We start from the raw sequence: 57,671 nt of genomic DNA on the forward strand, positions 1-57,671 counted from the left end.
CCCGAAGCATCATGGAACGGGCGGTCGGGGACTGAAGTCCCCGCCTACAGTCACGCCGTCGCTGCGCGACGGCCGCCGGGAACGGCCGGCACTGGTGCGACTGGAGCGTCGCGCAGCGACTGCAGGATCGTAGGCGGGGCTTTCAAGCCCCGTCGAGGCGGCACGACGACATCAACATGCAATCGCCCTGGGCGCCGAGCGCCGCGCGGTGACCCCATCTCGGGCGCTGTGCTAGATTGTCCGCCGACGCTCGCGGTGCAGCCGGCGTTCTCGCATGCATGACCAGGAACGGTCAGCATCGGCGTCTGTGTTCGCGCCCTGCGGACCCTATCACGACCACACGGGATGGCATCCATGCGCCCAGGCTTCGGTCAGTTCAACGTCCCCACCGACGAGTACCTCCAGTTCGCCGCCCAGTTCGGGGCCACCGACATCCTCTTCAACAACCCGATCCTGCCCGGCGGCGAACGCTGGGAGCTGTACGACCTCGTCAAGCTGCGGATACGCGTCGAGCAGTTCGGCCTCAAGCTGACGGCCATCGAGAACGTCCCGACGCGGTTCTACGATCACATCATGCTCGGCGGCCCCCGCCGCGACGAGCAGATCGAGAACATGATCCACACCGTCCGCAACATGGCCCGGGCCGGCATCCCGATCTTCGGCTACAACTGGATGCCCTCGCACGTCTGGCGGACTCCCCCGGAGCGGATCAGGGCTGGCGCGCTGGCGACGGCGTTCGACAACGACCTCGCCCAGACCTACCCGCTGACCCATGACCGCGTCTACAGCGAGGAGGAGATGTGGGCGAATCTCGAGCACTGGATCAAGATCATCACGCCCATCGCCGAGGAGGAGGGCATCCGCCTCGGCATCCACCCGTGTGACCCGCCGGTCCCGGTCCTGGGCGGCATCCCGCAGCTGCTGCGCGACTTCGACTCCTACAAGCGGCTGGTCGAGATCTACCCGAGCGACTGCAACGCCATCGAGTTCTGCCAGGGCACCATGGCCGAGATGGCCGAGACCGACCCGAGCAAGGACATCTACGGCAAGATCAAGTACTTCGGCTCGCGCAACAAGATCCTGTACGTCCACTTCCGGAACGTCGATGGCGTCGTGCCGAAGTTCAAGGAAGAGTTCATCAATACCGGCTACGTGGACATGTACCGGGCGATGGAGATCTACTACGACACCGGCTTCGACGGCTTCATCATCGACGACCACGTGCCGCAGACCTACGGGGACACCCCCTGGGGCCATCGTGGACGGGCGTTCGCCAACGGGTACATCCAGGCGATGATCGAGGCGGTGACCAAGCAGCGCGAGGCGGCCGGCATCCCGCGAGGGACGCTCAAGAACTGGACCCCCGAGCCGGTCACCGTCTGATCATCGGTCTCCACACATCGTCACGAGGGTGGCCGCGTGTCTGCCCCGGCCAGGCACACGGTCACGTTCATCTCTGAATCTGGCATAACTCCTCGCAGATCTATGACGTAGCGCCGTTAGCGTTGCGTCTCAGAACACTTCGTGACCATACTGGACCGTGGCTCACGACTCGTTCGGCACCGACCAGAAATCCAACACGGGAGGCGACGATGACCCAGGTTGAGGATATCGAAGGGATCGGGCCAGCACAGGCCGCCAAGCTGAAGACCATCGGCATCACGACCGTCGAGAAGCTGCTCGAAAAGGGCGGGTCGCCGAAGGGCCGCGACGAGATCGCCGAGACGACGGGCATCAGCGGCAAGTCTGTGCTTCGCTGGGTCAATCACGCTGACCTGTACCGCATCAAGGGCGTTGGCGCGGAGTTCGCCGAGCTGCTCGAAGCGGCCGGCGTGGACAGCGTGCCTGAGCTGGCCCAGCGCGTGCCGGCCAACCTTGCCAAGAAGATGGCCGAGGTCAACGAGGCCAAGAAGCTCACCCGCCGCGTCCCCAACGAGTCGATGGTGACGACCTGGGTGGCCGAGGCCAAGACGCTGCCGCGCGCCGTCACCCACTGACATCGCCGCGCCGCCTACCCCTGGTAGGCGGCGCTCCGTGCGTTCTCGCCCATCGCACTCGATGGGCGTTCGTGCTTTTCGGAGGGCGCCGACCGCGCCGCGCATGCCGCCCCGCGTGAGACGCCCCTGGCCCGACGAGGGAGACCACCATGGCGTTCAACTTCCTGGAGCGACTTGGCAGCCTGTTCGGCGGCCAGAGCGCCGCGCCGGCCCCGGCGCCTGAAGCCCCGGCCGAGCCAGCCCCGGAGGCTGTGGCCGAGGCGCCGGCCGCCGAGGCATACACGCCCGAGACCGCGTACACTGTGACCGAGGAAGTGGCGGCTGCTCCGGCCGAGGCGGCGGTCGTCGAATCGTACTCGGAGCCGGCGCCGGCCGCCGAGTCCGCCGGAACGTACGTGCCGCCGATCTCCATGCCGACGCCGCAGTGGTCCACCGAGCCGGCCGCCGCCGAAGCGCCCGCCGCCGAGCCGGTGGCTGAGGCCGAGCCCGTGGCTGAGGCCGCCCTGGTTGCCGAAGCGCCCCCCACTCCGGCCGAGCCGCTCAAGTCCGCCGAGGAGCTGGAGGAGGAGCGGCTCTGGGGCGAGATCGACGCGGCCTGGGGCGGCGGCGATTTCGGCAAGGTGACCGAGCTGCTCGACGCCCTCAAAGCGTACCAGCCCGAGGACGCCGCCGCCATCGACGAGAAGATCGCCGCCGCCCAGTACAACCAGGCGTCCGCCCTGGAGCAGAGCGGCGAGCTGGACCGCGCGCTCTACCTGTACCAGGAGGCTCAGCGCCGCAACCCGAACCTGGGTGAGGCCCAGTTCGCCATCGAGCGGGTCCAGGCCGCCCTCGCCCCACCGCCCGCCGAGGCTGCGCCCGAGCCGGCCCCCGAGGCCGCGCCCGCCGAGCAAACCTACACCGTGGCGGACGGCGACACGCTCTCGGCCATCGCGGAGCGCTACTACGGCGACGCCAACCAGTGGCCGCGCATCTTCGAGGCGAACACGGACCAGTTGGACAACCCCGACGTGATCCAGCCCGGGCAGACCCTCCGCATCCCAGCCTGACCCCTCTGACCCGGCGCACCTCGCGTGACGCCCCCGGCAAGTATCTCGCCGGGGGCGTCCGCCTGGGATCGTCTTCTGGGAGGCGGCGATCTTCGCCGCTCTCGTCTGGGCTGTCCTACCGGGGCGACGAGGATCGTCGCGCTCCCAGGGGTTGTTCACCTTCTCCCAGGGGGTATTCCCCTGCTCTCAGGGATGGCACCGCGCAACGCTTGCGACGCCAGGTACACGGCCTGCGCGTTCTCCGCGCCACCGCCCCTTCCGTCAAACGTCTTACCTTCGGTATCATCGCGCGGCGGCTCCGTTCAGGCTGGCGCATCCACCGCCCGCGGCCTGAGGCGTCTGCACGATCTCGGAGGCTTGTCGTCATCAACCGGCAGAACCGACAGCGCCGCCGCCTGCTGCTCTCCTCCGCGGCCGCGCTCGCCAGCGGCGTTGGACTCACTGCTCTCTCGTCAGGGGTGAGCGCCCAGCAGTCCGACCCGTCCACCGGCGTGCCAGCCTCGAACGGCACGGGCTCTCCGATCTTCTCGCCCAAGCCGGTCTGGCTCGGGACGGGCGGTTTCGCCCCGAACAGCATCACGCCGCTGTCGGCTCCGGCCCCGGCCCCTGCTGCCGCCCCGGCCGAACAGGTGCTGCCGCCCGGGGTGCGCGGTCGGGAAACGTGGAACGCCGCGCCGCCCGTGCAGCCGTACGTGCCGCAGACGCCGAAGGGGGTCTCGTTGCACCACACCGGCGCGTACTGGAGCGGCCGGCCCGGCCCCGAGCAGTACCTCCGCAATATCCAGCACTTCCACACCGGCCCAGAGCGCGAGTGGGAGGACATCGCCTACCACTACCTCGTCGACCTGGACGGCGTGATCTGGGCTGGCCGGCCGCCCACCGTGCGCGGCAACCCCTCGATCTACTACGACCCGACCGGCCTGGTGCTGATCTCGTTCCTGGGCGATTTCAGCAGCCAGCAGCCCTCAGACGCCCAACTGAACAGCTCGGCGGAGACGGCCGCCTGGCTCATGAAGAAGTACACCATCCCGGCCACGGCCCTGACCGGCCACCGCGATCACGCCCCGACCTCCTGCCCCGGCGACAACCTCTACCGCTGCTTGCAGGACGGCTCGTTCGCGGCACGGGTGCGGGACGCCCTGAAGCGGCTCGGGTGAGTACCGCCACCACGCCCAGCGCTCGCACCGACCGCCCGGCTGCTCGCCGCGCCACGGCTGGCCCTGCACGTGCAGCCGCCAGCCGCCCGACCCCCTCACGCGGGGTTGTCTGGGCTGCCCGCGCGATCATCGTGCTGGCCACCGTGGCGATGGTGCTCGGGACGCTGGAGCTGAGCCTGCGCCTCTTCGGGCCGATCCTCCCCGGCAACTACACCAGCGGCGCGTACCTGGAGCGCCACCCGATCTACGGGTTCTTCCACGTCCCGAACTACGAGGGTTGGCAGCACTCCAGCGAGTACTTTGCCCGCGTCCGCTTCAATCAGCTGGGCCTGCGCGATCCGCGCACGAGCTACGAGAAGCCGGCCGGCACGTTCCGGATCCTGCTCCTGGGCGACTCGTTCATGGAGGCGATCCAGGTCGAGCAGCAGGAGACGACGGCCGCCGTGCTGGAGCGTCGGCTGCGCGCGGCGCGCCCCGAGCTGAACGTCGAGGTCATCAACGCCGGCGTGGCCGGCTGGGGCACCGGCATCGAGGGGCTGTACCTCGACCACGAGGGCTACCGCTTCCAGCCAGACCTCGTGCTGGTCAGCTTCTTCATCGGCAACGACCTGCACGACAACTACTACAAGCTCCAGTTGGCCGGCGACGACCTGGATCTGGCCGTCAAGCCGTACTTCGGGCTGGACCGGAGCGGCGCGGTCATCACCCGAAATCCGCCGCCCGCGCCGCCGCCACCCACCGGCCTGCTCCCCGCCCTGCGCGCCTGCTGCCAGCTCTGGAACGTCTTCGAGACCGGCGTGCTCAACCGCTTCGGGGACGGCCAGGGCAACACGCCGCTCTGGGCCGCCGCCCCGATGGAGGCGCACACCCGCGCCCTCTACGACGCCGAGCCGGCCGGCGAGTGGAAGGAAGGCTGGGAGATCACCAGCCAGTTGTTCGGGCGGATCAAGGCCCGGACCGACGCGCTGCGCGTGCCGCTGGCCGTCTTCGTGATCCCAGACAGCCCACAGTTGAGCGAGGACGGCTGGCGCGAGATGATCGGCGGGCGGCGTGTGGACCGGGGCCGCGCCGACCTGGCCGCGCCGAATCGCCAGCTTGCCCTGATCGCCGAGAAGTACAGCCTGCCGATTCTGGACCTGCTCCAGCCGCTCCAGCAAGCGTCCGGCGGCGACGCGCGACGCTTCTACTTCCAGACGGACCAGCACTGGAACCGGGACGCGCACGCGCTGGCCGGCCGCGAGATCGAGCGGTTCCTGGCCGAGCGCGGGCTGATCCCGCGGCCGCGCTGACCGCGCGCTCGGTCAGCAGAGGGCACGTCTTGTGACGACGGCGCTCATCCTGGCCGGCGGCCTGCTGCTGGCCCTCCTGGGCGGCTGGGGGCTGCACCGGCTGCTCGGGCGGCCGCGCCTCACGCCCGCCGAGCGGCTGGCCCTGACGCTCGCCTTGCTGCCGGCGCTGCTCGGGCTGGCCGCGTTCGCGGGGCTGCTGGCCGGCCGGCCAGGGCCGCTGGCGCCGGCGGCGGCGTGCATCATCCTGGGGCTGGCCGGGCTGCTGGCGGGCGTCACGTCGCTGCGGCCCGCGGCCCCGCTCCCGCGCACAGGGAGCGGCGAGGCGACGGTCGTGGCGCTCGGGGCGGGGTTGTACGCGCTCGGGGCGCTCGGCACCACCCTCCTGACGCCCCTCTCCGGCGGGGCGCTGCGGATCGGGGACTGGGTGGCCCACTGGTTCCTGGTGCTGGTCTACGCCGGGCAGCCGCTCCCCGATCTGCGCGTCTTCACCAACCGCGTCGGCGACTTCGGCATCATCTCCCGTCCGCCCCTCTACAACCTGGAGGGCGGCCTGCTGGTGGGCGCGCTGGCCCAGGTCGCCGGCGACGCGCGGTTCTGGCCGTTCCAGCTCGTGACGCCGCTGCTGGCCGTCCCGCTGGTGGCGGCTGGCATCCTCTGGGCGCTGGCGCTTGGCGGGCGTCGCGTGGCGCTGCTGCTGGCCGGCCTGAGCGGGCTCAGCCCGTTCCTGCTCCAGAACGCCAGCTACCCCTGGTCGAAGATGGTGGCGGCGGCGCTGGTGCTGCTGTTCCTCTATCTCATCCGCGAGGCCGCGCTGGCGCACGCCCCCGCACGGGCGCGCCAGACGTTCGTGCTGGGCGCGTTCTGCGCCGGGCTGGCCTACCTCGCCCACCCGACGAGCATCTTCTACATCCTGCCCAGCCTGCTCTGGCTGGTGTGGCGGCGGCCCCGCCCGCTGGTGCGCTGGCCCGCCGCCTGGACGCTGGCGACCTGGGCGCTCGGCGGGCTGGCCGGGCTGCTGGCGTTCGGGCCGTGGCAAGGGTGGGTGCTGGCAACCCACGGTCTGCAAGCGGCGCTCGACGCCAACCCGGCCTCGTTCGGCGCGGACGTCTCGGACACGCTCGGGGACTGGCTGCTCAAGGGGATCGTGGCGGCCATCGGCACGCTGATCCCGCTGCCAGCCCTGGCCGCCGTGGCGCGGGGGGCGACTCCAGGTCTGGATCAGCTGCTGCGGGTGCAACTGGCGCTGCTCACGGGGGCGCTCGGCGCGAGCGGCTGCTGGCTGCTGGCGAGGAAGGTCCTCACGCCGAGGAAGGGCTCCTTCAGTCGGCTCGTCCAAAGACCGCCCTGGCTGCCGCTCGTCGTCCTCTGTGGCTTCCTGGGGCAGGTGATGCTCCAGCCGAACTGGCACGATACCGGCGATGCTGCCGAGAGCATGACGCCGATTGTCGTGCTCGGGCTGGTGCTGGTGGCGCGGGAGGCGTTGCGCCTCGGGCCAGGCTCACGCCGACTCTTCTTCGGGCTGGTGCTGCTGGAGACGGCCATCTACCTGGGCCTCTGGCTGACCTGGGCGTTCTCCTCAGCGTGGACGCGCGATCCCAACGCCGTCCTGGCCTCGCGGTACGGGCTGGAGCACCTGCGCGGCCTCTGGGGGCCAGCCGTGCCCCTCGGAGCCATCTTCCTGGCATCCGGCCTGCTCGGCAGCGCAGCCGTCCTCTGGCGCACTCTCACTGGTGGTGAGTCCTTTGCAGCACCGCGCAGTTCCACTGAACCTCCCCCTCTCCGGCCCGAAGAGGGGGTCGGGGGGTGAGGTGAATCCGGCTGGCCCCCAGATTGGCGCAGATCAGGACGTCAGCGGGTCGCCCGTCTGGCGCAGGTAGTACACCACCTTCGCCGCCACCAGCACGACTTGCTCCTGCTCCTCCGGCGAGTACCCGAGTCCGAACGGCGCCAGGACGCGCCCCGGCTCGTCGTCCGCCAGCCAGGGCACGTTTTCAGCCTCGGCGGCGGCCAGCAGCTCGGCGGGCACGATCCCGCTCGGGACCACGACCCGGACCGTCCAGACGCCGTCAACGACCTCCGGCCGGTCCTCGACCAGCAGGCCGGGCAGCTCGCGGCGCAGGCCGGCGGCGATCTTGCGGGCCATGCGCTCCGCGCGGAAGCGGGAGAGCCAGGTGTCACGGGCTCGGCCGGCCGGCCAGAGCCGATCGCCACGGACCGGCAGACCGCCGGCAGGGGCGAACGCTCAGAATTCGAGCCAGCGTGGCTCCTCGGCCATCATCTCGCTCATCGGGGCCTGTCCGGGCCGACGATGGTATGACGGACCATGACGGTGTGACGGACCATCACTCGTTCGCGGCGGCCGGCGTGTGGCGCTCGGCGCAGCCCGCGCAGGTGGCGTACACCACGACCTCGATCTCTTGATCGGCGTAGCCGCGCGCGCTGGCCGCGGCTTCGAGGGCAGGGGCCAATCCCGCGGCTTCGAGGTGCTCGATGCGCCCGCAGCCCCGGCACACCAGGTGCGGGTGCCGCTCGTCGGTCTCCGGGGCCTCGTAGCGCACTGGCCCCTCACCGAGATGCAGCTCTTGCACCAGCCCGGCCGTCCGCAGGAAGACCAGCGTCCGGTAGACCGTCGGCAGGTTCAGGCCGGGGAGCCGGCCTGCCAGCCGAGCGCGGATCTCCTCGGCGGTCAGGTGGTCGCCAGACTGGTGCAGCAGATCCCAGATCAGCTGACGCTGCGCGGTCAGACGCGTGCCGGCAGCAACCATCTGCGCGAGCGGGTGATGACTCACGTGGGGCCTCCGACCAGACGTCTCGCAACTGTACTGTGACTGCATCTGCACTGACAAGCGATCCTTCACCCGTTCACCCGCCAGCCGTCGGGGTCTGAGTGCGCCACTGGGCGGCGGCGTTCTACACTCAGACAGATTCGCTGAGGAGTCGGACTAATGATCACCGCGTATCTGCTCATCAAGATCGAGGGCGGCACCAAGATCACCGGTATGGAGCATGTGACCTCCCATCCGCAGGTCAAGAAGATGACCTGGGTGCTCGGTCCGTACGATGCCATCGTCGAGTGCGAGGTGCCGTCGATGGACGACCTCGGAAAGTTCGCGCGGGTGGTGCGGGCGTGCCCGGGCGTCTCCGAGAGCGTGACCTGCCTCGCCGTCAGCTAACGGTCGCTCTGGGAGCGGGAGCGCACCTGCTCCAGACGGGTCTGCTGTCCGTGCTTGCTACGGCTGCACGTCAATGAACGCCGTCATGAACGGGTGCGGCTCGCAGAAATACGTGAACGTGCCAACCTGGGTGAACGTGTAGGTGAACTGTTCTCCCTGGTTGAGCACGGCTGACGTCCAGGCGTGATCGCTGGCGGTGACCGTGTGCCCGTCCGGGACGTTGTCGAGGTTCGTCCAGCGGACGGTGTCGCCAACGTGGATCTGGATCGGATCGGGCAGGTAGATGTAGCTGGCGATGGTCGCCTCGACGTCGATGGACGGCGGCTGCGTCGGTGTCGGCGCGGCGGTCGGCGTCGGGACGACCGTCGCCGCGCTGCCGCCGACCGTAAATGTCACCACGTCCATGACGGCCGGGTTGAGCGAGACGTGGTTGCCGGTCGCCATCACCAGGGACGCCCGGTGCGTACCGTTCGGGACGTTCTGGAACGTCACGACGGGGTTGGCCGTGTGGACGATGTTCGGGTTGTTGAGGGGGATCGGCACACCGGTGCCCAGGTAGGGCGTCGGGTCCACGTCCAGGAAGATGTGAACGTGGACTTGCTGCGGACTGGTCGGGTTCGTCGCCTGGGCCGCCGGCACGATGGTGAAGCCGATGGTCTGCCAGCGCACGATGACCGTCGAGCCGGTGACGTTCTCGCCGCTGGACGGGCTGACGATGCGCGCGGTTGGGCCGGTGGGGCCGTTCGGGGTGTCGCGCTCGTTGCTGCCGGTCTGGCGGCTGTCGCGGGAGCCGGTCCGCTGTCCGGGCGGCAGGAGGTTGCCGGACGGCGTTGAGGTGTCGCCGTCAACATCTGCGCCCTCGGCCAGGGCATCGTAGAGCGACCCTCGGAAGCCGCTCTCGGTCAGGTCGCCGCGCGCCGTCAGGGTGCGCGCCCGGCCGCTGCTCAGCGGACTGCCGTTGCCCGGGAAGGTCACGACGCCGTTGCCGCAGTGCGAGCAGGCGACGGTCACGTTGCCGTTCTCATCCCGCCCAACGCCAAAGGCGGCGCTGCCGGCGGCGCGCGCGACGGCCTGCCCGCTCGGGTCAACGATGCTGAAGTCGAGGCGCGCGTCGCCAGTGGGCGCAAGGCGATTGACGATCATCCCCTGGACGATCTCGACCACGATCGCGGTGGCCCCGCTGGCCGTGCGTAGCTCGTGGATGATGATCGTGGTGTCCGCGCCCAGCTCGATCTGCCCGATGCCCGGCAGCTCGACAATCGCCGACGACCGACCGACCGTGGCGATGCGGTCACCCGGGCCAAGCGTGAGGCCTGAGCCGGCCGGCTGGACCGCTGAGCCGTTGCCGTGGGTGACGGCGACGGTGCCTGAGACGAGTCCAAGCTGAGCGGTCGGCTCGGCGGCGGCGAGCGGCAGCACGCCGAACGCCAGCACGGCGACGACCAGCGTGAGGGCCAGGGCACGCGTGAGCGCCAGAGTCCGCGTGAGCGCAAGGGCACGCGTCAGCATGGGGCGGCCGAGTGGTGTCACGCGGGCGATGACCTGCCTGAGAAGGATGGCGTCGTGTCGGACAGGCGGCACGGGCCACGGCTGTCCGACAGGAGGGGCGTCGGGAGGATCGTAGCCGGGGAGAGACGGCGTTGTGCTCCCGCGCACGCAGTGTGACGGAGTTGATGCACGGACGTCCAGCACGTCAGCGGGGAGGCCAGGGCAGGTGCATGATGGGCACGTCGTGCAGCGTCGTCGGGGCTTTCAACCCCCGACTGTGCGTCTTGTCCCGTGCCGGGAACACCAACGAACCCGCAAGTGCCTGGTCGGCCATCTACTGCATCAGTAGCCGTCCTCGCCGCCGAAGCGCCGCTCCAACACGAGGTCAGCCTGGGTGGTCCGCCCATCCTCGACCTTGAGCGTGGCGAGCGAGCCTTTGCGGTACCCCTGAAGCTCTACCGTCACGTCGTAGAGGCCGGGTGGGATCTGCCCCAGGGTGTAGCGTCCAGCCGCATCAGTGGTCAGCGAGGCCTCGCCGCTCTCAAGATCCGCGGAGGTCACCGTCACGATGGCCCCGGCCAGCGGTGCGCCGTCCGGCCCGGTGACCAGCCCGGCCAGTTCGCCGGTGGCCTGGGCGGCAGCCGATCCGGCCGTTCCTGCCAGCAACGCCGCTGCGATGACGCCACCCACCTGCACGAACCGCCGCCGATGGATCATGGTTGCTCCGGTGTTCGTGGAGAGTTGCCTTGGCTGAAACGAGCCGTCTGGTCGTGAGAGGACGGAGACGGTATCAGGTGAGTGGCGGTTCCCTGTGGAGGTCGGTCGGGTGCACGTGCCGGACGGCTCTCAGGAGACGTGCCAATGGCGTCAGACGGCCCCGGCGATGTGGAGCGCCGCGATCTCCGCCGCCGAGTAGCCAAGCTCGGCGGCGATCTCGTCGGTGTGCTGGCCGAGGGCGGGGACCGGGTCAGCCCGCTGCGGCATCTCCGAGAGGTTCAGCGGGTGCGCCAGCGCCCGGATCGGCCCGGCCGGCGTCTCGATGTCCAGCCAGCGCTCGCGGGCCGCAAGCTGCGGATGCTCCACCAGCCCGTCCACCTCGTTGAGGTTGCCGAACGGCACGTCGGACCGCTCCAGTCTCGCCTCGACGGTCGGGCGGTCCCACTGGCCCAGGATCTCCTCGATGAGCGGCTCCAGCACAGCGCGGTTCTTCAGCCGCGACTCGTTGCTCAGGAAGCGGGCGTCCTCGAGCAGCTCCGGCCGACCCAGCACGCCTTCGCAGAGCCGCCGCCACTGGCCCTCGTTCTGCACCGCGAGGTTGACGTACTGGCCGTCACCGCAGCGGTAGGGGCCGTACGGCACGATGATGTTGTGCCGCCAGCCGGCCCGCTCCAGCTTGACGCCGCCGTACATCCAGAATGAGGCCGGCGCGCTCATCCACTCCGCGAGACAGTCCAGCATGACCGTCTCGATGGTGCGGCCCTGGCCGGTCCGCTCGCGCTCGTAGAGGGCGGCGAGGATCGAGGAGAAGGCGTACATGCCCGAGGAGATATCGGCGATGGAAATGCCGATCTTGGCGGGCGCATCCGGCCGGCCGGTGGTGGAGATCAGCCCGCTCTCGCCCTGCAGCAGCAGGTCGAACGCCTTGCGGTCGCGGTACGGCCCGGTGCTGCCGTAGCCGGACAGCTCGCAGACGATCAGGCGCGGATGCCGCGCTCTGAGCGTGGCCGCGCCAAGCCCCAGGCGATCCGCAACGCCCGGCCCGAGGTTCTGGATGAATACGTCGGCCCCGGCCAGCAGCCGCCCGAGCAGCTCTCGCCCGCCGGTGCTCTTGACGTCGAGCGTCAGGCTGCGCTTCCCCCGGTTCAGCCACACGAAGTAGCTGGACTGGCCGTTGACGACGGTGTCGTAGCGCCGGCCAAAGTCGCCGCCGTCCGGGCGCTCGATCTTGACGACATCTGCCCCGAGATCGGCAAGATGGCGGGTGCAGAACGGCGCGGCAACGGCCTGCTCCAGCGCCACGACTCGGATGCCAGCCAGCGGATAGCCCATGATGTCTTCTGCGCGCCTCTCTGCGAGTGATCGGGGGAGATCAGGTCTCCGCCCCACCATGCTACCCCAGGTCACGCTGCCCGGGGTCACGCTGCCCGGGGTCACGCTACCCCAGGTCACGCTACCCCAGGTCGATGCTGCCTCCCAGGAACAGCACCAGGTCGTACAGGCCGTGCGCCACGATGGCCTCGCTGGTGCTCCAGCGAGCGCGCACGAACGCCAGCAGCGCCCCCAGCACGAACACGCTGACCAGCGCATCCAGGTTGTACTGAAAGGCGTGCGCCGCCGTGAACGCCAGATTCGGGAGCAGCCAGCCGAAGCGCGGCTGCAACACGCCCCGCATCAGCAATTCCTCGCCCAGGCCAGCCGCCACTGCCGCGACCACCGCCCCGACCGGCGACATCGCCGCGCCCATCAGCCGGTCCACCAGCTCAGGATCGGTGGTCGGCCAGCCCGCTGACTCCCACAGGTGGTACGTCGCGTAGTCGAGCGCCGTGCCGGCGACCCACAGCACCCCGGCCGCCACCACCCCGACGGCGAGGCCACGCACGCCAAGCGGCCGAATCCCCAGTCGGTCGAGCGCCTCGCGCAGCGTCCGCCGCAGCGGCACGCCCACCAGCAGCAGGGCCAGCGGGATCGTCCAGACGAGGTCGTAGACCATGTCCAGGATCTGCCCCCCGCTCGAACGGTCCAGCCCGAACGCCTCCGGGTCCGCGTCCACCATCAGGAGGGCCGGCGCATCGCCGCCGAGCGCGATCATCGGGACGAACGCCAGCGTGGATGCGGCCACCAGCCCGACCATCGCCTGGGCGTGGCGGGTGTCATGCGGATCGACCCGGCCGCCAAGGCGCGTTGCGAGCCTCGCCCACAGCCCGCCGATCAGCAGGCTCACCGCCCCAAGCACCCCCAGCACGGCCAGCCCGAGCGCCACACCGAGCCTCAGGAGCACGTCCGGTGAGAGGCTCCCGGTACCGTCGGGATCGACCGGCATCAGCGACGCCGAGAGCACCAGCGCCAGCCCGACCGTCAGCAGCAGACCGAAGACCACCCAGGTCAGGACGCGCAGGGCCGGCCAGACTGGCCGCAGCTGCGCCAGCACCGCCAGCAGTACAATGGCCGCGACATTCCCGAACGCCCCGGTGAACCGCCCGAGCTCGCCGTCCGCGAGGGCGCTGACGGCCAGGACAACGGCCCCGGCCAGCAGGATTCCCCCGCCCACGCCGACCTCGCGGCCATGCCCCCGCTGCCAGAGCACCTGCACCCGCCTCCACGCACGTCAGCGCACCCGCGCCCACAGGGAGTGTACGCGGTACGGCGCCCGCTCCCCCGGGGAGAGCGGCTGTCGATCTCCCTGGCGCCACCCCCGCCCGACTGGGGCGCGGGCTGCCCCTCACAGGCATCGCGCCTTCCCTCCCCCTCATCCCGAGCGACGTGAGCTTGCGAACGAAGTCGAGGGATCTTCCTCGCGTAGCCACGAAGGGGAAGATCCCTTCGCTCGTACCTCGCCGCAGTCGGGATGACGGAGGGGACGTCGTGCCGCCGCGTCGGGGCTTGAAAGCCCCGCCTACACTCCTGCAGTCGCTGCGCGACGCGCCAGTCGCACCAGCCCCAGCCGTTCCCCACGGCCGTCGCGCAGCGACGGCGTGACTGTAGGCGGGGACTTCAGTCCCCGACCGCCCGTTCCATGATCCTTCGGGGACACCAATGCACATGCCATCGCCCTGGGTACTGCTCGTGCCTCGCCGCGGTCGGGATGACGATGGAGGGCCGCAAGAAAAGACCCCGCTCCCGGTGCTCGGGAACGGGGTGTATCTTGTCGCCCGGTCGCTACCGCAGGCTTCTCACCAGGATCACCAGCAAGAGCACTACCAGGATCAGCCAGAACAGTACCAGCACAGGGTGGACCGGCAGCCCGAACGGGTACTCAGGGGCGGGCGGCGTTGGCGTCGGCTCCAGGGTCGCGATGACGGGAACCGTGGCCTGCAGGTCCGGCGAGGGGCTTGCCACCGGCGTCCCTGGCCCCACCTCCGTGCTGCGAGCGCTGTCCAGCATCCCACGGCCCTCTGGCCCGAGCGAGAACCCTGCCGCCAACCGTGGCGTCGAGGCCGCCAGCCAGCCCTGCTCCAGCAGGCGGCCGGGGATCCGCCGCGCCGCGCCCTGCCCCTCGTCGGGGTAGGCCGGATCGTGGTAGATCAACTCGTCGCCGTCCATCCCGACGATGGTGATGAAGCGCTCGCGGGCCGCGCCCTGCGGCGTGCCGCCCGGCAGGACCGCGCCCTGCACCAGCGTCGCCACCGGGTACCCGCGTCGGATCATCTCGCGGACCTGCTCCACCGTCCACTCGTTGAAGCGAGCGCCACGGTACAGGTCGATGACGTTCAGTCCTCCGCGTTCCGCCACCCGGGCAATGGTCTCGATGCGGACCGTTGCGCCAGGGCTGTAGTTGCCGTCCAGGCCGTTCATCAGCGCGCGCAGATCGCTGACGGCCACGTTGGTGCCGTACCCGCCCAGGACCATCGCCAGGCTGGCTGGCCCCGAGTTGGTGGGCGCGTAGTTCGTGTTGTCGAGCTGGGTCCGGAACGGGATGTCCAGGACGATGTTGTTGCCGCGAGCGTAGCTGCCCGTCCGAGGCTGTCCACCTGTCGCCAGGGCCACCAGGGCGCGCTCGGCTGCCAGAGCCTGCTCGCGCTGGCCAGGGGTTGCGTTCGATGGCTGTGCTGGCTGCTCGCCACCCTCGATGACGGACTCGGGCGGCTCAGACGTCTCGGGCGTTGGGAACCCGGGCAGCCCAGGGGTCGGGGCCTGCAGGCCGCTCTGGCGTCCATTGTCCGGGGCAGGCTGGACAGCGGCTGGCTGCCCGGCGCCCTGGCTGGCCGGGCCGGCCGTCGGCGGGATCGCCGTCGGGGTCGGGACCGGCGGCGGGATGATGGTGATCGGCAGGTTCACGTCGGAGTACGTGAGCACCATGTCGAACTCGATGGGGTCAGGCATGCGCTTCGGGTCGCCGATGGGCGGCAACACGCGCGCCGTCATCCGCTCCGAGCGGATCAGGCCATCTTCCAGCCCGACCCAGGCTTCCACCTGCATCGACTGGTAGACCGGCTGCGCCCCTTCGACGATGGCCTCGCCGGGGGTGATGCGGGACTGCGGCGGCGGTGTGCAGGAGGGGATCACCCGGCCCTGCGCCGTGCGGCCGCCGCCGCCAGCAATGGTCGGGGCGCTGGAGGAGGAGGAGCCGCCGCCGCCGGTGCCGTATACCGGCCGGATGCTGGTCTCCCAGAAGCGCATCGTATCGACGTCGCCCAGGATGTAGCGGGTCACGTTGCCGTTGACGACGGCCTGGCCGCCGTCCTGGCCGCGTGAGATGCAGCGCAGCGCCACGATGGCGTCGAGCGGCGCCAGCAGCCCCAGCTCGTTGCGGATCTCGCTGTACGAGACGATCCGCCAGAAGTCGTCGCTCTGCCGCTGCCGGTAGGCGTCCTGCGCCGTCACGACGATGTCGTCTACCTGCTCGTTGCGCTTGATGCGCATCGAGAGCTGCTCCGAGCCAACGCGCTGGCCCGCGTCCTGGAACACGATGGTTTCCAGGCCGATCAGCGCACCCTCGGCCAGCATGTCGATGCGCCGCCCGTCGGGGTACTTGGCAACGGCCTGCATCAGGAAGCGCGCCGAGCGCGGGTAGGCCGACGCGAGCCGTGTCGTCGGGATCGGCGTGGCCGTGGGGACCGGGGTCGGGATCGGGGTCGGAGTGAAGCGGGCGGCGGTGGCCGTGGCGCCGGCGGCGATCGCGGTGGCGGCGGCCGGTGGCACCTGCCCCGGCTCAAGCCCCTGCCCGCCAGACCGCACGATGGCGGTCGCGGTACGGTTCGCCACGGTGACGGCGGTCGCCGCGGCGGTCGTGGCCGTGGCCTGGGCGGCGCGCGCGCACGCGCCGTTGCCGTTCAGGCCGATCAGGCCAAAGTCCACCACCGCGCCGAACGTCGAGCCGATGGTGACCTCGCGGCGGGTGGAGGTCGTCGCCTTCACGTCCGAGTCGTTGATCGCCAGGGAGACGATGTACGTGCCCGAATCGACATTGTCGAAGCTGTACCGCGTGCTGCGTGAGGTGATGCGGTTGCTGCCGTCCGTGCGTTCCAGGCGGACGGTGAACGAGCCGCTGGGCGGGTTGTTGTCGAACTCAGTGGCAAGGTCTCGGATGCCGTTCTCGTTGCAGTCGAGGAACACGACCCCCGCGATGGTCCGGATGCGCTGGTCGAGGTTCGCCAGCCCGAAGTTGGCCACGCCGCCCTCGGTGGCGGTCGTCGTGACCTCGCGCTGACGCGGGGTGGTGGCCTCGAAGCCGGACGGCACCGTGATGGTGACACGGTGGGCGCCAGGGGCCGGTACGTTGCAGCGATAGCGGCCCGTCGAATCGACCGGGTTGATGTTTGGCGGGGTGTCCGCGCCGCCCACGCACGGGACGGGCACGCCGGGCGTGTCCACGCGCTCGATGGAGATCGTGACGACGTTCGTCGTCTCCAGCGGACCCTCGTTGTCGTCGATGATGCCGTTGCGGATGCGTGTATCGTCCCAGACGGTGCCCGTGATGAAGTTGCCGTTAGCGGCAGCTGGGCGGACTTGAGACGAAGACCGAGGCGTTGCCGTCGGGCTGGCCGGCGCGGGAAGCGCCGCAGCGTCCTCTCCCGGCAGGACGCTGAAGATGAGGCCAGCCATGACGACGAACGAGAGCACCCGAGCGAGCCCGGATACGTGCCCTCGGCGGTGGCGGAGTGATCGGCGTATGGTGGCGCGAAGCGCCTGGGCGAGCGATTGGAACGGCATCACGGCGCGATCATACGGAGGCGGTTTTCCGTTGACAGCAGCCCGGCCGCCGATGCTACAGGTTCGAGATCACCCCGTAGTGGCCGTGTGACGCCATCTGTGGAGGCACCCGGGACGGCGGCCAGTCGGTTGCACTGGCGCACACGCAGCCTGCGTCGCATAGGGCCGCCAGCCTGCGTCGCATAGGGCCGCCAGCCTGCGTCGCGCAGGGCCACCAGTGTACGATTCTCTCAAGCAGGCCACGGAAGGCACCATGCACAGGCAGCCCTCGCACCCAACCCCTGCACACCCGGCACAGCGCGGTCCGGCCCCATCTGTCACCTCCGACGCCGCGTCCGATGGCGGGTGGCGGGCACGCTGGCGCAAGTATCTGGCGGCCTCGATGCTCGGGGTGGCGGTGGTGGTGGCGCCCGCCTGGCCATCTGCCGCACAGGAGCGCTCGGCGCGTCGCCCAGCCTTCGAGCGCGCCCTGAGCTGGCGCGACTTCATCCGGATGCGCCTCTCGCCCTGGCTGCTCATCCAGCAGGCGAGCCAGCCCGGCGACGGTTTTGCCCCAGACTCGTACACCGACCCGTACAAGACTGGCGAGTAGCGGCACGGCACGCACACGGGTGTGACGGGCCTGCTCGTCTGGAGGCGTGAGCGTCATGGTCTCGTTCGTCAACCGCTACTCGTACCTGTTCACGAGCGCCGTTGCGATGCTGGTGGCCTGGGTTGTTGGCGCGCGCTTCGGCGGCGTCTGGCCGGCGGTCACGGTCGGCGGCGTCGGCGTCGGGCTGGCGGTCGCCCAGCGGATGCTGCGCGGCGGATCGAGCGACGTCGTCTCCTGGCGGGGCGTCCAGGAGGAGATCGGGCAGGGGCAGCCGACCTTGCTGTACCTGTTCTCCGACAACTGCGGGGCCTGCCTTGCCTCCCGCCCGATCGTCGACAGCATCGAGCGCGAGCTGGCCGTGAAGCTCGACGTGCTGCGCGTGAACGTGTCCGATGACGTGGGCCAGGAGGTCCGCGAGCGCTACGGCATCCGGATGGTCCCGACCGTCATCCTGCTGGACCGCGAGGGCGTCGAGCAGTACCGGACGGAGGGCCGCCTGCCGCGCAAGCAGGCCATCGCAGAGTTGGTGACGGGCCTGTAGGGAGCGGTGACAGTCGTGGGTACGTTTCCCGAGACGATGATCCTGCGGCCCAGGAGCCCCTACGTCTCGGCGATGGCGTCTGGCGCGTCGAACAGGGCCCAGCGGTTGAGGTTGACGATCTCGGGCAGCGGCAGCGTATCGGTTGGGAGGGGCCGGGGCGTCGGGGTTGGCACGGGCGTGCCGGGCAGTGTCGCTGGCGTGCTGAACTCTGCGCCCGTGGCCGCGTCTCGTCGCGGCGTGAACAGCACGGCAAGCTGGGCCGTGGTGACGGCCGGCAGACGAATCAGCAGGCGGCGGATGCCTGCCGTGGACTGCTGGGGCGGATCGAGCGCCAGCTCCTCGACGGCGAACGTCGCGTCGGCGGGCGACAGGATGCGGGCCTCGAGCAGCGCCCCGCCCTGGCTCAGCAGCGCGCGAGCGCCGTCCACCTCGACGGCCGCCTCGGTGTGCATCGTCCAGGTCACGTCAACCGGCTGCATCGCCTCGATCTCGTCCTGCACCAGCACCCGCGAGCGCGTGTCGCGCAGGGCGATGCCCCGGTTGACGCGCGTCGCGCCGCCCGGGGCGTAGGCAGCCGTCAGATCGGCGATGGCGAAGCCGCCGTCCGTGGCGGTGCGGAACGCCGAGAGCGGGGCTGCCGCGCGCGGGTCCTGGTTCGCGCCGTTGAGCATGAGGGTGTTCTGGCCGCTGGTCCTCAGCCGCTCGTAGGTCCAGCGCTCCGCACCGAAGTAGCCCGGCAGATCGTAGTCGTCCGGCCCGAGATCGACGGCCCAGCGCTGGCCGAGCGCATCCAGCACGAACGTCCCGAGGTCCAGGTGGGCGTGGTTCGTGGTGTTGTCACCGCCCTTGAAGCCGACGTAGAGGGCGTTCTTGTCGTTCCAGGCGGAGCGGAAGCAGGCGAGGTGGGCGGCCTGATAACGAACGTCGAGCGGCAGCGCCGCGACGTCGGCGGTCGTACCACGCGGGTCGTACCAGAGCAGGTCGCGAGCGGATGCGCCGGCCTGGGCGGCCTCGCGCGCGCCAGCGGCCAGTACTGGATCATCGTACCGGCGCGCCAGCCAGAACAGCGAGGGCGAGCCGCCGGTCCGGGCGCTGGCGTCTGCGAAGTTGAAGAAGAGGCCGGTCGGGCCGGTGACGTGGAGGCGGAAACGACCGGTGACGGACAGGCCGCGCGCGTCAGACAGCCCGAAGTCCGTGCCGAGGGCTGAGGTGAGCGCGGCCAGCGCCGAGACGAGGTAGCGGGTGCCGTAGTCCCAGTAGACCGGCCCCTCGGCCCAGGCGCCATCTGGCGCGTAGCTGGCCAGGGCCGACGGCATCGACGCGAGCGCCTGGGCGACCAGCGTCCCGGCCAGCCCTGGCTCTTCGTCGGCCACGGCCAGCGCCCCGATGATCGCGCCGCCGTTGCAGACGAAGTTCCAGTTGTGGGTGGCGCGGGTCCAGCCGGCGCGGGTGGCGTACTGCTCCTCGGTCGGCCGCAGCCCCTTCTCGACGAGCGCCCGCCGAATGGTGGCGCGCTCGTCGGCGGACAGGAAGTCGTAGAGCCAGTCGTAGCCGAGCGCGAAGGCGTGCGACATCTCGGCCACGTCGAGGAAGTGCGAGGGATTCCAGTCCGAGAAGCCAGCGGCGGCCAGCAGCTCGGCGCGCGCACGCTGCGCCCAGCGCGGATCGCCGTCCAGCCGGTACAGCAGCGCCAGGGTGGCGACGCGGTCCAGCACCGTCCTGCTGACGGTCAGCAGGCGTGGCCCGATCAGCACGCGCTCGGGGGTGGGCTGGGTCATGATGCGCGCGCCGTTCCGCACGAGGCTGTCACGATAGCCCCGAGCGACGCTGTCGGAGGCCAGCGCTCGCCGGATGCGGGCTTCGTCGTCGGGGGAGAGCAGCAGGCGCGGGTGGGTCAGACGGAGGGTCTGGAGCACGGTCTCACGGGTCACGGTCGGTGTGACTCCTGGGATCGGCGTCGATCCGGGCATCGGCCGCCCTGGCGGCTCGGGCGTGCTCGTCGGGGTGAGCACAGCGGGGCCGCTCGTCGAGGTGGGGGCCGCAGGCGGCGTGGCCGTCGGGGTGGCCGGCGTATCGGTGGGCGTGGCCGTGGCAGTGGCTGTCGCCGGGGGCGGGGGCGGGGGCGAGGTCGGGGTCAGCTCGGCGGGCGTGGCGCTCTGGCCCAGGGGGGCAGCCTCGGCGCTGCGCGCCAGCGAGCCGAGCAGGCCGGTGCTGATGGGCAAGGCAAACAGCACCCAGCCAGCGCGCCGCATGAGCGCGCGCCGGGTCAGCCGCCAGCCCGGTTTCAGGGACGCCCTCGGCGCACGGCGCATCACAGCATCTGCCCCAGGACGTACAACGAGGGATCTCGGCCAGAGGTGCACGAGACCCCCCGCCTGGGCGGCGAGGGCAGCGCCAGCGGCCACCCGGGCCGGCTAGACGTGCAGGAGCTCGTCCAGCTGCTTGCGGCTCGGGTTGACGTACAGCTTGCCGTCGATCTCGAGGGTCGGAACGGTCCTGAAGCCGCCGGTCTCCTTCTCGATCTGCTCACCGTACTCGGGGTGCTGCTCGATGTCGATCTCTTCGTAGGCCACGCCCTTGCTGTCAAGATAGCGCTTGGTGCCCTTGCAGAAGCCGCACCACGTGGTAGTGAACATCTTTACCGTGTTTGCGTCGGCGGTCAAGGGATTGTCCTCCTGCTCGGTCGCTGCCATGATCGGTCAGCCCGGTCAGTGAATGCAACGTTCGAGCCGGGGACGGTATTCCAGGGCCGGATTCCCGCACCTCCCGACCCGCTGCGCAGCACGCAGCACGCAGCAGATTGGGAGGTGCGGGAATCCTGAGCGCAGCCCCCATGCCGCTTGGCGGCACCTCAGAGGATGACCATGGAGAGCTACCGATGCAGCTCGGCCGGGGTGGACCAGGCCGAGCCGGCAGACGGCTGGCTCAGGCCTCGTCGGCGGACGACACGCCGTGCGCCCGGCGCTCGTGGTCGCCGGCGCACGCCCCGCGCGCACCGGCATGGCCCTGCTCGTCCTGGCCGACAAAGCGCCGCCGGCGGGGCAGATGGATGTGGGACGGCTCGTCGCCGGAGAGGTCCAGACCGCGCACACGCCAGCCGCCCGCATGAGACCAGACCTTGTTCTCGATCATGCGTCACACATCCTTTCTCTCGGAGCGCGCCGCGAGGCGCGACCGGTAGCAGTCAGGAGCCCTGGCCGCGTATACTGAAAGCGGAGCCACCTCCGCTTCGACTGGGAGTATAAACGGAGGAGCCTCCGCTTTGTCAAGCAACGGGGTCTACTGCCGTGGTCACCTTCGCTCGTCCCCTCCGGGTTGACGCGCAGCGCAATCGTGAGAAGCTCCTGGCCGCCGCGATGGCGGCGTTCGCCGATGACGGCGAGGATGTGGCGCTGGAGGCCGTCGCGGCCCGCGCTGGCGTCGGCATCGGCACCCTCTACCGGCACTTTCCCAACCGCGACGCCCTGGTCGTCGCGGCGTACCAGCACGAGGTGGACTCACTGTGCGCGGCGGCCGGCGAGCTGCTCGCCAGTCTGCCGGCCGACATCGCGCTGGGTCGCTGGCTGGACCGCTTCGCGGACTACGTTGCCACCAAGCGCCGCATGGGCGATGCGCTCTGTACCGCCGTCTCCTCCACCGAGTCGCCGGTCTTCGCCGAGACGAAGGCGCGGATTCTGCGGGCGCTCGGGCAGATTCTCGAGGCGGGCGCTGCCGATGGCACGCTGCGCGCAGACGCCGCGCCGGACGACGTGATGCGGGTCATCAACGCCGGCTGGTACCTGCCGGACGGCCCGCAGTGGCGGGAGACGGTGGGCCGGATGCTCGCGCTGGTCATCGACGGGCTGCGCTACGGGGCGGCAGCCCGCGCGCCCTAGCCCCCCGGTGGACGCTCACCTGCCGCCTACAGCTGTCTGGCGCTCAGTTGAGCCAGTTCGTGCATCTCCTCGGCGGTGCGCGCATAGAGGCGGCGATACACGCGGTAGTACCTCTCGTAGATCGCCGTCGTGGCAGCATCAGGCTGCACCGTGCGCCCAATCCTCACCCAGTCCTCGGCGAGCGGTGCCAGGTCACGAAAGAGGCCGATGCCGTACCCGGCCAGGAAGGCGTCTGCCAGGGCCGCGCCGATCGGCCGCTCCACGCACTCCAGCGGCCTGCCCGTCACGTCGCTCACGATCTGCATCCACGGGCTACTCTGGCTGCCGCCGCCGACAGCCACCAGCCGTCTGGGTGTCACGCCGGCCTCGGCCATCAGGTCAAGGTGGTGCCGGACGCCGTAGGCCACGCCCTCCAGAAGACCTCGGTACAGGTGCGCTCTGGTATGCGACACGGTGAGTCCCAGGATCATGCCGCGCGCCTGGGCGTCGAAGACCGGGGTGCGCTCTCCGCTGAAGTACGGCAGCACCACGATTCCGTCAGAGCCGGGGGAGATGGCCGCCGCTGCATCGTCGAGCAGGTGGTAGGCGCTGACCCCAGACTCGCGCTCGGTCTGGAGCTCCGGGAGCGAGAAGCCGTCCCGAAACCAGCGCGCCAGCGCCCCGGCCGTCGCCATGCCGCCGGACAGCCGGGACAGGCCCGGCACCAGGCTACAGCCGCCATAGAGAGACGGGTGCGCACGCGGCTCGGCTGACAGCACGCACAGGCACATCGTCGAGCCGAAGACGAGGCAGCCCTCATCGGCCTGGATCGCGCCGGCGCTCAGATACTCGGCCAGCACGTCCATCGAGCCGCAGATCACCGGTGTCCCCTCGGCCAGGCCGGTCTGACGGGCAGCCTCCGGCGTGACTTCGCCAACCACGTCGGCGGCTGCCCGAATCTCCGGGAGCAGACGGCGCGGCACGCCGACGCGCTCGCACATGGCCGCGTCCCACTGGCCGCGCGAGGCATCGTAGCAGGGCGTCCATGCCTCGGCGTTCCCGTTGTCGATCGCGTGCACACCGGTCAGCCGATGCACCACGAATCCGGTGGCTCCCAGGAGCTTGCCGGTCTGCCGCCACCGTTCTGGCTCGTGCTTGCGGAACCAGAGGATCTTCGGGACCACCGATTGCGCCTGCAAGCGCTGCGCGGGCGGCGTACTCGGTGCATCCCAGCCCAGATCGCGATTGAGCTGCTCGACCTCCGTGTGCGCTCGGGTGTCGATGCCGTAGAGGACGCCCGGCCGCAGCGGCTGGCCGTCTGCGTTCACAGGGACCATCGCGGGCGCGAGCGCGCTCACGCCGATGGCAGCCACGGCCCGTGGATCGGCGTGACTCTCGCGGAGCAGCACCCGGGTGACCCGGACGACGTCCCCCCACCAGATGCTGCCGGCATCCTGCTCGGCCCAGCCAGGAAACGGACGGCTGACACCGTGCTCGACCGCGTGATAGGCCACGACCTGCCCGTCGAGCGTAACCAGCGCCCCCTTCGTGGATTGGGTGCCGACATCAATGCCCAGCAGATAGGTTGGGGCCACTCATCGGCCTTCGTGGCGGCCTTCGTGGCGGCCTTCGTGGCGCGCGGCCAGATCTCCGCGAATGACGCCGTCGGTCTCGTGCTCGGATCGGGCCAGCGCCAGAACAGCCGTCGCGGTGATGTCGTCCGTCACCAGCGCCTTGAGATAGCCCCCGCGCGCCGCACCGAGGATGGCGGCCGCCTTCTGCTGCCCACACGCCACCCCTACCACCAGCGGCACCGCGCGGAGCTGCCCCAGGTCCAGCGCGACCATACGCCGGTCCAATGACGTGACGCACGGCTCGCCGTCGCTCCCGAAGAACCGCGTACAGATCTCGCCGGCTGCGCCAACATGCCGCAGCTCGGCCACCTCGCCGTCGGTGACCGGGCGGATCTGTCGGCGGCGACGCTGGACCGTTCGCTCGCTGGCGTCAGACTCCACCGAGACAGGCGTCTCCGGGCCGGCCGGCGTCGGCTCCAATGCGCCGATCCCCACCAGCGCGACGGTGCAGGATGCGAGGCGCGCCATCGCACGCTGCACGCCGGTATCACGCAGGAGCGCGTCCCGAATCGTCTCGGTATCGAGAAGCGACGGCACGGGGATCAGCACCAGCCGTTCCATGCAGCCGAGCTTTTGGGCCAGGTGCAGTGCAACCTCGGCCGAGGAGTAGGCTGCGCCGTCGCCCAGATAGGCCACGGCGGTGCCCAACTGGACAACCGCGAGCTGCTCGATACTCGTGGCCGGCATGACCTGGACGGTGTGGGCCACCGTTTCGCCGCCGGACACGCCCAGCACGTCGTTCGGTTGGAGGACTCGCAGGAGGTAGTCAGCGGCGGCGCCAGCCACCGGGCTGAGCATCTGCCCGCCCACGATGCCGCCAGCGTTGACCACGACGGCCTCGCGCAGCCCAAGCTCGACTTCGAGCTGCCGTTCGAGATCCAGGGAGAACCGGGCCGGATAGTGGATGCTGATCTCGACCAGCCCACGCTCGCGCGCCTCCTTGAGCATGCGCGACACTTTGGAGCGGGAGACGCCGAGCTGACGGCCGATCTGATCCTGGTTCAACCCCTGCTGGTGGTAGAACTGCGCCACTTTCACCAGCAGGCGCGTGCCCAGGTCTTCCACGGTTCGCCCCCGCGCAGATGTGCAACCCTGCACCAATGCCTAGCGGCGTAGTATAGCGGAGGGTCGGTGTCCCGGCGGGTGGCCGCGAGGCCGCATCCGCGCCACCCTGCCGAGACTGGTGGTGTGTCGGTTGGATGTCCCGCCCGGCTACGCTTCGAAGCTGATGACGCTCCGTGCGACCTCGCCGCGCCCCAGGCGGTCGTATGCCTCATTGATCTCGTCCAGGCTGTAGCGCCGCGAGATCATCTCGCCAACCCGGAGCTGCCCCTTCATGGCCATGTCCACGTAGCGGAGGAAGTCCAGTTTGGGGCGGAACGAGCCGTAGAAGCAGCCGAGCATCCGCGTCTCACGCTGCACGAAGAGGAGCGGATCGAAGGTGGCGGCCTGGGCCTGGGGCGCCATCCCCACGAGGGTCGTGGTGCCGCCGCGCGCCGTCATCTTGATGGCCTGCTCGGTGGCCCTGACGTTGCCGATCGCCTCGAAGACGTAGTCCACGCCCTGGCCGTCCGTCAGATCCAGCACTTGCTGGACCGGGTCGGCCTTCGAGCCGTTGACGAGGTCCGTCGCGCCGAACGAGCCGGCGTAGTCCAGCTTGTTGTCCAGCAGGTCAATGGCGAAGATCCGGCTCGCGCCGGCCACCACGGCCCCCTGCACCACGTTCAGCCCGACGCCGCCGGTCCCGATCACGGCGACGGTGCTGCCGGACTCAACCTTGGCGGTGTTCAGGACCGCGCCAACCCCCGTTGTCACGGCACAGCCGATCAGGCAGAGGACATCCATGCCGATGTCGGCGGTGATCGGGACCAGCTGCTGGGCTGGCATCACGGCGTACTCTGCGAAGCCGCCCATCCGGCCCATCACCGGGATGTCCTCGCCGTCCTTGTGGACCCGGTAGGTGCCGTCCAGCATCGAGCCGCGCGGGCCGACGTTGTCGTAGCCGTTGCAGAGGATGGGGCGGCCGGCGATGCAGTAGCGGCAGCGCCCGCACCACGACCTGAACGAGAGGGCGCAGCGGTCTCCAGGCTTCAGATCCTTGACCCCCGGCCCGACTTCGGCGACGAAGCCGGATGCTTCATGCCCCAGGATCATCGGCAGGCCGTTGCGCCACTCACCCTTCATGACGTGGTAGTCGCTGTGGCAGACGCCGGCGGCGGCGATCTTCACCAGCACCTCGTCGGCCTTCGGGGGGTCGATCTCGACCTCTTCGATGCTCATCGGCTGCTGGTACTCTCTGAGAATCGCGGCACGTGCCTTCATTGTGCTCCTCCGTTTCTTCTCCGGTGGACGGCCGGCCCACAGGAGGCCGGTCGTCCGGATCGTCAGGTCGTGGTTGCACCTGGTCGCACAGCGACGGCTGGCTACTCCTTCACCGCGCCGTAGGTCAGGCCGCGCACGATGTACCCCATCACCAGCACGGCCAGGATCAGCTCCGGCACGATCGTCACGACGGCCGCCGCCGCCATCTGCCCCCAGAGCACCTGCTCGTAGCCGATGAAGGTGATCGTCGCCAGCGTGGCGGTCTGGGTCTCGCGGGCGCCGAGCAGCAGCGGGAATGTCAGGTTGTTCCAGCAGGCGATGAACGACAGGATCGCTGTCGCCGCGATGCCGGGCGCGGCGAGCGGCAGCGCGATGTTGCGAATCGTCTGCCAGATGTCCGCCCCGTCGATCCAGGCCGACTCGAACAGCTCATGGGGGACACCCTCGTAGTAGCTGCGCATCGTCCAGACGATCAGCGGGATCGCGATGAGCTGATTCATGATGATCAGCCCGAGGTGGGTGTTGTACAGCCCGACCGTGCGGAACACCACGAACGTCGGGATGATGAACGCCAGCGCCGGCGCGAAGCGGAACGACAGGAAGAAGAAGGCGATCCACTCGCGCGCCGGCACCTTCAGCTTCGCCAGTGCGAAGGCGCCGAGGTTGCCCACCAGCATGGCGACGGCCACCGACCCCACCGCGATGATGACTGAGTTGCGGAAGGCGCGCGGAATGTCCGTCCGGGCCTGCTCGCCGCGCGCGGAGCGTGCTCCCAGGAGCACTGCCTGGTAGTTTTCGAGCGTCGGCGTGAACAGGATCGTCGGCGGGTCGGCGACCACGTCGGCCGGCTGCTTGAGCGACATGCCGACGATCCAGGCGAACGGGAAGATCGTCACGACGAAGTAGGCGGCGATCAGGACGTGCATGACGGCGCTCTTGGCCTGCGCGTAGCCTCTGCTACCGACCGGCCTGGAGACGTCGGTTGCTACCGCGACAGCCATGATCGTCTCCCTTCAGGCTGGCTCAGGCCATGCCACCCTGGCGCTCCCGCTGCACGTGGCGGAACAGCGTGTAGCCGACAACCATGCAGAGGGCCCAGAGGAAGACGGTCACGGTGATGCCGATCGACAGATTGTACCAATTGAATCCCTCCTCCAGAGCCATCATGTTCAGCACCCGCGAGGCGTCGCCGGGGCCGCCGGTGGTGGTGCCATAGATCGTGTCGAAGACGTTCAGGGAGTCGATGGCCCGGAAGAAGCCAACGACGATGAAGTAGGGGATCAGCAGCGGCAGCGTGATGTGCCGGAACGCCTGCCAGGCGCTTGCGCCATCCACGAGCGCGGCCTCGTACGGATCGCGCGGCAGCGACTGCAGGCCAGCCAGCAGGATCGTGGCGACGAACGGCGTGTACAGCCAGACGTCGATCGCCACCAGCGAGAGGATGGCCTGGTTCGGATCGCCCAGGAACCCCTGCATCGGAAAGCCCACCGACATCAGCATGTGGTTGAGAATCCCGGCGCCGGTCGGCCGCATGATGACCTTCCACAGCAGCGAGCCGACCACCGGCGGCGTCATCAGCGGCAGGATCAGGAGCGTGCGCCAGAAGCGCAGCCCCTTCAGCTTCTCGTTGAGCAGCAGCGCCAGCCCGAGGCCAAGCGCCAGCTCCACCGGCACGTCGATCAGCGTGAACTTCAACGTCATCGCCAGGGCGTGCCAGAAATCGCCCCGGGTCAGGAGCTCGACGTAGTTGCTCAGCCCAATGAACCCGACGAATCCTGTCGTCAATCGCCACTGGGTGAACGTCATCGCGATGCCGAACAGGAAGGCCAGCATCAGCAGCATCGGGATCAGCACCGACGGAAGGAGCAGCGCCAGGGCTAACCGCTTCTCGCGCGCCTCCCGGGCTGACCGGGCTGCTGGCAGCGCAACGCTCTTGTCGCGCCCGTGGATCGCAGCTTCTGCTTGCACGCGTGGAAACTCCCTAGAGGTGTACACGAAGTGCGTGAGGGTGTGCGCGGGGCGCCCGAGCCGGAGGCGATCAGCTCGCCAGACTGGCAGCTTTGAACCCCGGCAGCACAGGCAATGAGCCCCTGGCCCCACCCGGGGGCCAGGGGAAGCGGACGACCCTCTCGGCAGAGTGCTACGCCTTGCGCCAACCCGCCTTGGTCATGTTGGCGTTGATTTCCTCAGCCGCCGCGTCCATGACCTTCTGAGCCGGCTGGCCGTTCCAGACCTCCTGGAGCGCCTGCGACGTCCGGACGTTGAAGGCCGGCAGCTCAGGGTTGGGGCGGTAGGCGATCTTGGCGTACTTGGTCAGGTTGTCGAGGACGGTCGGCAGGTACGTCCCGCTCCCCCACGACTTCATCGTCTCCTGGACCTGGGGGTTGTCGAAGACCGACTTCCGGGTGGGGTTGTAGTTGTTGTATTTCGTCGTCGCGTCGAGCAGGCGCTGCCTGCTGGTGGCCCACTGGATCAGGTACCAGGCGGCTTCCTTGTGCTTCGACGCGGCCGACATGCCGAGCGCCCAGGTGTAGAGATTCGACCAGCGCTTGTCCGGCGAGGGCGACAACGGCGGCGCGTAGCCGACCTTCCCGGCCACCTTGGACGTGCTCTTGTCCTCGTAGCCGGCGCCGAAGAAGTCGCAGTCGAAGTACATCGCGTACTTGCCCTGCGTGAACGACTCCTTGCCCTCGTACCAGGTCACGTTGGTCCAGCCGGGCGTGCTGGTCTCCTTGACGGTCTGGGCCCACTGCTCGTAGAACTTGACCGCCCCGGGCTGGTTGACCTGGACGTTGAAGTTGTCGTCGAAGTCGACGTTGCCGTACGCCCGGTACGCCGAGACGAAGCCTGTGCCGGTGTTGCCGTCGCGGACGCCGCGCTGGATGGTCCCGTAGATCTGCGAGCCGTCCTTGTCCTTGAAGGTCGCCTTCTTTGCAGCGTCGGACCATTCGTCGAGGTTCGTGGGAACCTTGATCCCCTTCTCGTCGAAGATGTCCTTCCGGTAGGCCAGCACGTACGTCTCGACGTGGACGGGGATGGCCCAGGTGCTCCCCTTGCCGACGCCGCCGCCGACAGTCTTGTCCCACATGTTCGCCTCGCGCAGCAGCGGGAAGAAGTCGGCGTGGTCGTATTCGGGGTGAGTGAGCTTGGCGTCGCCGAGGTACTGGTCGAGCGGCTCGAGCCAGCCGGGCTTCGCGTAGGTCCAGTTGCGGGTCGGGCCGCACATGAAGACGTCGTATTCGCCGGCGCCTGTTGACATGTCCAGCTCGATCTTGCGGAAGTACTCTGCCTCCGGCAGGATCAGGAACTGGGCGTCCATGCCGGTCTCCTCCTTGAACTGGTCCAGGAGGGGCATCAGCGACTCGGTGTACGGGTGCTTATTCAGCGCCAGGTTGATGGTCGTGCCCTTGTACTTCTTCCAGTCGAAGTCGCCAGGCTTGGCGGAGGACGGCGCCTGCTGCGCGGCAGCGGCTGGCGCGGCCGGCTTCGCTGCCTCGGCCGGCTTGGCAGGCGCCGCGGCCGGCGCTGCTGGCTTCGCGGCCTCAGCGGGCTTCGGCGCTTCGGCCGGCTTGGCAGGCGCGGCTGGCTGCGCGCTGCACGCTGACAGCGTCCCGATGGCCGCCCCGCCGGCGAGCAGCGTGGCGACGCGGAGAAAGCCCCTGCGAGTCAAGGTTGCCTGACCGATCAGGCTGCGATTCGCTTCGTCCATGAATGCGATCCTCACCTTTCCTCAATGTCCCGGTGCACGAAGCTCCAGACTTGCCTCGCGCATGCGGACTGCACACAGGTCTTCGATATCGCTGGGGTGGCGTGCGTCATACCTCCTTCGATCGACTTCTCCGATCAGGTGGGTGGCATTGCCCCTGCGCTGGCGATGCGCGCCCAGGGGCAGCCCCTGGTGGGCTGGGCAGCCGCCGGCCCGATGTGTGGGGCGGGAGCTGGCGGGTCGGGGACGTGGCGCGGGCTCGCAGGCGGACGTCCTGTGGACGGTCGGGCGAGCGTCAGAACCTCAAGGGCCGTCACCTCGTCCGTGACCAGCGTCTTGACGTAGCCGCCCCGCACCGCGCCGAGGATGGCCCTCGCCTTCTGGCGGCCACGGGCCACACCGATCACCAACGGCACGTCCCGGAGACGCGGCAAGTCGAGGGCGACCATCCGACGATCCAGCGACGTGACGCAGGGCCGCCCGTCGATGTCGAAGAAGCGGGCGCAGATCTCGCCGACCGCGCCGGCACGACGCAGCTCCGCGAACTCGTCGCTGGTGACCGGCAACTCCGGTCGGGGGCCGTGCCCGGCGCCATCGTCGGTGCGTCCGGCCTGGGGGTCCAGCGCGCCGATGCCGACGAGCGCCACCGTGCAGGTTGCCAGGTGGGCCATTGCCCGCTGAACCCCGGTGTCCCGCAGGAGCGCATCCCGAATCGTCTCGGTGTCCAGCAGCGAGGGGATTGGGATCAGGACGAGGCGCTCGGCGCTCCCCAGCTTCTGGGCAACGTGGAGCGCGACCTCAGCGGAGGAGTGCGTTGGGCGTCCTCCGCGATAGGCGAGCGCTGCCCCAAGCTGCACGATGCTGGAGCCGCACACACGACCGTGGGGCAGCACCTGGGCGATGCGCGCCACGGTCGCTCCGCCGGACACGCCGAGCACGTCGCCAGGGTGGAGCATGCGCACGAGGTAGTCAGACGCGGCGTCCGCAAGCGCGCCAGACGCCTGCGCGCCGGAGTCGTCGTCGCCGCCGCTGACGACCACGGCTTCCCGGAGGCCGAGCGCCACTTCGAGCTGCCGTTCGAGATCGAGGGCCGCGACGGCCGGCGCGCGGATAGTGATCTCCACCAGCCCGCGCTCGCGCGCCTCTCTGAGCATGCGCGAAACCGTGGATCGGGAGACGCCGAGTTGGCGCCCGATCTGGTCCTGACTGAGCCCCTGAAGATGATAGAGCCGAGCCATCTTCACGAGGATGCGGGTGCTGCGATCGTCCACCATCGTCCTGTCCGCACATTTGTGCGGCGCTGCACAAACTTTCAGGCCCGCAGTGTACCACGGGCGGCGCTGGTGTCGAGGTGGGCGCGCGCATCCACGCCCGGTACTGCACTGCGCGGTCAGGGGCGCGCATGAGACCAGGCGCTATCCTCGATCGTGCGCCACACATCCTTCGTGTTCGATCGACTGGAGGTCGAGCACGGGAACCCGCGGGCCGCCCTCGATTGGAGCGCGAGCCTGAGGCGGGCGGGACGGCGGCCACCGCCCCTACGGGGAGGCGGGCGGGCCGGCGGCCACCGCCCCTACGGGGATGCCCGCCGGCCGGTCAGCAGCGGGCATGGTGACCGGGTCAGATGTGCTGCTGGAACATCCAGTCCCTGATGCCGTCGATCGTGTAGGCGACGCGCCAGGTGTTGATGTGCTCCTTGCCGGGGTTGCCGCTGGCCAAGCCGCTGGCTGGCAGCACCGACCCGACCACGAACGAGGCGTAGTTGACGGGCGCGCCGTCGGCTTCGAGCTGCGCGACGGCGGTGGCGAACTGGTCGGGCGTCCAGCGGCCGTCCCAGGTGGCGGTGCTCACCCGCGTCCCCTGACCTCTGATCGCGTCCACGATCGCGTTCTGGCCTGGGAACGCCTTGGTGTCGCCCTGCGACACGACGACCCAGAGCTTCTTCTGCGCCAGGGGTGCGGCCTGCTCGGCGGGCCACTGGCCGGCCACGATGTACGACGCCGCGAAGAGGTCCGGGTACGTGATGTTCATGCCGAGCGCCATCATGGCGCCCATCGATTGCCCGGTGGCATAGAGCCGTCCGGTGTCGATACTGTACTGCTGCGTCAGGGCTTTCACCAGATTGACCGTCGCGTCGAACAGGGGGATCGGCTGATAGGTGTCGTCCACGACGACCACCGGGTACGACGGCGCCAGCACGAACGCCTCGTGCCTCGCCTGGGCCTGTGGGCTGGCCCAGCACACCGCGCCGAGGCCCTGGATCAGCGGCGCGGTCGTCTCGGTGTTGACCACGCTGGCGTCGTGCATGAACAGGACGAGCGGATAGGACTTGCTGGCGTCGTACGCCTTCGGGACGTAGAGGTTGTAGTTCAGCGTCTCGCCGGTCGCGGGATCGTTGAACGTGCGCTGTTGAAAGTCGTCGACGATCAGGTTCTTGACGCTGGTGGTCTGGATCGGCTCGACGCCTGGGGCCAGGGACGCCCCGTCCGCCGTCGTGAGCGGCTGCGCCTGCGTCACGAGCGCCGTCGCCGGCGTGATGGAGAGCGACGGGGGCGCCTGGCCGGCGCTGGCGATCGGCGCGAGAACTGTCCCGGGGGCCGGTGTGGGCCTCGGGGACGCCGGCGGCGCGGCCTGCCCGGCCGTCGCGCCCGGGGCCTGGTCGTTCCCCCAGAGCAGGGCGGACGGATCGTCGGGCGACAGCTCGACGATGACGAAGCGGCCGTTGCTGCCGCGCACGGCCGGGGCCGGCTCGGTGTTGGCATAGACGCGGGTGACGGTGCGCCCGTCCACTGCGAAGGAGGCGTGAGCGAGCGTCGAGGTATCGATGTCCTGGGCGTATTCGAGCGCCACGGCGGTCAGGCGTTGCCCATCTCCGAAGACCTCGGTGATGGCCGATGCACGCTGCACGTCAGCCACCGGCGCCACGCCAGCCGCCGGTGCCACGGCGGCTGACGCGCCGGCGGCCGCCTCCTGCTGCCCGATCGCCAGTGCGATGCCCGCGGCCATGCTGATGGTGAGAAACGCTCGTCGAGTAGCCATCGTTCATATCCTTGTCCCGGCACGCATGCGTCGTTGTGCCTCCAGACGCTGGGGGGCAGAACCATGCGCGATTGACGGGGTCGGCGATGCGGCCCGATTCGAAGGATGCACTGTCGCCACGCTCAGTGTCGCAGGCGAACCTGAAGCGCACTCTCGGTGAACCTGACGATCTGCTGAACTGCCGCGATGGCACGTGGCGACATGTCCGTGCCGGCTTAACTGGCCGGGGCGAGTGCGGCGTCGCGCACGGCCCGGCGCGCGGCGGCTTCCCGCATGACCGCCGCACCGTACCGGCCGAGGACGAACGCGCCAGCGAAGCCCACCATCCCGACGGCTGCCGCAGCCAGCGACAGGCCGGCGACGCCGGTCAGGAACGAGATCGCCAGCGGGCTGCCGGCGCTGCCCACGTCGGTGACGAGCCGCCAGGCCGCCAGGAAGACCGCTGGCCGGTTCGGATTCATCATGTCGGCCATGTCCGCGCCGGTCGTCATGATGATGCCGCTGCAGAAGCCGTCCGTCACGGCAAACATCACGACGACGGCCAGGAAGACCCCCACGGCGAACGGCGTGCTGTGCGTGAGCGCCAGGGTCACATGCCCGACCCCATAGGACACCAGGGTCAGGACGCCGACGACCGTCCGGCCGTAGCGGTCCATCAGCATGCCGCCAACGTAGAACAGCGAGAAGTCGATGGCCGCCCCCACGCCGACGACGAGGGCGATACTGGTGGCGTCCATGCCGAGGCTCGTGGCCCACAGCGGCAACAGGGTGTTGCGGCTGGCGCGCATCGCACTGACGGCCAGCGCCGCGAACCCGACTCTCCAGAGGACACGGCGGGAGTCCCGAAAGGTTCTCAGGAGCGGCGGACGCGGCGCGTTCGCAGGTGGCGCGGGCATCCCGATGAGGGTCTCCGGATCCGGGATCAGCATGATCGCGACGATGGTCGCCAGGACCGCGATCACGGCCACGGCGAACCCCGCCCGCATCGATCCGGTCAGGGAGAGCGCGGCGGCGCCAAGAAACGGGCCGATCAGGAAGCCGAGCCGATATGCGCCGGCCATCAGGGAGAACGCCCGTGCGCGGAAGCTCTGCGGAACGACCACGGTGACGAGCGCCTGCCGGGCGAGGCCGAACACGGCGTTGGAGACGCCGATCAGCAGCGCGCACGCCGCCAACGGCTCCGGCCGGGTCGAGAGGGCGCAGCCAATCAGCGCAGCGATATTGATGCCAGCGGCGGCGTACATCGCGTTCCGCTCGCCGAGCCGGTCCACGACCCAGCCGCTGGGCACGTTCCCGAGGAGCTGTCCGACCAGCAGCAGCGCGGAGACGAGGCCGGCGAAGGCCAGGGAAGCGCCCAGGTCGTCATGAGCGTATACGGCAACAATCGGGAGGACTGCGCCGTAGGAGATCGCCTGGAGGGCGGACGGCAGCAGCACGCCCGGGGCGATCTTGCGCCAGATGTGGTTCTGGTTCACCACGGTTCGCCGGTCATGTGGTCACCTGATGCCCGAGATGGCTGAATAGCCGCATCTCGGTAGCGTCGTATCAGCGCGGCCTGGCAGCCGGTGGCATCGTAGCCTGCCGTGGGGCGGCGATGCCCGCGCGCCAGAGGCCAGCACGCTGCCGAGTCCTGCCCGGACACCACGGCCAGAGACCCAGGGCGATTGCATGATGGGCCGTCTGGCAGCGTCGTCGGGGAATGATGGCGTTTGACGAAATGTTGCGGCAAAACGCCCTCACCCCCCGACCCCCTCTCCCTGTGCGCGGGAGAGGGGGAGATACACGAGACTGTGATTTCTCCCCCTCTCCCGCGCACAGGGAGAGGGGGTCGGGGGGTGAGGGCCTCCGGTCTGGCGTCCGGAATACGTGGGTATTTCGTCAAACGCCATCATTCCCTGACCGCCCGATCCGCAGCAGTATGGGAATACCAGGAGTCATGCAGTTGCCCTAACCAGAGACCATCGCCCTCGCAGGCCAGTGCCGCCGTCTGCCACGAACGGCGAACCGCTGCGCCCGTCCAGCAGGTGACTTCAACAGGTGACGCATGATCGTGTCGGCGTTGCCGTCGTTGGCCGTGTTGTGCTCCAGTTGCTGCCATCATGGAGGCAGTTCGCGCGGCCATCGCGAGCGCATCGGCGGCTGGCTTGCGGGCCGAGGATGTCGTCATCCTGCAGGACTCGGACAAGCTGACCCTGCGCCTGTTGCCGTGTGACGTCGTTGCGCGGGTGGCCCACGCGGGCCAGGAGGCGGCCGAGCGGGAGGTCGAGCTTGCCCAACGGCTTGTCGCCGCCGGCAGCCCCGTCGTTGCTCTTGACCCGCGCGTCGCGTCTCGGGTGTACCGGCGCGACGGCTTCGCGGTCACGTTCTGGACCTACCACGCGCCGGTGATGACTCACGTGCCCGCGCCTGCCGAGTACGCAGAGGTGCTCCAGCGCCTGCATGCTGGGATGCGGCAGATCGATCTGCCGACGCCGCACATGTTGGACCGGGTCGGGCAGGCGCTGGCACTCGTGACGGACCCGGGCCGTTCTCCTGCGCTCGCCGCTGCTGACCGTGCGTTGCTCTGCTCCACGCTGCGCGGCATGAGCCGGGCGATCCAGGACTGTGGTGCGCCCGAGCAGCTCCTGCACGGCGAGCCGCACCCTGGCAACGTGCTCAGCACGAAGGACGGGCTGCTGTTCATCGATCTTGAGACGTGCTGCCGTGGGCCGGTTGAGTTCGACCTCGCGCATGCGCCCCTGGAGGTCGCCGGGCAGTACCCGAACATCGATCATGCACTTCACCGGCAGTGTCGGATGCTGATGCTGGCGATGATTACCGCGTGGCGGTGGAATCGAGACGACCGGCTGCCGAACGGCCGTCTGCTGGCCCGGGAGTGGCTCGGCGAGCTGCGCGCGATGATGGACGCCGATGCTCGCTGAGCGCTGACGCGCTATGCCGCTCCGCGGGTCGTCAGGTTCGCGCGCGCCGCTGGTCGTCTTCCAGGGTCATCGGCCAGCGGGCTGTGGTGCGGCAGGGAGCTGCACGGTGACGCGGAGTCCCCCGGCCGCGCGGGGGCTGAGGGTAAGGATCCCGTCGTGGGCCTGGGCGATGCTCTTGACGATCGCCAGTCCGAGGCCGACGCCTGGATGGTCGGTGGCGGTCCGCTCGGCTCCGCGCTGGAACGGCTCGGCAAGCGTGGACACGACCTGCGGGGTGAGCTTCGCGCCGGTGTTCTCGACGGTGAGCGCCACATTTCTGGGGTGAACGCTGGTCGTAACCCACACGCTGCCGTGTTCGGGCAGATTGTGGACGATGGCGTTGTGGACGAGGTTCGTGCTCAACTGCAGCAGGAGCGCGTGCGAGCCGAGGGCAGCGGTCATGTCCCCGGAGGTCTCGAGGGTGAGACCGCGTTGCTCTGCAAGGGGGAGCAGCGTTTCCGCCGCCTCTTCCGCAACGAGGGACAGGTCAACACGTTCTCGGGTGACGGCGTCGTGAACGGCTCGAAGCTGGACCCGGGCAGTACGGTGTGGCAGCAGGCCATCGGTGCGTGTACGGATCTCCAGCCAGCGGGGTTCATGGGCGTCAGGCGGAGCGCACAGCAGCAGGAGCGTGCCCTCAAGTTCGCCCAGTGCATCCGCGAGAACGGCGTGAAGGACTTTCCGGACCCTGACCCGAATGGGCCGATCATCGACACCACGCGCATGCCAGGGAATCCGGCTGGCCTGAGTATTCCGGGCCTTCGGGCCGCCCAGGAGCAGTGCCGCGTCTTCGTGGCCGACTTCGTGACCGGTCCGCAGTAAGGCGGAGGGCCTGACTGCCGGCCGGCTCGCCGTCATCGGCGGCGAGCCGGCTTGCATGCCTGCGTCGGCAACGACCCCGTCAACGCGACCGACCCCAGCGGCGAGATCCCGGCTATCGTCGGCGCGCTCGCAGCGGCCTGTGCGGGCGGCGCTGCCACCGACGCGCCGGCGTCAGGGGTGCGGGCTGGGTGCGCGTCCGTACCGATGCAGGATGTCGAACAGGCGCGCGGGGTCCAGTCGGTGGGCCACGTTGCCATCGCGCCCGACCATCGTCTCGGCTGCCAGCAGCGCATTGACGATGGCCGCCTCCGTCGCCTCAATTGCGGCGGCGAACAGGTCTGACAGGTGCGTGTTCGCGAGCATCGTGACCTGGGTCTGAACCGGGATGTTGCCCCCGTGCTCTGGTGGCAGGCCAGCATTGCCCGTGGAAAACGCCAGGAAGATGTCGCCGCTGCCGTTCCCCTCGCCGCCGCCCACCCGTGCGATGCCCAGGCCGGCCCGCTGGGCCAGCCTGTCGCACTGGTGCGGGAGCAATGGCGCATCCGTTGCCAGGATCACGATGATCGAGCCGGCACCCGGTGGCCCCATGGCGGCGCGGTCTGGGGCAAGCTGCTGTCCGGGCCGGGGCACCTCACGCGTCGGGATCTCCTGGCCAACCGGCACACCGTCGATGCGGAGTAGCTCGCGGCGCCCAAAGTTTGCTTGCACGAGCGCACCGACGGTGTACGTGCCCGCTGGTCCGGTGACCACGCGGGACGCCGTGCCGATGCCGCCTTTGAACCCGAAGCAGACCATGCCGGTGCCCCCGCCGACGTTCCCCTCCGCAACTGGCCCACGCTGGGCCGACGCCAGGGCGCGCTGGACGTGCTCCGTGGTGACGTGCATGCCGTTGATGTCGTTGAGGCCGCCGTCATAGGTCTCCGCGACCACCGGCAGGCTCCACCAGTGCCCCGTCTCACCCCGAGCGATGCGCTGCTCCGCTTCGTAGCGCACCAGGGCATCGCGAACGACACCGACGCTGTGGGTGTTGGTGATGGCGACCGGGCCGGCCAGCGTGCCGCACTCTCGCAGCCACTCCAGGCCGGTCATCTCGCCAGCCCCGTTGAGCGTGTGGCAGCCGGCGAAGACCGGCGCGTCCCAGGCGTGCTCGTGGCGGGGCAGGATGACGGTGACACCCGTTCGCACCGGCCCCTTACCGACGACGAGCGGACCGTCTCCCCAGATCAGCGTCTCGTGGCCGACACGGACGCCGGCCACGTCGGTGATCGCATCGAGCGGCCCTGGCTCCAGCACTCCGATCCGTAGGCCGGCATCTCGCGCACGCATCTGTTCTCCTCCGTCTGGCGGCGTACTGTCCCAGCCGCCGGGGCGGCGGTAGACCGCGTGCGCTTCCAGCGTCTCTCCGTCGAAGTCCACACCGAGGCCGGGACGGTCTGAGAGGAATAGCTGGTCGCTACCGACTCACGCTCACCTCGTCCGCGATGAACAGTGCCTCGCTCTCCTTGGTACCTTCCACCTGCACGTAGTCACCCACCTTGACGGTGGTCTTTGCAGCGTCCCCGTGCAGGCGCACGGTCACCGGACCGTCCCGATTCGCCAGAATCAGGTACGCCCCATTGGCGTCCGTCCCGACTTCCAACACGTTGCCTTCCGTGTGGGTATCGTCCCGGTTGGAGCGGTTGGTCTGCTGCCGTTGCTGCCGCTGCTCCTCGGTGAGCCGGCGCGGCTTGTCGGTGTCGTCCGTGGACGGCTTCACCGCCCGGGTATCAGCTGGGAGGAGCACGGTCGCCTGATCCTGGCCCGGCGCGATCACGCCGTTCGTGGTGGAGGTCAGCACCAGCCGGAACTCGATGCCGCTGGGACTTGCCAGCCCCACTGGCAGCACCGTCACGGCTACCGTCTTCTGCGAATCGCCAGGGGCAAACGTGAGGGTGCCGCTGATGGGGAGGTAGTCCACGTTCGCCTTCGCGGTGCCGTCCTGCGTGGTGTAGGAGACCGTGACAGTCTGGGCGGCAGCCGCGCTCGGTCTGCCGGCCGCGCTGGCCGCCACCGCTGCGCTTGTCAGGTTCGAGGTCGCGACGTTGACCGGGATCGTGGCGGTGCCGGTGCCATCAGCGTTCAGGGTCAGCTGTGGGGTTCCCACGGACACGGTCTGGGTCACGTCATCGTCCTGGATGGTGCCCGTCGCGGTGGCCTGCCCCAACAGCGCATTCGTGGGGTTGGAGAGGGTCACGGTGAACGTTTCATCGGGCTCAGACAGGAGATCTCCGCACATCGTGACCGGAATCTGCTTGCTCGTCTCGGTTGGGGAGAAGGTGAGTGCGCCGCTGGCGGGCACGTAATCCACCCCAACGCCGCAGCTGATGCCGCTGGTGGCGGTGTTGTCTGAGGTGGCGTACTGGACCGTGATGGTCTGGAGCGACCCCGGAGTCAGCGACACGGTGAACGTCATCGCGGCAGACCCGCTCGCACCCTCGGCCTGCTGCACGTTGGCGATGGAGAGCGCGGGCGTTCCTTCGTTGTCCTGGTTGGTGGCCGAGACGTCCGTGGGGTTGACCCCGCTGTAGGCACCGTCCGCGCTCGTGGCAGCGGCCAGGATGGCGGTGTACGCGACGTTGCCGTCCTGGATCAGATCGTCCACGCCGGTGAGGGTCACCGTCTGCGCCACCACACCGGTGGCATCGGGCTGGAAGGTGAGGGTGGCGGTGCTGACGCCGCCCTCCGTCAGATCGCTACTGGACACGCCGATGGTCACCACGGAGGACGGCACCACTGCTAGCTGGACATTGAAGGTGGCCGTCCCGCCAGCTTCAGTCGTGGTCAGCCCTGAGGTTGGCGTCACCCCGATGGACGGTGCAACGACGGTCCGGCAGGCCGAGAACTCGGAGGTCGCGCCGGTCGTCGTGTTCGAGGTCGTGGCGGTGATGAACTGGCCCAGGGTGGTCGCTGGCAGGTTCAGGATGGTGAAGGCGCCGTTGCCGCTGATGTCCGTTGTTACGCTGGTGGACCCGAGATACGTCTCGCCCTGACCGTTCCCGCTCACGCTGCAACTGGCGTTGGCGTACAGGTCGATCTCAAAGCTGGTGTTAACGGTGCTGTTCAGGGTGCCGGTGACGCGGGTGGCGCCAGCGTGCAGGCCGGCGCTCGTCAACACAGGGAAGTTGAGGAGGGTGTTACCGCCGGTGTCCCCGTCACCCGTGTCGTTGGCGGTGATGCCGTCGCCTTGCAGCTCAATACCGAGATGATTGGCCGTCGTGCCGTTGTTGAAGATGCGGTTGCCGCGAATGAGCGCGAACGTGCCGGCATTTTGAACCGAGACGCCGTCCCCAGCATTGTTGGCGATCAGGTTGCCGGCCCCGGGCGCCGTTCCACCAACGGTAAGGGGGACGTTGCCTCGGATCAGGATGCCGTCCCCGCCATTCCCGCCGGGGGTCGTGCCATCGGGCATCACGCCAACATAGTTCCCTTGAATCGTCACGGAGGACGGCGCGCTGCCGTTGAAGGTCGCATCAATGCCCGAAGACGTCATGCCGACGACGACATTTCGCGCAGCGGCGGTCGTTCCCCCAATGGTGACGTTTAATTGGGCGTTCCCGAGTTCGATGCCCCATCCACCAGAGGGAATCAGACTGGTCCCAGTTGCGTCCGTGCCGATCCAGTTCCCTTGAATCAGCGCGTTCCTTGCCACGCCGATCTGCGTTCCCGTGTTTCCCGAGATAATGTTTCGCGCACCCGGGGCCGTTCCGCCCACCACCACATTTGACCCGAAGCTGGTGGCGGCGATGCCAAAGACGTTGGGTACGGCTGCTGTACCGGCGGCGTTCGTGCCGATGTAGTTTCCCTGAACGGTTATGTTGTTGCCGGTCAGGTCAATGTTGATACCGAAGCCAGCCGCGGTCGTTCCGCTCACGACATTGCGGTGCTCCGGACTGGTTCCCCCGATCGTCACATTGGACGTCGCGACGCCCGTCACGTTGATGCCGAACCGATCGTTGCTCGCGGCGGCTGTCCCGTCGGCGTTCAGACCCACGTAGTTGCCGTGCAGCGTCACGTTGCTCGCGCCGCCGTCGATGAGGATGCCGTTCGTGTTGGAACCTGTGAATCTATTCACGATGAGGCCGCGAATCAGCACGCCATTGGCCGAGGTTCCCAGGACAGCCAGGCCGGCGTTTGTGACACCAGTTGGCCCGTTCGCGCCGCTCAGCTCGATGAGCGGCGCGGCGTTGTAGCCAGCGGTACCATCGAAGACGCCCTGAGACCAGCCGTCAATGGTGAGCGGCGTGATGATGTTTGGCAGGTTGCCGAGCGCATTGAGTGGCGCGATGGTCCGGGTGGACAGGGCCGCGCCAGGGATATGGAAGCTGATGGTATCTGCGCCAGATCCCGCCGTGCAGCCGTTGTAGGCGGCGTCGGTGTTGGCGGCGGTGATCGCCTCGCGCAGGGAACAGTCACCGTTCGCTGTGTCTTCATCAACCGAGATGTTGACGATGATGTTCGCGGCGAAGGCCGACGGGGCGGTCGCTACCAGGGCCAGCCCGGCAAAGACGAGCGCCAGGAGCAACGCGCGGGCTAGCGAACTCTGAGCCACACTGCGGATCACCCGGAACATCGGGACTCCAGAGTCGCAGCGCCAGGTGGTGTTCTGCGGGTCGCAAGCGACGCGCGCGCTGCACAACCTACTGAGACTTGCGGGCGCATTATGGGGTGAGCACTCATCTATCGCGAGTGGGATCTGGATCGCTCTCGGCGGCTTCAGATGGACCTGGCGCAGAACGTTCGCTGGCAGGCCCTCACCCCTACCTCTGCGTCTCCCTGCGAACTACGTCCCAGGGCGGCGGTAGACCGCGTGCGCCTGCAGCTTCTCGACGTCGAAGTCCACGTGCGGGCTGATCGGCATGTGGTACGCCTCGGCCAGCGTGGCGATGCGTAGCAGCTCGGAGATGCCGCCCGTCCAGACCACGTCCGGCATGATGTAGTCCGTCAGCCCCTGCTCCAGCATCCGAAGACCAGGCACCATCGCTACCGCCCCTGCAGTGGTGGGTCGAGTGCCTGGACCAGGCCGAAGAACTGGACGACGACATCGCACAGGAGCAGGCCCGCCAACGGTATCGCTGCGACGTCGAACCAGCCCAACCCGAGCGCGCCAACCGTGACCACCGGCCCCGGAAAGTACCACGTCAGTCCTGCACACATGCCGGCCAGCAGTGGGGCATCAGCCAGCCCGAACAATGGGAGCATCTCGCGCTGCCTGAAATGAACCCAGTGGGCCAACACCAGGCCGCGCATCAGCGCCACAATCAAGTAGGTCATGAAGATCGGAAAGTACGAGTATGACGCGCTGGCGATCCCATACATGAGACAAACGATGCTGACCATGTCAAGATACATATCGAGGAACAGGCCGCGATCCGACGTGAGGCCTCGCGTGCGAGCCAGGTGTCCGTCAAGGTGATCTGCCAGCCAGTGCGTGATCACACCGAGCTCTGCGACGATGAACCAGGCCGGGTGGTAGCCAGCCAGGTAGAACGCCAGCCCAGCGATGACCATGCCGCCGAATCCGACCACCGTCACCTGATTCGGCGTGGCTCGGTCAGAGAGCCGTGGCTCGATCCTCCGGGCAACGGCGTAGCCAAGCCGAGCCATCGGGCTTGGGTCGTGACGGTGGAGCAGGGCCGGGACCAATGCTGGCACGCTTGTGGTCTCCTTCAGGTGCGCAGGGCGCGGCGCACAGCGTAGCTGTCCAGGTAGCGGTGCAACAGTTCTCTCTCGAGCGGCGGGCAGGCCGGAACCGTGGCCGGGAGCGCGGCCAGCGTGGCGCTATCGTCGAGGTGCGCGAGCGTGCGTTGAGCGTAGCGCTCCGGCCGCGTCGCCGGTCCGCCCGATGCGCGATCTGCAAGGAACGGCAACAGCGGCAACAACGGGTTGTCGTCGCTGGTCAAAAGCTCTGACAGCCAGCGGTCGAACGGGACCAAATTGATCGGGTAGCCGGCCGCGTCGATCCACTCCACAAGCCGCTCCCACGAGATGGTGTTCGATCCGCCGAGATGGAATGCCCGGCCAGCCGCCCCGTGAGCCGTTGCCAGCGTCACAATCGCCCGGCTGACATAGTCCACTGGTGCGCCACGCCAGAGATAGTCCAGGCGCGGCGCCAGGCCCAGCTGCACGCAACCCCGCACCACACGCCCAAACAACTCCTCGCCGCTCGAATGGCCGGTGCGGCTGTCACCGAGAATCCAGCCTGGTCGGTAGACGCTGACGGGAAGTCCACGCCGAGACGCAGCCCACACAAGTTGCTCGGCGACCCATTTGCTCTGAATGTACCCAAGATCTAACCCGGCCGGATGATCGAGCGGCTCTGCTTCGTCGATGAGCCGGCCGTCGTAGGCGGCCCCGTAGAAAACAGAGGCCGTCGAGACGTAATGCAGGGCCTTCGGACGGCTGAGACAGGCCAGCCGCAGGATCTCGCAGGTGCCGTCCACGTTCGCCGGCTTGAGCTGGTGGTAGGATTGGACGAAGTTCAGCCAGGCGCCGTTGTGGTAAATCGCGTCGAGGCTGCCGGCAAGCGACGCAAATCGCTCGGGACTGAGGCCCAGGAGCGGCCGGCCCAGATCGCCGGGCAGCGGCCGGATTCTGGCCGCATCCCGCTCGTCCCACAGTCCGTGCCGTGTCATCGCGTGCTGTAGCCGCTGCCGGGCGGAGGTCTCGTCCGGAGCGCGAACCAGGCAGAAGACCTCGGCTGTGGTCTGATCCAGGAGCTCGCGCAGCAGGTAGGCGCCCAGGAAGCCCGTCGCGCCGGTCAGGAGGATCTCCCGGAGCGCCGCGGTCGTCAGCGCCTGACCCGCCGCCGGACGGATCTCGGCATCGAGCACGGCCTCGGCCCGGAGGTCCACGGTCTGCGCGGTAGCGTCTAAGGGTACGCTCAGCCGCGCGGCCAGGTCTCGGAGGGTCGGGTTATCTTCCAACTGCGCGAACTGCAACCACCGACCTAGCTTCCGCTCTATCTCCAGTTTCAGATGGATCAGCCCCAACGAGTCCAGGCCCAAGTCGAACAGCCGATCATCTCCCGAGAAGCGCCGCACGGTTGAGCCCACGATTCGCCCGACGCAGTCCAGCAGCGCCATCAGCAGATCGTCGGTCCGCCCGTCAGCACCTATGACCAGGCCCTGAGCAGCAGTGGCAAGGGCCGGTGAAGTGACAGCAGCGTGCGAGCCGGGGCGCTGCCAGAGGTAGAGCGGACTGAATCCGCCTGCCCGCCACGTCTCGCGGATCAAGCTGCGCTGGAGCTTGCCGCTCGAGGTCTTGGGCAGGCTGCCGGGTCCGACAAGGGCAATCGTCGTCGGCTCGACCTGGTGATCGGCGGCCAGCGCGGCTCGGATCGCTTCCGAGATCTGGGCCAGCGCTTCTGGCTCCGGCCAGGAGCGTCGCCGGACCTCCGCAATGATCACCACCTGCTCCGCGCCGTCTTGCTCCAATCCGAAGGCGGCAACATGGGTCCGCCTGAGCTCCGGATGGCTGCTCTCAGCCGAGTGCTCGAAGTCGTGAGGATGGTGGTTTCGTCCTCGAATGATGATCAGGTCTTTCAGACGCCCGGTGATGAACAGTTCGCCATCGTGCACAAATCCAAGATCGCCGGTCCGGAGGAACGGGCCGTCGCCGGAGTCCGCAAGCCGTGCCTGAAAGAGCGATGCACTGTCGGCAGGGCGATTCCAGTAGCCTTGGCCGACACTCTCGCTCATGCACCAGATCTCGCCAATCCGGCCCGGCGGCAGACGGACGCCGCGCTCAGGATCGACAATGACGACCTCGGTGTCCCGTCCCCAGCGCCCACTGGTCGCCAGCATCCTGACTGCGTCGACGTCGCCCAGTGTCGCCGGTATCCCCGCCGACCGTTCCAGGGCCGTCCGGTCGAACGGCCGCGCCAGCTTCTGGCCTGGCAGTACACCAGCTGTGACCGCCAGGGTCGATTCGGCGAGCCCGTACGCCGGCCAGAACGCTTCTGGCCGGAATCCAGCCACGGAGAATGCTTCCGCGAACCGTTCGAGCGTGGCTGGCCGGATCGGCTCGGCCGCAACGCTCGCGAAATTCCAAGACCGCAGATCAAGGCGCGCTCGCTCGTCGGGCGTGGTGCGCTGCACACACAGGTCGTAGGCAAAGTTCGGGCCGGGGCTGGCGCTCGCCTGTACCGCTGAGATCACCCGGAGCCAACGGACCGGGTCTTCCAGGAAGTGCATCGGCGACATCGTAGTCACTGGGACACCGTGGTAGAGCGGCATCAGCATCCCGCCGACCAGGCCCAGATCGTGAAACAGCGGTGCCCACGAGACGGCGTGTGTCTGCGGCCGACCGTCTATGCCCTGCCGAATTGTTTCCAGGTTGTGCAGGACGTTTGCATGAGAAATCATGACTCCGCGCGGCACGCTCGTGGAGCCGGAGGTGTACTGGAGGTACGCTACTGATGATCTTCTTGTCGGAGACGGCGCCCAGTCCACGTCGTCCAACAGGCGCTCAATCGCAATCCAACGGCGACCCCCCAGCCCGGGATACCGTACGTGGTTGTCGGCAAGCAGGGCGAACGTGCGCTCAGTAACCAGAACCACCGAGGCGTCAGCGTCCTCAATGATGGCGGTGATGCGCTTATCTACCCGCCGAGCCGAGGGTGGGAAAGCCGGCACCGCGATGAGATCAGCGTAGAGGCAGCCGAAGAACGCCGCGATATACTCTGGCTCGTGCGGAAGCAGCAGCAGCACGCGCTCGCCCGGGGCCGCCATGCCGCTCAGGTGCGCCCCAATCGCCCGTGCCTGTCGGTCAAGCTCCCGGTAGGTTAGCTGCCGTCGTGGGGCTTCGTCGGATCCGAGGAAGCTGTAGCCCAGGTTGTCGGGAGACTCGCACGCGCGGAGCCGCAGCAGATCAACCAGACTCTCGCACTGGGTGCTGGCGGGTGAGCTGGCTAGCCGTGTGGGCGCGTCGCTCGTGCTCGGTGTTCCCGGAGCCTGAGGGGTACGCGTCATGACATCAGCCCTTGGAGCGCCTGAATCAACGCAGCATTCTCCTCTTCACTCTTGACGGCCACGCGGATGTACTGCCCCTGGCCGAGGCCGGCCTTGCCGGTGCAGTCCTTGACGAGCAGCCAGTGCTCTGTCAGCAGTCGCTGGCCCAGGGTGGCAGCGGTCCAGGGCGGGCGGACCTCGCAGAGCACGAAGTTGCCGCCCGATTCAATTGCCCGGAGGCCTGGCAGGCAGGCCAGGTCTCTCGTGAGCTGAGCGCGGTTCTCAATGAGCCGATGGCAAGCGGCGCGGTACTCGCACTCGTACCGTCCGACCATCTGCATGAACCACTCGGCCAGGGCGTTGATATTCCAGATTGGCAGGCGGCCGGCGATGCGTTGGAGGAGAACGGCGTCCCCGGACGCCAGCACGCCCAGGCGGAGCCCGGCGATGCCATGCGACTTGCCAAGGCTGCGAATCACGATCAGATTCGGGAAGCGGGCCAGCGTCTCGGGATCCAGCAAGGAGCGCCCCTGGCAGCCATCCACGAAATCGATGAACGACTCGTCGAGGATCAGCCGAGTGCCTTGCGTGCGCAACGTTTCCAGGAGCACCAGAATGTCGTCGCGCCTGAAGGTCTGGCCGGTTGGGTTGTTCGGGTTGACCAACACCAGCGCTGCCGCCGACTGGTCTCGGGACGCCTGCGCCAGATTGTCCAGGTCGTGCCTGAATGTGTCCGGTTCGAGCGCCGCCGGCCCCATCGGCACCGCTTCGGGATAGTGCCCGTACTCCTCGAAGGTCGGCGTCGGCACGATGACCGGGCCTGAGATGTCGGCGAGCATGGCTGAGATCAATTCGGCGGCCCCATTCCCCACCAGAATCTGGTCCGGCTGGCAGCGAAACAACCCAGCCGCCAGCGAACGCTGGACCGCCAGGCCAGACGGGTACATCGTCGCCAGCTGTGGGGCGGCGTCGGAGAGCGCCTCGCGGAGGCCGTCAGATGGAAAATACGGGTGTACGAGGTACGTGAAGTCCTTCAACCGTGGGAAGCGCCAGTAGCCGCCGTACCGTTTCTGGAGCCGCTCGAATCGCTCCTCGGCGGGCGCGAACAGGACACTGGCTATGTCAAGATCCTGCTGGTCATCGATCTCGTACCAGCGCCGCTCACCGACTGGCAACGCGACGAGGTTGTCGTCGCCCATGTAGACGAGCGCCCGCAGCACTTCCTCGTAGTAGTGCCCGCGCCCCTCCATGCCGACGTACGCCGCCAGGAACGGCATGAGCCGACTCCTGGAGAGTTCGCGGCTCAACTTGTACAGATTGACCGTCTTGAAGTAGCTGGCCGCCTCAGCCCGCCGAAACTCCCGCTTCGAAACAAAGCGGGTTATCCGCAGGTCGTCGTCGAGGACTGTGACCGTCCCGTCCATCCACGGCTCGTATGCGGCGACCACCGCCACATTTTTCGCAGGGTGGGAGGCGCACGCCAGCAAAATCTCTGGCTCGAAGATGACGTCGCTCTCCAGGAGCAGCGTGTCGTCCTGTTCCAGGTACTCGCGTGCGAGCAAGAGCGAGTAGATGTTGTTCGTCTCGGCGTAGACCGGGTTGGTGACGTAGTGGACCGGGATGCCGGCCTGCTCGCTGCCGAGAAAGGCTCGGACCTCGTCGGCCCCATGGCCCACGACGATGACGATCCGTTCGACGTTCGCCCGTATCAGGGCGTCGAGCGCGTACTCCACCAGCCGCCGGCCATTGAGCTCGACCATGCACTTGGTCGAATGGCGGGTGGTAGCGCCGAGGCGCTTCCCCAGACCGGCAGCCAGAATCACCGCCTGCATGACACGAGTCCCCCGGCGTGCTGCATCATCAAGCCCGGACCATCCCTAGTTGAGTCCCTGCACGGCGTAGTCCCGCCCAAGTTGATCACGGGCCTGGGCGGACATCCGGCTCACCCAGATACCGGCAAGCCACAACGGGAAGGCGAGCGGGCCATGGGTTGGGACCGGCACGTGCATCTCATCCCAGCAACCCTGACAGAGCAACGCTTCGGCATCTGGCACGTGCCCCGATCCTTTCGTCGGCGTGGGCGACACATTCTGCATCTCAACATACGGCCGCTCGGCGGTGTGAACCACGCGGAATACGCAGCTTTAGCCGCGCCTTCTACCGCGCCTTTGACGTCCTGGCTCGAGGTCCGTACCTGCTGGAACCGGATCGTTGCTCGGTCTGCCCGTCCTACCGAGTGATGTAGACAGTGCCGTCAGTTCGCCGTGAGACGGTTCTCTGCGTGATACACTGCGGGGCGTTCAATCCCGTATTCACGTTCCTGTTTGAGGGAAGGTTGATGTCAGTTCCGCGCAGAGCTGCAACCTTCGGGGCTCTGTTGCGCGAGCACCGACTGGCGGCCAGACTGACCCAGGAGACGCTAGCCGAGCGGTCTGGCATCAGCCCTCGTACGATCCAGGAGGTTGAGGCCGGCGACGTTCACCCGCGTCGCTCTACAGCGCTCAGCCTGGTTCAGGCGCTGGGCCTCTCCGACGAAACCCGCCACGCGCTGATGGACGCCGTCGTGTCTCGTCCTCGTCAGCGTTCCCTGGTGCGCGGCCAGGTGGCGGAGCGGCAAAGCGAACCAGACTTCCTGCCGCTCCCCGAGCCACCAGCGGAGCCGGTCGTGCGCGAGCCGGCCCTGGTGGCCCTCTCCCGACCGACCCCGACGAATATCCCCTGGCCGGTCAGCAGCCTGCTGGGACGCGAGGCCGACCTTGCCGCGATCCGCACCACCATCGTCAAGCAACATCAGCGGCTGGTCACGTTGACCGGGGTAGGTGGTTCTGGCAAGACCAGCCTCGCCGTCCAGGTCGCAGCCGACCTCTTGGATGCGTTTGTCGATGGGGTCTGGTTCGTGGAGCTGGCCTCGACTGCCGATGCTGCGCTCGTGGCACCGAGCGTGGCCGGGGTGCTCGGGGTCTACGAGATCCAGGGCACGTCGCTGCTGGACACGCTTCTGGGGTTCTTGCGGCGCAAGCGGCTGCTGCTGGTGCTTGACAACTGCGAGCACCTCATCGAGGGGTGCGCCGAGTTGGCCAGACGCCTGCTCACGGCGTGTCCCGATCTTTCGATTCTGGCCACGAGCCGCGAGCCGCTCCGGGTCGCTGGTGAACAGCGCCGCCCGGTCCGGCCGCTGGACGTGCCAGACCCTGGTGGCAGTGCAACGCTCGCGGTGTTGGGGGAGATCGCCTCCGTACGGCTGTTTGTGGAGCGCGCCCACGCAATCGACCCTGACTTTGCCTTGACCGAGGCGAACGCGACGTGGGTGACGCAGATCTGCGCGCGGCTCGACGGCATCCCGCTCGCCATCGAGCTGGCGGCGTCGCGGATCGCGGTATTATCGGCCGAGCAGATCGCCGCGCGCCTGGACGGCTCGTTTCGGCTGTTGACGAATGGCTCGCGGGGCGGGCCGACCCGACAGCAGACGATCGAGGCTGCGCTCGACTGGAGCTACGATCTGCTGTCGGATGCTGAACAGGCCGCGTTTCGGACGCTGAGTTCGTTCGCCGGAGGATTCGACCTGGACGCCGCCGAACGCGTGTGCGGCGAGCACGCTTTGGAGGGCACCGCCGACCCGGCGACCGACGCGATGCTGGACGTCCTGACCAACCTTGTGGACAAGTCGCTGGTCGTCTCCGAGCGGACCCGACACGGACACAGGTATCGGTTGCTAGAACCGGTCCGGCAGTACGCCGCACTGGCGCTCGCGGTCGCGCGGGAGCGCGAGGGCGCGCGGGCGCGCCACGCCGCCTACTACGTCGCGTTTGCCGAGCGAGCGGCCCCGCTGCTGCGCGACCGGGAGCAGAGCACGTGGCTGGCCCGACTCGAATTGGAGAGAGACAATGTGCGGGCAGCGCTCACCTGGCTTGCCGAGTCCGGTGACGTCGAGCATGGCCTGAGGCTCGCGGTGGCGCTGACGCCGTGCTGGGAGGCTCGCGCCTACCTCAGTGAGGGCCGCCACTGGCTGGAGACCGCCATCGCCGCATCGCGTGGAGGCGGCGCCTCGCCGGACTTGCAGATGCAGGCACTCATCGGTGCGGGTGGATTGGCCCAGTGGCAGGGCGATATTGAGCGTGCGGAAACGTTGCTCGTCGAGGCCCTCGCCTCCGCACGAAACCTGAAGGACCCCTGCAGCGAGGCGGAGACACTGGGTTGGCTCTCCGCCGTGTATCGCCGAAAGGGCGCCATCGAGCGCGGTATATGGCTCGCTCAGGAGAGCCTCCGGCTGGGACGCGAGCTCGCGAATGACCGGGTCATCGCGTTCGCCCTGCTCAATCTTGGCGTCGCCTTACAGAATCAGGGGGAAACCGATCGAGCGTTGCCCGTCCTGGATGAGTGCCTTCGTCGCTATCGTCACCTTGGAGATGATCGCTACGTCGCGATCACGTCCACGATGCTTGGCCGGCTCATCCTGACGACCGGTCAGATCGACACCGCGGCGAACATGCTTCGCGAGAGTCTCCTGGCACTGCGAGCAGTCGGCGATCACGGATTCTTGATTCATGCACTCGGCGGCTTCGCCCGCGTCGCCGAGGCGCGTGGCGAGCCCCGCCGTGCTGTAACCTGGTTCGCCGCCGCCGAGGCCTTGCGCGAGGCGCTTGGCATTGGTCATCCCCCGGTCACGCAAGCATCTGACCTGACGTTTCTCGCTGACTTGCAGGCTCAGTTGACGGTGTCGGAGCTCGGCGAGGCGTACGCGGCTGGTGAGGCAATGAGCCTGGAACAGGTGCTCGCAGAGATCGTCGAGGCGCGGTAGCTCAAGCTTGCTCCTCGCCCTGGCTCGCCAGCCACGCTTCGAGTCGAGGCCGAGCGTATGAGTAACCGACCTCGACCAGCCGATCAAACGCCTCGAACTCGAACCAGCCGAACGTCGTCACCGGTGGGTTCAGGTACAACGCGGCCCGCTCGATCTGGGTACCGCGATTCTGGACGCTGGCCAGCTCAACTGTTCGCAGCAGAATCGACGTGATCGTCGGCACGACCAGCCGTCCGGCCTTCCGAAACGGGTTCAGTCGGTGCAGCAGCACCTGCCAGCCGGTCACTTTCGACTCGAATGCGTACGCTTCGTTCAGGCTGAATTCGGCGCTGGCGTTTACCGCGATCACCGGGCCGCCTTCGCAATAGCGGGCCATGATGCCGATCGGCAGGTTGTCGAGCAGGCCGCCGTCGATCAGCAACTCTCCATCCTTGAGTACTGGCGGGAAGATGCCGGGTAGGGCGGAGCTGGCGAGCAGGTGCTCCCAGATCGTGCCCCGCTCGTGCACCCGTAGCGTCGCGTTGGTCAGGCTGCTCGACAGGCAGAACGTCTTCAGCCAGAGATCCTCGAATTGCAGATTGCCGAAGATCGACTGCAGCAGTGTAGCGATGCGGCCCGAGCTCATCAGCGACACGATCGGGAGTGTCAGTCCGAGAAGCTTCGGCGTCTGGCGGAGTAGCTCGCGACTCCGTTCGACCAGACGGTCGACGCTCGGATCGGCGGCGTACAGCGACGAGATGATGGCACCGGCGCTCGAACCGACGACCAGATCGATTGGGATGCCCAGCTCGTCCATGGCGCGCATCACGCCGAGGTGGGCGATAGCACGCGCACCGCCGCCGCTGAGAACCAGTCCGATCGGCCGGCCTAGCAGGCGCCGCCCGAGCCGCGCGACGTCCCCGGCCTCTCCTGAACGCACCTGATGGTGGGTCGTGCATGGAACCACGTCAAGCCAGCGCTTGCTGTTGACCGGCCGGGTCGCCCCCTCTGGGTGCAGCAGCACGAGCTCGCGCCGGATGTCCGGGCCGTCGGCGCCGACCTGGTGCAGGCGTGCGCCGATCTCGGCTTCAGTTGGCGGGCCTCCCGCCCGTCCCACGATCAGCACCCGGTCCGCCTGGCGGATGCATCGTCTGGTCCAGGCGGAGGGATGGGCGTCGGCTTCGAAAAGGACGGTGCGATGCTTCAGCTCAAGGTCGTCCAGCCAGTGGGCCAGGCGACCACTGTCGTCGATGGCGTCGTCCAGCTCATCCTGGTCAACTCGAAGATGGCTAGCCGCAAGGGCGCTGTTCACGTAGGAGGTCTTGCCGTGCGTTGACAGCGCTCGCGCGAGCTCAGCACTCAGTTCGCCAAGTGGGACGTTCGGGCTGGCGCCGATCACAGCGATGGTCCGTGGCATGGTGACCGGTGCGCGCGATGCGCTGGTCTCCTTGAGGCGGTCGATGATGCGCCGGGTCAATACCATCAACAGTCGTGGGTAGTCTCTGAGCAACTCTTGAAAGGCCGCCGCTGAGAGCCGCAAGAGCTGCGTGTCGCGTAGTGCGAAGACGGTTGTCGAACGCGGCTCGCCCGTCAGCAATCCCATCTCGCCGATGGTCTCGCCACGCCCCAGCTCGGCAATGTTGCGCTCGGTCCCATCAGAGCTTGAGGCTGTGACTCGGGTCCGGCCGCTGATGACGACGTACAGGCAGTCGCTCGGATCACCTTGCCGCATCAGGATTGCGCCCTTGTGTAGCGCAACCCACTCGAAGGCGCTCTCGAGCGCCTCCCGAGCCGGTTCCGTGCCCGGCGCGGGATCCTCGATGCCGAACAGGTCGGCGATGATCCTGCGCGACTCGGCCACCATCGCCTCGGCCCGGCGCTCAACGAGATCGAGGCGTGGTGCCCGCGTGCCCTCCGGTTCGTAGCGTCCCCATGCCACCTCAGGGGTGTCAACCGCCGGCACGTCGGCCATCTCCATCGCCCGCCTTCTGTTCCCGTTCTGCCGCGTGCGCCTGTCGCCACCCACGATACGGTGGAGCTACGCCGCGCGCCACGAGGAATGCGCAGCTTTACCCGCGACTCCGGCCCCGATCACCGCTGCCCGAGACGCTCGTCGGCGATCCGTTCGACGTACTGCCGCAGGAGTGGCCTCGTCTCCAGGAGCTCCAGGAACGGCGTTCGGTCGAGGGTCAGCAGCAGGCACGGCGTGAGTGTCCGCACGTTGGCATTGCGCGGCTGATTCCGGATCAGTGCGATCTCGCCGAAGACGTCGCCGCGTCCGAGCATGGCCAGGTGCTGGTCGGCCTCGCCCGGACCTGACCGGGTCACGTCAACGTTGCCATTGACGATGACGTAGAACCGGTCGCCGAGCTCGCCCTGCCTGACCAGCAGGTGATCGGCCGGCACCTGCCGCGTCACGAATCGGTTCGCAATGACCGCCAGGCTCTCGCCATCGAGACCCGCGAACAGCGGGATCAGCCGTAGCCGACCGGGTTCCACTTCCGCCCGCGAACCGTCCCCGCCCATCGAGAAGCCGCTGTGCAGACTGATGAACACGTCTTCGAGTGACGGCTCGATCTCCGTGACGTTCGTGACCGCGAACTGCCGCGCGCCGAGCCAGTCCCGGAGGGTGTCGGCCGATTGCTGAAGCGGATCGACGAGCACGTGGATGGTCTGGCCGTACAGGACGGCTTCCCGCACGCCCGGTGCGTCACGGATCGCCTCAACGGTGTCGATTGGCGTTGGGCTGCCGACGCTGTAGAGTTTGCCACGAAGCGCACCCTGCTTGAGCTCAGCCGGCGACGCCAACGCGTGAAGGATGCCGTCCTGGATCATACCGACGCGATTGGCGTACTCGGCCTCCTCCAGGTAGTGGGTCGTGATGAATGCCGTGACGCCTTCGCGGACGAGGCGGAAGATCGTAGCGAAAAAACGGCGGCGCGAGACGGGGTCTACCGCCGCCGTCGGCTCATCCAGGAAGAGCAGCGGCGGTCGGTGGATGATCGCGCACGCCAGGGCCAGACGCTGCTTCCAGCCGCCGGACAACTCCCTGACCCGCTGTCGCTCCCGACCTTCGAGGCCACACATGGCGACGAGCTCGCGGAGGCGATCCCCACGCGTTGCGCGCGGGACGTTGTAGACCCGAGCGTAAAAGTTCAGATTGTCCCGGACGGTGAGATCCTGGTAGAGCGAGAATCGCTGGCTCATATAGCCGATCTGCTGTCTGACCTTCGCGGCGTCGCTCACGACGTCGTAGCCCAGGATGCGTGCGTAGCCGGATGTCGGCTCCAACAGGCCACAGAGCATCCGAATCGTCGTCGTCTTCCCGGAGCCGTTTGGCCCGATCAGCGCGAACACTTCGCCCGGTGCAACTTCGAATGAGACGTTATCGACGACGGTGCGAGCGCCGTAGCGCTTTGTCAATTCGTGGACTTCGATGATCGGCACAGCGGATGTCACTCGCGCTGCCTCGACAGGCGGTAGGCGGCCCCGGCGAAGACGATCACGGCGAAGATCAGGAGCGGGACCGTGGCAGGCCAGAGCACGTCGATGTCAACGCCTTTCAGCATGATGCCGCGTGAGACCTTCAGATAATGTGTCAGTGGCAAGAGGCTGCTGATCTGCTGCGCGATGACGGGCATGCCCTCCCGGGGAAACAGGAAGCCGGTCAGCAGGTAGGAGGGCAGCAGGAAGAGGTCGTTGTATTGCCGCGCCTCCAGCTCGGTGGACGCGACCGTCGAGATGAACAACCCGGCGCCGAGGGAGCCCAGCAGGAACAGAAACGAGAGCACGAAGAGCAGCGGAACGCTGCCGGCCACCTCGGTACCAAAGACCAGCCAGGCTGCCAGCATCGTGAGCGTCGCGGCGGCCAGCGAGAGGATGGCATACGGGATACATTTGCCGAACATCAGCTCCATGGGGCGAAGCGGCGTGATGCGGAGCTGTTCGAGCGTTCCCCACTCGCGCTCGAGGATGATTGCTTGAGCGGTGGAGGAGAGTGCAAGCTGCTGGAGGATCAACCCGACCAGACCGGGCAGGAGAAAGCGGATGCTCTCCAGACTCGGGTTGTACAGCACGACCGGTCGCAACTCCAGGCCGGGTGGCGGTCCACCGCGTCCGAGGCGCGCCATGGCGGTGGCCGCGAGATCGCTCGAGTGGACCTGCGCGATGCTGCCCGCTGCGAACAGTGCCGCCTGGGACGACCCAGGGTCCGAGCCGTCAATGAGGAGCTGCGCGAGCGCCAGTTCGCCACGGATCGCTCGATCACCGAAGTCGGCCGGGATGACCAGACCGACTTTCGCCCGGTCACCGTCGATGGCCGCGACCGCCTGCTGATAGGTGCCGACGTTGGCAACAATGGTGAAGTAGCTGCTGTTCTCCAAGGCCGCCACGAGCGCCCGGCTGTCCGGCGTCTGCGACTCGTCCAGCACGACGGTCGGAATGTGGTCGACGACCGCCTTGATGGCGTAGCCGAAAATCAAGAGCTGGACCGAGGGCAACAGAATAAGCATCGCCACCGTGGGCGGATGCTTGAAGACGTGGGCGAACTCTTTGAGCGCTACCGCGCCGATCCGCTCCCAAGCGTCGATCATCCCCCCGGGCGCCTCCCCGCGCATCGACCGACCACGGAGCACCGTCGCCAGATGGACGCCATTATGCGCTACCTGGTGGACGAGCCGGGCACGAACCTGGCATCCACAGGAACGCCGGGCCGTAGCAACCCATCCGGATTGTCGATCCGCACTTTGACGCCGAACACCAGATTCAATCGATCACGTGCGGTTTGCGTGTTCCGAGGCGTGTATTCCGCGCGCCCGTTGATCGACGTGACCATGCCCCAGAATGACAGCCCCGGCAGATGATCGGCCGAGATGGCCACGGCCTGTCCGACAGCCACCTGGCCCAGGTCGCGTAGTGGAACGTAGATCGTCGCCTTCACCCGTGAGAGATCAGTCAGCGCGACGACGGGCTGGCCCGGCAGCGTCAGCTCGCCTTGTCGCATGGGCGTGCGCGTGACCTGACCGGTGATGGGAGCGCGCAGGGTGTACTTGGCCATTTCGACGTCGAGCGCTCGCTTTGCCGTCGCGTCGACCAACTGGAGCTGGAGCTGCATGGCAGCGTCGTCGAGCCGCGCCAGGACCGTCCCCGCCTGGACGGTCTGGCCCTCCTCCACCCGGAGGTCCACCAGCCGGGCGGCGACCTCCGAACTGATGAGCACTTCCTCGGCCTCGATCACTCCGGATGCGTCTGCCCGAGCCAGAGGCTGGAACACGCTCCAGGATTGGATGCCGAGCCATGCCAGCCCGGCGGCTACGAGTGCCATGGTCAACAGGAGGACGATCCGGACCAGGCCATTCGCGCGGCGCCGGCGTCGGACAGGCAAACTCGCGATCCGAAACGGCTGCGCGCTGCCGTCCGGAGCGGGTACGTGCGGCGGCGCGGCCGGTGGGTCCACGGGTTCGGTCGTCACAGCCATGACATGCGTCCCATCGAGTTTGTGCCTTGCATCGCTCACCTTAACGCCCCGTCTGCGAAGGACGCCACGAGGAATGCGCAGCTTAACCCGCGATTAGTCGCGGGTTAAGCTGCGCATTCCTCGTGGCGCATCGCACGGCTTCGTCGTACCGTGGGCGAGTGCAAGGCCTGCCAGGCCAGGAACGACGCAGAGGACTACGGATGCAGGCGATCGACCATTCACAGCGCCAACCAGGCGCGACTGGGTCGGGCGAGCCAGTTCGCCTCGCCTTCTACGATTTTGATGGCACGCTGGCGTCTGGGACGATTGTCCATCGTTACGCCTACTTCGCCGGGCGGCTAGACTCGCGCCTGGAGGCGCTCTCGCGGCAAGCGAGGCTGCTGCTGAAGGTGCCGCTCTTTGTGGGAGTGAATCAGTTCTCTCGCCGCAGGTTCAACGAACTGTTCTTCCGCGAGTACCGTGGCCTGGACCAGCAGGTGCTCATTCAGCTGGCCGGCCGCCTGCTTGACGAGCAGGTCCGTCGGAGTATCTACCCGGCGGCGCGTGCTGCGTTGGCGGCGGACCGCGCGAACGGGTATCGGCTGGTGCTGCTGAGCGGCGAACTCGACGTAGCGCTGGCGCCGGTGGCCGCCGAACTCTGCTTCGACGATCTCGTGTGCAATCGGCTGGTCTATCGCGATGGCATCGCCAACGGCGAAGTCGTGGCGCCGCTGCTGGCAGAAGGCGAGAAGGCTGTCGCAATTCGGCGCATCTGCGAAGCGCATGGCACCACACCGGCCACCGCCCGGGCATACTCTGACAGTCTCTCTGATCTACCGATGCTCGACGCGGTGGGCGAGCCGTTTGCCGTCAATCCCGATCCTCGGCTTCGACGTGTGGCACAGTCCCGTGGCTGGCCCATCATGAACTGGCGAGATCAGCCTCATGTCTGAACGACCTCTGTATGCGGACCCGAGTATCTTTGGTGACCCGCGTCCGAACGCGGTAGGCCGCCGGGCGCTGGTGCCCGACGATGGCTGTGTCACCGAGCTTGACTCTCGCTCAGCGCCGCGCGTGATCTGGTCCGGCGAAGATTTGCTTTCCGTCAAGCTCCCAGCCGGGACTCGGGTCATCTCGTCGAAGCCACCAATTCCCGGCCTCCCGAACCGCGAGGCCGCGATCAAGTACGCACTGGCGAACCCTGAGGGATCGGACCCGCTCGCGGCATGCCTGCAGCCCGGCCAGAAGATCACCATCGCGATTGACGACGTGTCGCTGCCGCTCCCGAAGATGCGCCGGCCGGACATTCGGCAGTCGGTCTTGACCGTGCTCCTGGAGATGCTGGCCGAGCACGGCATTGATGACATCCAGATCGTGGTGGCGACGGCGTTCCACCGGCGCATCACCCCCTCCGAAATGCAATGGTTGGTAGGATCTAAGATCTTTCGCGCGTTCTACCCGGACCGGCTCTTCAACCATGACGCCGAAGCGCCGAACGGCATCGTGGAACTCGGAGAGACGCGTCACGGGGAGAAGGTCAGGCTCAACCGTCGGGCCGCCGAGTCCGACTTGCTGATCTACGTGAACGTCAATCTCGTGCCGATGGACGGCGGCAGCAAGTCCGTCGGCGTGGGGCTGACTGACTACGGCACACTCCAGGCTCACCACAACCCGGGCACCATTCGCGCGAGCGACTCGCTGATGGACCACACCCGCTCGGCATTGACCGCCAGTTGCGACCGGATCGCGCAGATCCTCAACCAGCACGTCAACGTCTTTCACATCGAGACGGTCTTGAACAACCGCGCTTTCGGCCCTGAAGCGGCGTTCCTCTCGAAGTCGGAGGAGGCGTTCAACACGGTGGACTGGGCCGCCTTCCATGCGACTCGGGCGATGCTGGCGCGGTCACCACGGACGATCAAGCGCAAGATGCTGCACCAGATCTCGGCCCCGTATGAG

The 57,671-nt window shown here is 68.2% G+C and carries 44 protein-coding genes and 1 pseudogene (1 of these 45 running past the window's edge); 15 read left to right on the forward strand and 30 right to left on the reverse strand.

Annotation, left to right across the window (positions count from 1 at the left end):
- The first annotated feature begins 354 nt into the window (after positions 1-354).
- From IT306_17400 to IT306_17425, 6 genes are all read left to right on the forward strand, one after another.
- Entirely contained in the window at positions 355-1,383 is a 1,029-nt protein-coding gene (locus IT306_17400) for a mannonate dehydratase (GenBank protein MCC7370204.1), read from the forward strand.
- A 209-nt stretch (positions 1,384-1,592) separates the two neighbouring features.
- Positions 1,593-1,997 carry a DUF4332 domain-containing protein gene (locus IT306_17405; GenBank protein ID MCC7370205.1) on the forward strand — a complete coding sequence of 135 codons (405 nt, stop codon included), beginning with the start codon at positions 1,593-1,595 and terminating at the stop codon, positions 1,995-1,997.
- Positions 1,998-2,407: 410 nt separating this feature from the next.
- Entirely contained in the window at positions 2,408-3,046 is a 639-nt protein-coding gene (locus IT306_17410) for a LysM peptidoglycan-binding domain-containing protein (protein ID MCC7370206.1), read from the forward strand.
- A gap of 458 nt (positions 3,047-3,504) precedes the next feature.
- Positions 3,505-4,203 carry an N-acetylmuramoyl-L-alanine amidase gene (locus IT306_17415; protein MCC7370207.1) on the forward strand — a complete coding sequence of 233 codons (699 nt, stop codon included), beginning with the start codon at positions 3,505-3,507 and terminating at the stop codon, positions 4,201-4,203.
- Positions 4,200-5,492: a hypothetical protein gene (locus IT306_17420; GenBank protein MCC7370208.1), complete on the forward strand. Its 1,293-nt coding sequence runs from the start codon at positions 4,200-4,202 to the stop codon at positions 5,490-5,492. Before IT306_17415 ends, IT306_17420 begins: the two co-directional genes overlap by 4 nt.
- Positions 5,493-5,523: 31 nt before the next feature.
- A complete protein-coding gene (locus tag IT306_17425) occupies positions 5,524-7,299 on the forward strand; it encodes a hypothetical protein (GenBank protein MCC7370209.1) in 1,776 nt (591 codons plus the stop codon).
- Positions 7,300-7,332: 33 nt separating this feature from the next.
- Here IT306_17425 and IT306_17430 read toward each other — a convergent pair whose 3' ends face one another.
- Both IT306_17430 and IT306_17435 read right to left on the reverse strand, forming a co-directional pair.
- Positions 7,333-7,635 (reverse strand): hypothetical protein, encoded by a 303-nt coding sequence (locus IT306_17430; GenBank protein ID MCC7370210.1) that lies wholly within the window; start codon positions 7,633-7,635, stop codon positions 7,333-7,335.
- Positions 7,636-7,834: 199 nt separating this feature from the next.
- Positions 7,835-8,281, reverse strand: coding sequence for a transcriptional repressor (locus tag IT306_17435; GenBank protein ID MCC7370211.1), 447 nt, complete (start codon positions 8,279-8,281; stop codon positions 7,835-7,837).
- A 156-nt stretch (positions 8,282-8,437) separates the two neighbouring features.
- Here IT306_17435 and IT306_17440 point away from each other — a divergent pair, with 156 nt between their 5' ends.
- Entirely contained in the window at positions 8,438-8,665 is a 228-nt protein-coding gene (locus tag IT306_17440) for an Lrp/AsnC ligand binding domain-containing protein (GenBank protein ID MCC7370212.1), read from the forward strand.
- A 57-nt stretch (positions 8,666-8,722) separates the two neighbouring features.
- Here IT306_17440 and IT306_17445 read toward each other — a convergent pair whose 3' ends face one another.
- The 5 genes from IT306_17445 to IT306_17465 form a co-directional block, all read right to left on the reverse strand.
- Positions 8,723-10,174, reverse strand: a complete 1,452-nt coding sequence (locus tag IT306_17445) for a hypothetical protein (GenBank protein MCC7370213.1) — start codon at positions 10,172-10,174, stop codon at positions 8,723-8,725.
- 321 nt (positions 10,175-10,495) lie between these two features.
- Entirely contained in the window at positions 10,496-10,870 is a 375-nt protein-coding gene (locus tag IT306_17450; GenBank protein MCC7370214.1) for a carboxypeptidase regulatory-like domain-containing protein, read from the reverse strand.
- A 150-nt stretch (positions 10,871-11,020) separates the two neighbouring features.
- A complete protein-coding gene (locus tag IT306_17455; GenBank protein MCC7370215.1) occupies positions 11,021-12,202 on the reverse strand; it encodes a CoA transferase in 1,182 nt (393 codons plus the stop codon).
- 121 nt (positions 12,203-12,323) lie between these two features.
- Positions 12,324-13,457, reverse strand: a complete 1,134-nt coding sequence (locus tag IT306_17460) for a CPBP family intramembrane metalloprotease (GenBank protein MCC7370216.1) — start codon at positions 13,455-13,457, stop codon at positions 12,324-12,326.
- Positions 13,458-14,029: 572 nt separating this feature from the next.
- The gene (locus IT306_17465; GenBank protein ID MCC7370217.1) at positions 14,030-16,915 is read right to left on the reverse strand and encodes a C39 family peptidase; all 2,886 of its coding nucleotides are present in this window, start codon (positions 16,913-16,915) and stop codon (positions 14,030-14,032) included.
- A 361-nt stretch (positions 16,916-17,276) separates the two neighbouring features.
- On the opposite strand from IT306_17465, the gene IT306_17470 reads away from it, so the two are divergent.
- Together IT306_17470 and IT306_17475 are read left to right on the forward strand one after the other, a co-directional pair.
- On the forward strand, positions 17,277-17,615 hold the full coding sequence (locus IT306_17470) for a hypothetical protein (GenBank protein MCC7370218.1): 339 nt from the start codon (positions 17,277-17,279) through the stop codon (positions 17,613-17,615).
- A gap of 55 nt (positions 17,616-17,670) precedes the next feature.
- On the forward strand, positions 17,671-18,156 hold the full coding sequence (locus IT306_17475; GenBank protein ID MCC7370219.1) for a thioredoxin family protein: 486 nt from the start codon (positions 17,671-17,673) through the stop codon (positions 18,154-18,156).
- Between the two features lie 59 nt (positions 18,157-18,215).
- Here the strand turns inward: IT306_17475 and IT306_17480 are convergent, their stop codons facing one another.
- The 3 genes from IT306_17480 to IT306_17490 form a co-directional block, all read right to left on the reverse strand.
- On the reverse strand, positions 18,216-20,408 hold the full coding sequence (locus IT306_17480) for a heparinase II/III family protein (protein ID MCC7370220.1): 2,193 nt from the start codon (positions 20,406-20,408) through the stop codon (positions 18,216-18,218).
- A 162-nt stretch (positions 20,409-20,570) separates the two neighbouring features.
- A complete protein-coding gene (locus IT306_17485; protein MCC7370221.1) occupies positions 20,571-20,849 on the reverse strand; it encodes a glutaredoxin family protein in 279 nt (92 codons plus the stop codon).
- 232 nt (positions 20,850-21,081) lie between these two features.
- Positions 21,082-21,288, reverse strand: coding sequence for a hypothetical protein (locus tag IT306_17490; GenBank protein ID MCC7370222.1), 207 nt, complete (start codon positions 21,286-21,288; stop codon positions 21,082-21,084).
- Between the two features lie 224 nt (positions 21,289-21,512).
- Here IT306_17490 and IT306_17495 point away from each other — a divergent pair, with 224 nt between their 5' ends.
- Positions 21,513-22,031: a TetR/AcrR family transcriptional regulator gene (locus tag IT306_17495; GenBank protein ID MCC7370223.1), complete on the forward strand. Its 519-nt coding sequence runs from the start codon at positions 21,513-21,515 to the stop codon at positions 22,029-22,031.
- 26 nt (positions 22,032-22,057) lie between these two features.
- Here the strand turns inward: IT306_17495 and IT306_17500 are convergent, their stop codons facing one another.
- The 9 genes from IT306_17500 to IT306_17540 all read right to left on the reverse strand — a co-directional run bounded on the left by IT306_17500 (position 22,058) and on the right by IT306_17540 (position 34,189).
- Positions 22,058-23,605, reverse strand: a complete 1,548-nt coding sequence (locus IT306_17500; protein MCC7370224.1) for a sugar kinase — start codon at positions 23,603-23,605, stop codon at positions 22,058-22,060.
- Complete coding sequence (locus IT306_17505) at positions 23,606-24,709, reverse strand: sugar-binding transcriptional regulator (protein MCC7370225.1); 1,104 nt, start codon at positions 24,707-24,709, stop codon at positions 23,606-23,608.
- A gap of 147 nt (positions 24,710-24,856) precedes the next feature.
- Complete coding sequence (locus IT306_17510) at positions 24,857-25,966, reverse strand: Zn-dependent alcohol dehydrogenase (GenBank protein MCC7370226.1); 1,110 nt, start codon at positions 25,964-25,966, stop codon at positions 24,857-24,859.
- Positions 25,967-26,067: 101 nt separating this feature from the next.
- Positions 26,068-26,967: a carbohydrate ABC transporter permease gene (locus IT306_17515; GenBank protein MCC7370227.1), complete on the reverse strand. Its 900-nt coding sequence runs from the start codon at positions 26,965-26,967 to the stop codon at positions 26,068-26,070.
- Between the two features lie 22 nt (positions 26,968-26,989).
- Complete coding sequence (locus IT306_17520; GenBank protein ID MCC7370228.1) at positions 26,990-27,934, reverse strand: sugar ABC transporter permease; 945 nt, start codon at positions 27,932-27,934, stop codon at positions 26,990-26,992.
- Between the two features lie 172 nt (positions 27,935-28,106).
- Positions 28,107-29,690, reverse strand: a complete 1,584-nt coding sequence (locus tag IT306_17525; protein MCC7370229.1) for a sugar ABC transporter substrate-binding protein — start codon at positions 29,688-29,690, stop codon at positions 28,107-28,109.
- 119 nt (positions 29,691-29,809) lie between these two features.
- Positions 29,810-30,826: a hypothetical protein gene (locus tag IT306_17530; protein ID MCC7370230.1), complete on the reverse strand. Its 1,017-nt coding sequence runs from the start codon at positions 30,824-30,826 to the stop codon at positions 29,810-29,812.
- A 466-nt stretch (positions 30,827-31,292) separates the two neighbouring features.
- The gene (locus tag IT306_17535; GenBank protein ID MCC7370231.1) at positions 31,293-32,711 is read right to left on the reverse strand and encodes a hypothetical protein; all 1,419 of its coding nucleotides are present in this window, start codon (positions 32,709-32,711) and stop codon (positions 31,293-31,295) included.
- Positions 32,712-32,926: 215 nt separating this feature from the next.
- Complete coding sequence (locus IT306_17540) at positions 32,927-34,189, reverse strand: MFS transporter (GenBank protein MCC7370232.1); 1,263 nt, start codon at positions 34,187-34,189, stop codon at positions 32,927-32,929.
- Positions 34,190-34,810: 621 nt separating this feature from the next.
- Between IT306_17540 and IT306_17545 the strand changes: the two genes are divergently transcribed.
- Positions 34,811-35,632 carry a phosphotransferase gene (locus IT306_17545; protein MCC7370233.1) on the forward strand — a complete coding sequence of 274 codons (822 nt, stop codon included), beginning with the start codon at positions 34,811-34,813 and terminating at the stop codon, positions 35,630-35,632.
- A 66-nt stretch (positions 35,633-35,698) separates the two neighbouring features.
- Here the strand turns inward: IT306_17545 and IT306_17550 are convergent.
- Positions 35,699-36,175 (reverse strand): annotated as a pseudogene (locus IT306_17550) (sensor histidine kinase).
- Here IT306_17550 and IT306_17555 point away from each other — a divergent pair.
- Complete coding sequence (locus IT306_17555) at positions 36,104-36,493, forward strand: hypothetical protein (protein MCC7370234.1); 390 nt, start codon at positions 36,104-36,106, stop codon at positions 36,491-36,493. The pseudogene IT306_17550 and the gene IT306_17555 sit on opposite strands and share 72 nt — an antisense overlap.
- Positions 36,494-36,664: 171 nt before the next feature.
- Here the strand turns inward: IT306_17555 and IT306_17560 are convergent, their stop codons facing one another.
- The 6 genes from IT306_17560 to IT306_17585 all read right to left on the reverse strand — a co-directional run bounded on the left by IT306_17560 (position 36,665) and on the right by IT306_17585 (position 47,312).
- The gene (locus IT306_17560; protein MCC7370235.1) at positions 36,665-37,819 is read right to left on the reverse strand and encodes a P1 family peptidase; all 1,155 of its coding nucleotides are present in this window, start codon (positions 37,817-37,819) and stop codon (positions 36,665-36,667) included.
- 127 nt (positions 37,820-37,946) lie between these two features.
- Entirely contained in the window at positions 37,947-41,081 is a 3,135-nt protein-coding gene (locus IT306_17565; GenBank protein MCC7370236.1) for a CSLREA domain-containing protein, read from the reverse strand.
- A 231-nt stretch (positions 41,082-41,312) separates the two neighbouring features.
- On the reverse strand, positions 41,313-41,510 hold the full coding sequence (locus IT306_17570) for a hypothetical protein (GenBank protein ID MCC7370237.1): 198 nt from the start codon (positions 41,508-41,510) through the stop codon (positions 41,313-41,315).
- Positions 41,511-41,512: 2 nt separating this feature from the next.
- Entirely contained in the window at positions 41,513-42,184 is a 672-nt protein-coding gene (locus IT306_17575; protein MCC7370238.1) for a CDP-alcohol phosphatidyltransferase family protein, read from the reverse strand.
- A gap of 14 nt (positions 42,185-42,198) precedes the next feature.
- Positions 42,199-45,501, reverse strand: coding sequence for a thioester reductase domain-containing protein (locus tag IT306_17580; GenBank protein MCC7370239.1), 3,303 nt, complete (start codon positions 45,499-45,501; stop codon positions 42,199-42,201).
- Positions 45,498-47,312, reverse strand: coding sequence for an aminotransferase class I/II-fold pyridoxal phosphate-dependent enzyme (locus tag IT306_17585; protein MCC7370240.1), 1,815 nt, complete (start codon positions 47,310-47,312; stop codon positions 45,498-45,500). Before IT306_17585 ends, IT306_17580 begins: the two co-directional genes overlap by 4 nt.
- A gap of 416 nt (positions 47,313-47,728) precedes the next feature.
- On the opposite strand from IT306_17585, the gene IT306_17590 reads away from it, so the two are divergent.
- Positions 47,729-50,278 (forward strand): tetratricopeptide repeat protein, encoded by a 2,550-nt coding sequence (locus tag IT306_17590; protein MCC7370241.1) that lies wholly within the window; start codon positions 47,729-47,731, stop codon positions 50,276-50,278.
- 1 nt (position 50,279) lies between these two features.
- Here IT306_17590 and IT306_17595 read toward each other — a convergent pair whose 3' ends face one another.
- The 4 genes from IT306_17595 to IT306_17610 form a co-directional block, all read right to left on the reverse strand.
- The gene (locus IT306_17595; GenBank protein MCC7370242.1) at positions 50,280-52,235 is read right to left on the reverse strand and encodes a patatin-like phospholipase family protein; all 1,956 of its coding nucleotides are present in this window, start codon (positions 52,233-52,235) and stop codon (positions 50,280-50,282) included.
- Between the two features lie 113 nt (positions 52,236-52,348).
- On the reverse strand, positions 52,349-53,716 hold the full coding sequence (locus tag IT306_17600) for an ATP-binding cassette domain-containing protein (protein ID MCC7370243.1): 1,368 nt from the start codon (positions 53,714-53,716) through the stop codon (positions 52,349-52,351).
- Positions 53,713-54,849 (reverse strand): ABC transporter permease, encoded by a 1,137-nt coding sequence (locus IT306_17605; GenBank protein MCC7370244.1) that lies wholly within the window; start codon positions 54,847-54,849, stop codon positions 53,713-53,715. The genes IT306_17600 and IT306_17605 overlap by 4 nt, the downstream gene beginning before the upstream one ends.
- A 68-nt stretch (positions 54,850-54,917) precedes the next feature.
- Entirely contained in the window at positions 54,918-55,733 is an 816-nt protein-coding gene (locus IT306_17610; protein MCC7370245.1) for an efflux RND transporter periplasmic adaptor subunit, read from the reverse strand.
- Positions 55,734-55,933: 200 nt separating this feature from the next.
- Here IT306_17610 and IT306_17615 point away from each other — a divergent pair, with 200 nt between their 5' ends.
- Together IT306_17615 and IT306_17620 are read left to right on the forward strand one after the other, a co-directional pair.
- Positions 55,934-56,665 (forward strand): HAD family phosphatase, encoded by a 732-nt coding sequence (locus tag IT306_17615; protein MCC7370246.1) that lies wholly within the window; start codon positions 55,934-55,936, stop codon positions 56,663-56,665.
- Positions 56,658-57,671, forward strand: partial view of a DUF2088 domain-containing protein gene (locus IT306_17620; protein ID MCC7370247.1) — the 5' portion only. It continues 657 nt past the right edge of the window; 1,014 of the gene's 1,671 nt are visible here — the first part of the coding sequence; the start codon lies at positions 56,658-56,660; its stop codon lies beyond the right edge, outside the window. Before IT306_17615 ends, IT306_17620 begins: the two co-directional genes overlap by 8 nt.

This window comes from Chloroflexota bacterium (assembly GCA_020850535.1).
In the GTDB taxonomy this organism is placed as follows: Bacteria; Chloroflexota; UBA6077; order UBA6077; family JACCZL01; genus JADZEM01.

What these genes read in the sequence shown, in the direction of transcription:
- IT306_17400 (MCC7370204.1), top strand. Translation starts at nt 355, where the DNA reads ATGCGCCCAGGCTTCGGTCAGTTCAACGTCCCCACCGACGAGTACCTC.
- IT306_17405 (MCC7370205.1), top strand. Translation starts at nt 1,593, where the DNA reads ATGACCCAGGTTGAGGATATCGAAGGGATCGGGCCAGCACAGGCCGCC.
- IT306_17410 (MCC7370206.1), top strand. Translation starts at nt 2,408, where the DNA reads ATGCCGACGCCGCAGTGGTCCACCGAGCCGGCCGCCGCCGAAGCGCCC.
- IT306_17430 (MCC7370210.1), bottom strand. Translation starts at nt 7,635, where the DNA reads ATGGCCCGCAAGATCGCCGCCGGCCTGCGCCGCGAGCTGCCCGGCCTG.
- IT306_17440 (MCC7370212.1), top strand. Translation starts at nt 8,438, where the DNA reads ATGATCACCGCGTATCTGCTCATCAAGATCGAGGGCGGCACCAAGATC.
- IT306_17445 (MCC7370213.1), bottom strand. Translation starts at nt 10,174, where the DNA reads ATGCTGACGCGTGCCCTTGCGCTCACGCGGACTCTGGCGCTCACGCGT.
- IT306_17450 (MCC7370214.1), bottom strand. Translation starts at nt 10,870, where the DNA reads ATGATCCATCGGCGGCGGTTCGTGCAGGTGGGTGGCGTCATCGCAGCG.
- IT306_17455 (MCC7370215.1), bottom strand. Translation starts at nt 12,202, where the DNA reads ATGGGCTATCCGCTGGCTGGCATCCGAGTCGTGGCGCTGGAGCAGGCC.
- IT306_17465 (MCC7370217.1), bottom strand. Translation starts at nt 16,915, where the DNA reads ATGGCTGGCCTCATCTTCAGCGTCCTGCCGGGAGAGGACGCTGCGGCG.
- IT306_17470 (MCC7370218.1), top strand. Translation starts at nt 17,277, where the DNA reads ATGCACAGGCAGCCCTCGCACCCAACCCCTGCACACCCGGCACAGCGC.
- IT306_17475 (MCC7370219.1), top strand. Translation starts at nt 17,671, where the DNA reads ATGGTCTCGTTCGTCAACCGCTACTCGTACCTGTTCACGAGCGCCGTT.
- IT306_17480 (MCC7370220.1), bottom strand. Translation starts at nt 20,408, where the DNA reads ATGCGGCGCGCTGGCTGGGTGCTGTTTGCCTTGCCCATCAGCACCGGC.
- IT306_17485 (MCC7370221.1), bottom strand. Translation starts at nt 20,849, where the DNA reads ATGGCAGCGACCGAGCAGGAGGACAATCCCTTGACCGCCGACGCAAAC.
- IT306_17490 (MCC7370222.1), bottom strand. Translation starts at nt 21,288, where the DNA reads ATGATCGAGAACAAGGTCTGGTCTCATGCGGGCGGCTGGCGTGTGCGC.
- IT306_17495 (MCC7370223.1), top strand. Translation starts at nt 21,513, where the DNA reads ATGGCGGCGTTCGCCGATGACGGCGAGGATGTGGCGCTGGAGGCCGTC.
- IT306_17510 (MCC7370226.1), bottom strand. Translation starts at nt 25,966, where the DNA reads ATGAAGGCACGTGCCGCGATTCTCAGAGAGTACCAGCAGCCGATGAGC.
- IT306_17515 (MCC7370227.1), bottom strand. Translation starts at nt 26,967, where the DNA reads ATGGCTGTCGCGGTAGCAACCGACGTCTCCAGGCCGGTCGGTAGCAGA.
- IT306_17530 (MCC7370230.1), bottom strand. Translation starts at nt 30,826, where the DNA reads ATGCTCAGAGAGGCGCGCGAGCGCGGGCTGGTGGAGATCACTATCCGC.
- IT306_17535 (MCC7370231.1), bottom strand. Translation starts at nt 32,711, where the DNA reads ATGGCTACTCGACGAGCGTTTCTCACCATCAGCATGGCCGCGGGCATC.
- IT306_17545 (MCC7370233.1), top strand. Translation starts at nt 34,811, where the DNA reads ATGGAGGCAGTTCGCGCGGCCATCGCGAGCGCATCGGCGGCTGGCTTG.
- IT306_17560 (MCC7370235.1), bottom strand. Translation starts at nt 37,819, where the DNA reads ATGCGTGCGCGAGATGCCGGCCTACGGATCGGAGTGCTGGAGCCAGGG.
- IT306_17570 (MCC7370237.1), bottom strand. Translation starts at nt 41,510, where the DNA reads ATGGTGCCTGGTCTTCGGATGCTGGAGCAGGGGCTGACGGACTACATC.
- IT306_17580 (MCC7370239.1), bottom strand. Translation starts at nt 45,501, where the DNA reads ATGACGCGTACCCCTCAGGCTCCGGGAACACCGAGCACGAGCGACGCG.
- IT306_17585 (MCC7370240.1), bottom strand. Translation starts at nt 47,312, where the DNA reads ATGCAGGCGGTGATTCTGGCTGCCGGTCTGGGGAAGCGCCTCGGCGCT.
- IT306_17595 (MCC7370242.1), bottom strand. Translation starts at nt 52,235, where the DNA reads ATGGAGATGGCCGACGTGCCGGCGGTTGACACCCCTGAGGTGGCATGG.
- IT306_17605 (MCC7370244.1), bottom strand. Translation starts at nt 54,849, where the DNA reads ATGATCGACGCTTGGGAGCGGATCGGCGCGGTAGCGCTCAAAGAGTTC.
- IT306_17610 (MCC7370245.1), bottom strand. Translation starts at nt 55,733, where the DNA reads ATGGCTGTGACGACCGAACCCGTGGACCCACCGGCCGCGCCGCCGCAC.
- IT306_17615 (MCC7370246.1), top strand. Translation starts at nt 55,934, where the DNA reads ATGCAGGCGATCGACCATTCACAGCGCCAACCAGGCGCGACTGGGTCG.